Raw genomic sequence first — 53,370 nt, forward strand, 5'->3', positions numbered from 1 at the left:
CATTTCAGTATTTGCTACAGGATCAGCCCATGCCCTTTTCGCTCAACCCGGCCGCCTTCTGGCCGGTGATCATGCTCGTTGTCTCCAATGTCTTCATGACGTTTGCCTGGTATGGGCACCTGAAACACAAGGGCAGCGCGATCTTCCTCGCCATCCTCGCCAGCTGGGGCATCGCCTTCTTCGAATATTGCCTTGCAGTGCCCGCCAACCGCATGGGCTCGGCGGTCTATTCCACGGCGCAGCTGAAGACCATGCAGGAAGTGATTACCCTGCTGGTGTTCTCGGGTTTCTCGGTCTTCTGGCTTGGTGAGAACCTGACCTGGAACCATGCGATCGGCTTTGCTCTGATTGCGGTGGGTGCTTCGTTCATTTTCCGGGGTTGAATCCAACGATTTCAACAGATTACAAATCGTCCATGTCGGGAAATCGCCGCATTTCCTACACCCTGCCGTCGCAATTGGCTGAGACCTTGTCACCATCAGGTGATGAGGAGGTGAACGGTCATGAGCCTGTCTTTTCCGACGATGGCGGCAATCCGTTTCGGTTACGGGTTGCGGCCGGGCGAGACCCCGCCGCAGACGAAGGATGATCTGATCGGGCAGGTGATGCGCGGCGCGGATATCGTGCCGGGCTTTCCGGTCGGCGGTGTCGAGGCGCGGCATACTGCGATCCTCGATCTGCAGGACCGGTTGCGACAGATCCGTCAGGCCGATGGCGACGATCTCGCCCGCCGGCAGCAGCGGCGGCTCCTGCAGCGTCGCGCGCAAATGCTCTTCCAGATGGATGCCAATGCACGGCTCATGCAATCGGTGCTTTCGCCCGACGGTTTCAACGAACGGCTGGCGACTTTCTGGACCAATCATTTCTCCACCAGCGCCAACAAGAGCCTGCCGATGCGGCTGATCGTACCGCTTTACGAGGCCGAAGCGATCCGTCCTTACATGGGCGGCAAGTTCGCGACGTTGCTGCGCAGCGCCACCGAGCATCCCTCCATGCTGATCTATCTCGATCAGGCGCAGTCGCTGGGGCCGGATTCCAAGGGAGGCATGCGGCGCAACAAGGGGCTGAACGAAAATCTTGGCCGCGAACTTCTGGAATTGCACACACTCGGCGCCGGCAGCGGTTACACGCAAGCCGACGTGCGCTCGGCGGCCATGGTGCTGACCGGGCTGACAGTCGACCAGGAGGAAATGGAGACCGCCTTCCGGCCGCAGATCTCCGAGCCTGGCGAACATGAGGTGCTTGGTGTGAGCTACGGCGGGGCGAAGCGCACGCGCAAGGATTACCTTGCCATGCTCGACGATCTCGCGGTCAATCCGAAAACGGCCGAGCATATCAGCCGCAAGCTCGCGGTGCATTTCATCTCCGACCAGCCGCCGCAGGAGATGATCCAGGCTATGAGCGAGGCGTGGAAGAAAACGGATGGGGAACTGTCCGCCGTCTACCGCGCCATGCTCAACCACCCGGCCGCCTGGCGGGACGAGGGCGCCAAGGCGCGCCAGCCTTTTGATTATATCGTCACCGGGCTTCGGGCGCTGAACAGCGGTGCTGACACCGGCGATGTCGCCGCCTTCATGCAGGCCTATCGGCAGGACGATACCGACAGCGACGACATGATGGCGACGCCGAAAAAGGATGCGGYGCCCGCAACCGACGGACAGGCGATGATGCAGGCGCCGCCAAGCCCTGACGACGAGGCGCGCATGAAGCGTCGCAAGGCTTTCCAGATGGCGCGCTCGCTCGGGCAGGGCGCTCTTCGCCGCATGGGCCAGCCGACATGGCTGCCGCCGAGCCCGGCCGGCTTCGAGGAGAATTTCTCCGCCTGGATTACCGCCAGCCAGCTTTCCGAGCGGTTGTCATGGGCGCGGCGCGCCAGCGCCCAGTTCGGCAGGGATGTCGATCCGCGCGAATTCCTGAAGGCGACGCTGGCCGATGCCGCCCGCGACGAGACGATCCGTGTCGTCTCGCAGGCGCCGAACAGGACCAGTGGTCTGACGCTGGTTCTCGCTTCTCCCGAATTCAACCGGCGATAGAGGATCTCCGTTTTCTTCAAAATACGGACATCCTCTATCTCTCTCTTTTCACGCAATTCCGGACGCAAACCACTTAAGCACTTTTGCTGGAATTGCTTTAGGAGCCCGTCATGACAGAGTTTACGCTTTCCCGCCGCGGTTTCCTCGCTTCCGCCTGCTGCCTGGCCGCAGCGCCTGTTTTCACGCCCGTCACCTTTGCGGCGATGCCCGGCGACAAGCGCTTCGTGACGATCGTGCTGCGCGGCGCGATGGACGGGCTCGCGCTGGTGCAGCCCTATGGCGATGCCGGCTTTGCGGCCTTCAGGCCGACGCTCTCGCTGACGCCGGACAAGGGGCTCATCGATCTCGACGGACATTTCGGGCTCAATCCGGCGGCGGCCGATCTCATGCCGCTCTGGAAGGCGAAGGAGCTTGCCTTCGTGCATGCCGTCTCCACGCCCTATCGCGACCAGCGCAGCCATTTTGACGGGCAGGACATGCTGGAATCGGGCGGCGAGCATGTGGCAGAGGAAAAGACCGGCTGGCTGAACCGGGCGCTGGCCGTCATCCCGCGCTCGGATGCGAGGAAGGCGATCGACGTCAACACCTCCACCGAATTGATCCTGACCGGGCCGAACAATGTCGATGTCTGGGCGTCGGACTCCAATCTCGGGCCGGCCAAGGATGAGATGCAATTCCTGATGCGGCTCTATGCCGGCGATCCGGCTTTCGCCAAGGCAATGGACGAGGCGATGCGGGCCAACAGCGCCTCCATGATGGCTGAGCCGACAGGCCAGCGCGGCGAGAAGATCACCGATGTGGCGGCCCTTGCCGGCAACATGCTGAAAGGCGATTACCGCATTGCCAGCTTCTCGATCACCGGCTGGGACACGCATGTCGGCCAGCTCGGTCAGTTCAAGCGGCCGGTGCAGGATCTGGCGCAGGCGATCACGACACTGAAGGTCACGCTCGGTCCCGATCTGTGGTCGAAGACGGTGGTGCTTGCCATGACGGAGTTCGGCCGCACGGTGCGCGAGAATGGGTCCGGCGGCACGGATCACGGCACAGGCGGCTGTGCAGTGCTGGCTGGTGGTGCGATCGATGGCGGCAGGATTCTCGGCAAATGGCCGGGGCTCGCAGACGGCAGTCTGCTCGACGACCGCGACCTGATGCCGACGGCGGATGTGCGCGAGCTTGCTGCGGCGATGCTCTACCGGCAGTTCGATGTGTCGGCGGAGGATCTGACGGGGAAGATTTTCCCGGGGCTGAGTTTCGACAAGGGATCGCAGTTTTTGCGGGCTTGAGCGCTCTCACCCTGAAGCTGGAACGCAAAGTGAGAGGGTAGGCGCGCCAATCCCTCTCAAATTACACCGGGAAGCTGAAAAGCCGACCGGTCAGATCGCCTCATCCTCTGCCCCGCCATTGACCTGAAGGCTATTCAGCACGGAAAGAATGCCCTGCCAGCTCTGATAGCCCGAAGTCGGGTCGCTGGCTCGGCCTTGAGTTTCGATCTTGTCGACGGCGTTACTGGCAATGCCGAGGAAATCCCGCGAGGTATTGTCGTAGGCGGATTTTTCAGCGTCCGAGAAGGGGATGAGAGTCCCGTTCGGCCCGACCTTGCCGAGCGGCACGCCGGACAGTTGCAGTTGAAGGACCTGTGCGAGGTCGAGATCGCCGGAATCATAGAGATCGCCGGTGAGATCGCGCATTTCGGCTGGCGTCATGTGGGTGAAAYCGTAGGAGCCGCCTTCTTCTTCGCCCTCGGACGTATCCTGATCGACCGGCTGGCCGATATCGTCGAGGCTGGCGGCGAAAGCCGAACCGCCGGCTGCGCCCTTCTTCTGGGTCGAAAACGCGGAATAGCTTGGCGTGCTTCCATCGATGCGCATGGGTAGTCTCCTGATCCGGATCATCCTGATGCGCCGGACAATGCTTGCCTGTACTTGCGCGAAGCTGGTCGAGGGGCGGCATTGTTTTTGAAGATCCTGCCCCAAATCCCGCCCCGCAAGGGGGAGGGGCTTTTTTCCTCAAATCAAATCGTAAAGCCTGAAAATCCAGGTGATCTGATAGATGAGTCCCGCGCTGACAAACACCGCATGAAACCGCCGGTTCGCCGTCCACGCCGCGACAATACAAAGGACGATATAGAGGGCATTCCTCAGCGGATATTCCCACCCGAGTGCTGCCAGATAGGCTTTCCCCTTCAGCAGCGTATCCAGAAAATCGACCGCATAGGTCACGGCCAGCATGCCGAAAAACCATCTGCGCCGTGAGATGAAATATTCCTCGTAGCCGCCGTAATCCTCGATCGTCGTCGGGAAGATCAGCACGCAGAGGAAGAAGAACAGGCAGCAGAAGCTGATGAGGAAGAGGTAGACGCCGAAGGAGATGACGGCGAGCGACTGCAGCCGATATTCCCACCACCAGAAATGGATGATGAACAGGAACATCGAGGCGACCCAGCCGAGATGCACCCAGTAGACCCTGAACTTGCCGGGCGACTGCACGATGCCGCCGAGGCCGGTCAGCAGGCGGGCGAGCGAGAGGCCGATGACCATCGACATCACGGTGCGGATGTAGACGTAAACCTCCGGTGTCGCCGCCGCCTGCATGATGTCACTCCTGCGGGACGACCTTGGGTGTTCCGTCTTCGTCGAGCGCCACCATGATGAAGGTGCCGGCGGTGACCTTTTCCTGCTGGTTATAGCGCGAGCGGTGCGCCCAGGCTTCCACGCGCAGCGTGATGGAGGTGCGGCCGACCCGCTCCACCTCGGTATAGATCGACAGCGTATCGCCGATCTTGACCGGCAGTTCGAAGGCCATTTCCTTGACCGCGGCCGTCACCACACGACCCCTGGCGCGCTCGGCGGCGCGGATGCCGCTTGCAAGGTCCATCTGCGCCATGACCCAGCCACCGAAGATATCGCCGGCCGGATTGGCGTCTCCGGGCATGGCGAGCGTACGCAAGGTCAGTTCGCCTGTCGGCTTGGCGGCATCGGTCATCAAGGGCTCCTCATCTGGCCGGTGATTCATTTGGAATCACCCTAATGCAAAGGCCGGGCGGTGCGAAGGCCCGCAAAACCGGCTGTTCCGGGCGGCCCCGCAAAAAATATCCGCCGGCTGCGCAAAATTCCCAGCCGTTAAAATTTGGTTCGAATTCAAGTGCTTGATCTAAGGTTGGTGCTGCGCCTGATTGCCTCACGTTACGTTATTTCGTCATATTCTAATCAAGCTTTACCGTCCGGTAAGCGGCCTCCATCAGTATCTGCTCATTGTCACATATGAGAGCCGCCGGAACCCCATGCGCAACATCAGGATTTCAACCCGCCTCTACAGCCTCGTCGCCTTCGCGCTTGCCGTGCTGGCCGCAACGATGATCTTCTTCCTCAACTATTCCTATCGCCAGCTCGAGGCCGAGCGCAAAGCCGGTCTGGCGCAGATGGACGCCACGGCGCTTGCGATCTTCGACAAATATTACAAGCTGGAGCAGGCGGGCACGATGACCCGCGAGCAGGCGCAGTCTGCTGCCAAGGAAGTGATGGCTTCCATGCGCTACGGCGGCGGCACCGGCTATTTCTGGATCAACGACATGCATCCGACCATGGTGATGCACCCGGTCAAGCCTGAGCTCAACGGCACGGATCTGTCGCAGAACAAGGATCCGAACGGTAAGTTCCTGTTCGTCGAATTCGTCAATACGGTGAAGGCGAGCGGGCAGGGCTTCGTCGATTATTACTGGCCGAAGCCGGGCGCCGATCAGCCGGTCCTGAAATATTCGCATGTGGCGGGCTTTGCGCCCTGGGGCTGGATCGTCGGCACCGGCGTCTATGCAGACGACCTTGCTGCTCTTTACCGCCAGAATGCGATATGGGCTGCGGCGCTCTGCCTGCTCGGCGCCATCGCTACGCTCTCCATCGCCTATGCAATCGTGCGCAGCGTTACCTCGCCGGTTGCCCGGCTGAAGACGGCGATGAATGCAATTGCCGATGAGGATGCCTCGGTCAATATCACCGATGCCGACCGGCGCGACGAGATCGGCCAGATGGCGAAATCGCTGATCGTGCTGCGCGATTCCGTCGCCGAGCGTGCCGAGCTTCGGGTTCGCGAGGACGAGCGCCAGCAGGAGATCGAGGGCGAACGTCGCGGCAACGAGGCGAGCCTGCGCTCATCCTCCGAACGCCAGACTGCGGCGATGCAGGCGCTCGGCGCCGGGCTGGAACGGCTTGCTGCCGGCGACCTGACCGTTGCGATCGACGATATTGGCCAGGATTATGCCAAGCTTCGCAGCGACTTCAATGCTGCGGTCGATGCGTTGAACGGCGTCATCAACGCGATCGCGGAATCGAGCCACATCGTCAATGACAGCGCCCGGGATATCAGCCAGGCGACCGGTAATCTTTCCAAGCGCACCGAACAGCAGGCTGCAGCACTCGAAGAGACCGCAGCCGCCCTCGACGAGATCACCGCGACGGTTCGCACCGCCTCCGAACGCGCCAACGAGGCTCGCAATATGGTGGCGGAAACCAAGACGAGCGCGGGCAAATCCGGCGAGATCGTCCGCAACGCCGTCTCGGCCATGAGCCGCATCGAGGATAGTTCGAGCCGCATCAACCAGATCATCGGTGTTATCGATGAGATCGCCTTCCAGACCAACCTCCTGGCGCTGAACGCCGGCGTCGAGGCCGCACGTGCCGGTGAAGCCGGTCGCGGTTTTGCAGTCGTGGCTCAGGAAGTGCGCGAACTGGCGCAGCGCTCGGCCAATGCGGCCAAGGAGATCAAGGCGCTGATTTCGAGCTCGGCAACGGAAGTCCAGGGTGGCGTGGCGCTGGTGCGCTCCACCGGCGATGCATTGGTCGAGATCGAGGCGCTCGTCAACCGCGTCAACGCCCATGTCGACTCGATTGCCACCGCGGCCCGGGAACAGGCGACGGGGCTGCATGAGATCAACACTTCCGTCAACCACATGGACCAGATGACCCAGCAGAATGCCGCGATGGTCGAGGAGACGACGGCTGCGAGCCAGACGCTGGCGGAAGAGAGCCAGCAGCTGCGGTCGCTCTTGTCGAAGTTCCGGTTGCGAGGGCAGGCAGCGCAGGGTGCTCGGTACGAGCGGGCTGCTTAAGGACCCGGGCGGCGTAACGATCGGGCCACAGTGTTATTCGCTGTGGCCCGTTTCTTTTGTCGCAAGGAAATTCCAGTCAAAATATCGGGGTCATATCGGCGCAATGCGCAAGGTTTTTTTGGACACAAATTCGCTTTGCGTCAGTATATGATTGCACTTTACTTTAAGTGAAATTTAAAGTTTTATTGCGTTTCATCTGGTTCGGTTTTTGGTGTTTATGATGGGCTTTCTTCTAAGAAGTCTTGCCGTCGTTTTCATTACATTTCCACTTTCTTCGTGTATATCGACGATATCGTCTTATGACGAACAGACGGACGCTGCGGCCACGCAACTCCAGAAAGACATCGACACTTTTCTGGTGAAGATGAGTTCGTCGCCTTCGCGCAGCGATCGTTACTTCTCTGCCAATCAGCATTTCTATCAGAAGGCGGCGGTCGATCTCGACTCCCTGGAGATCAGGACGGAGTCGATCAATGCGAACAGCCTGACGGTCGAGCAGGTCAAGCTCATCAAGGAGAATTTCGCTTACATGACGCTGCTGCACAAAGGCTGCGTGACGGCGCCGCTGACGGATGCGCAGAAGCATACGGTTCAGACCAACGGTATCGATGTCAGCGTTAGTTGTCGGGTTGAATATGGCGCGACAGTGGAAGCGGCCGATCGCGGCAGCTCCGCCTTCAACCCGGTTTTCGTCGGGCCAATCAAATCGCTGTTCGATATCGAATTCGGCGCAATACTGAAACTGGAGCTGGAAAAGAAGAAGCTCGGAGGAGGAGCATCATGAGCCTCGACGTCGCCGGACTCGGCAGATCCATTCTTGAGGCGTTCAAGGGTATCCTGAAAGACGGTTGGGCCACCGTGAAGGAATATGCGAAAGGCGAAGCCAAGAAGCTGGCGCAGACGCTCGCGCAGATCACCAAGCTCTACGTGACCGGGCAGGTGTCGAAGGCAGAGGCCAGTGTGCTTCTGGAGATGCATAAGAATGCAGCTCGCGCTGTGTTTCTGACCATTGAGGGAATCGGCCTCATCACGGCGCAACGAGCTATTGATGCTGCGCTTGGCGCAGTCGCGCAGGTTGTAAACGGGGCGATTGGTTTCCCGCTGATTTGAGGCTGTCTGCAGCCGTTCTCAAAAAACCTTCCGCCTACGCCCGCGTCGGCGTGCCCTGATGAAAGAGCAGCTGCCATCTTCCTCCGTCATGTTTCCAGATGGAGCTGCGCAGCACATGCCGTTCTGATCCGTCCGCCTGCCTGCGCCATGTGCGGTAGGTCAACAGCACCGCATCGGCTGAAATCGGTGTCAGCGCGTAGTCGGCGGACTGCAGCTCCCCGTCCTCGGCGCTGTCTTGTTCCTGCAGCAGGAACTCGATCACGACATCGCGGCTGTAGACCCGACCCGACGATCCAAACTCGTGGAAACCCTCGGCGAGCAGCTCTTCGAGCGCATCACTGGAATGGCGGACATCCCGGCGGTGCAGGGCTTCTTCGCGGGCGCGGATCTCGTCAATGCCGGGTTCGATGGTGCTCATCTCATCTCTTCCCAAGATTTGCCGACAACCCGGCGACGGGAGCATGAGGCTGCAACTGCTGCCGGCGCTGACACTTTCCTGATCGTTCGATAGTTGCAGTCATCGGAAGGCCTTGCCTGTGAAATTTGACGATTTCGCGAATAACATACTGAGCAAAATGATTTATCAGGAGTCATATATTCAAGTACAAGGAGAATATCATTGCAAACACCCTGCCGATATGCTTAATCTAAGTTGTACTTGAGAGGCGAGATATCAGGGCAGCGATTGCTACCGACATAAAAGCCAGTACACTTCTCCGCATCCCATACATATCCGAGACCATTGTCACGGCCGCCTTGCTGCGGCCGTTGTCTATTTCCCGCAATTTTTGGTCGGCGAATGACTATCCGCCGCCTGCACACATCCGCATCCAGCCGCTGCCACTCAATCTCATCGCTGCCAACGTGCATACGGAAACCTAGATTTTCGCCATCGCATTCCAGCTTTGTAACCGAGGGAKGCCCGAAATGGCCCAGAGCAAGCATGGTTCGCCCGTGAGGGGCATGGATAACGTCGCGCAATCGAGCGTTCGCGACCAGAGGTTCGGGCGCATGTTCCGCAACCTGCCGTCCGCCGCCTATACCGAGGACGCGCTCGTCGATCTCGCAAAGACGATGTTTCAGGGGGAGTTCGCAGAGAAGATCGAGAAGCACGAGCCTGTCGATGTGGCGCTCAACGAGAAAGAGCCGGAAGACGAGAACCCAACCATTCCGGCCGGCTTTACCTATTTCGGCCAGTTTCTCGATCACGACATTACCTTCGATCCGGCCTCATCGCTCGATCGCTTCAACGACCCCGATGCCTTGCAGGACTTTCGCACGCCGCGCCTGGATCTCGATTCGGTCTATGGCTCGGGACCGTCGGACCAGCCTTTCCTCTATGAGGAGGACCAGTTGCACATGCTGCTCGGGGACGACAAGGATTTCGACCAGGCGCGGAAGAAGCGTCCCGACCTGCCGCGAAACACCGCAAAGATCCGCCGTGCGCTGCTCGGCGACAAGCGCAACGACGAGAATGTCATCGTCTCGCAGCTCCACACCACCTTCCTGAGGTTCCACAACAAGGTGGTCGATACGCTCGGCACTCGTGATTTCGAGCTCTGTCAGCAGACGGTGCGCTGGCACTATCAGTGGATCGTGCTGCATGATTTTCTGCGGCGTATCATCGGCCGGGAGACATATGAGCGCGTCATCGTCGGCAAGGGCGAAAAGCCCAATATCCGCTTCTACAATCCGCAGGGCCGCTACGCTTTCATCCCTGTCGAATTCTCGGTTGCCGCTTATCGCTACGGTCATTCCATGGTGCGGCCGAGCTACTCCCTGAACAGGATCGTCAAGGCGCCTAATCCCGTGCAGCAGCCGTTCAACGGCAAGCAGGCGACGTTCAATCGTATTCCGATCTTCTCGCTGATGGATGTGGCGCAGCATCCGCTGGCGAATTTGAACGGTTTTCGCGAGTTGCCCGGCTTCTGGGCGATCGACTGGTCCTTCTTCTTCGACGGGGTCACGCCCGATGGACCGCCGCCTCCAGGCGCCGTGCTGCCGCAGCCCTCCTACAAGATCGATACGCTGCTGGTCGATCCGCTGACAAGCCTGCCCGATCACCAGCAGGAGCCGATCAAGATCCGCAGGGCGCTTGCGGCTCTCAACCTGCTTCGCGGTTGGCGGCTTGGCCTGCCGTCGGGGCAGGCGGTCGCGCGGCACATGGAAATGGAGGCGCTGACGGACAAGCAACTTTTCGACAGCGAGGATGCCGATGTGAAAGCGGCGCGCGGCAAGGTGCTGAGACAGAATCCCGGTATCTTCGAGGGCAATGCGCCGCTGTGGTTCTATATCCTGCGCGAGGCGGAGATAGCAGCCGACAGCAAGCATCTCGGACCCGTCGGCGGCACGATCATCGCCGAGGTCATCGCCGGCCTCATCGCGGAAGATCGCCATTCCTTCCTGGCGCAATGGCCGAAATGGCGGCCGACATTGCCGGGTAAGGAGAGGGGGCATTTCACGATTGCGGATCTGATCAATTTCACGAACGGGTAGGCTTGGGTGGCGGCGCTGCCCAAAGCAAGGCTTGCGCTACGGGATACGCCGCCATCATTCCTACCGGCATGCAGATACCTCTCTGACGAGTGCGAACGCTCCTGATCGGTCATCCTCCACACGTAAAGCTTTCATTCACCGTTTTTAATTAAATTTGAATCGAGGTTTTCCGATCACAAACCGCATGCGGAAGCGATAAGTATGGCGTTTATCTCCCTTCTCCGGCGTATCGCCCTGCCAGTCCTGCTTTCCACGGCGTTGACGACCTGTTCGATCAGCGATGGGCTGGTGCCGCCCGAGAATGTCGATAGCAGCACGCGCGTCAGTTCCATTACGCCGGCGCACGGCGCGGTGCGCATGGCGCCGGTCCAGAGCCAGCAACCCTATCCCGTCGCGAGAGCGCCTGTCGGCAATACGCAGGGGCAGATCGACTATCTCGATACGCCGAACCTTGCTGGCTCAGGCCAGCAGATGCGCTCTCCGGCGCAGCAATCCCAGCCCTTAGGCATGACACAGCAGGGGCAGCGGCGCCTGCCGATGATCGACAGCGATGAAGCCATGGCGCAACAGAGCCCGCAACAGGCATCTAACGGCAACTGGGGAGGCGTGCAGCCGCTCGCCGTTCCCCAGGGCGGTGTCAACATGGATGAGGAGCTCGGTGCCGGGCCAGGCAATCAGCCGGTCGTCGGCCTGGCGCAGGAGCAACAGCAGCAGATCGCCGAGGGCAATGCCACCGAGCCTGTCGTCGACGGCATCGGCACGGAAAATCCCACCCAGCTCAATCAGCGGAACATGCCGCAGCCGGTTGCCGCCGCGCAAATGAACCGCGCGCCGATGCGCGCTGTACAGGGCAACCGCGCGCAGACATGGAATGACGGCAGCCCGGTTCTCGCCCCGACGCGCGTGCCCGAAGAGGACGAGCCGGAAGAAGTCGCCATGCTGCGGCCGAACAATCCGATGATGAGCGAGCCGGCAGCGCCCGTCGATCCCGGCGTCATGCCGTCTTCCGAATTGTCATGCCGGCGTGAGCTGAAGCGCATGGGCGTGATCTTCGAGGATCGCCCGCCGATTTCCAACGGGCCTTCCTGCCAGGTGCCCTATCCGGTGTCGCTGAAGGGCCTCTCGGGCAATATCGGCGTCAAGCCGGCGGTGGTCCTGAACTGCCAGGTGACACTCGCCTTTGCCAAATGGGTGAAGAACGAACTCGCCCCCTCGGCCCGCTTCCGTTACTGGACCGGTATCAAGACCATCCAGCCGCTCGGCGGCTATTCCTGCCGGCGCATGAATAACAGCCGCCAGCGATACAATCCGATTTCGGAACATGCCAAAGGCAACGCCATCGATGTCGGCAAGTTCGTGCTGAAGGACGGCCACGAGATCGACGTGCGCAAGAAGGGCCTGTTCTCCTTCCGCGAAGGGCGGCTGCTCAAGGCCGTGCGCAGCGACAGCTGCAAATATTTCAACACGGTTCTTGGCCCGGGTTACAATCCGGAGCATTGGAACCATTTCCACTTCGACCTCATGTCGCGCAGAAGCGGAAGAGGTGTCTGCAAATAGGCTGACATCAGGAAAAGGTCTGCGTGACCTCGATGGTGCCGAGATCGCGGCGACAGCTTGCGCGTCCTTGAGAAGATTTGCGCGACATCGAAAATTGGTTCGACTGACAGAAGCCCTTCGAAATTAAAGCGCTCTCGCAAGCCCTTGCAGACGACGGCACAAGCGGTCAGATTGCCGGCATAGCGTAAGCAATATTTTCAAAGTCGCACCATCATGACCGGCATTTTCCTCCTGCTCATCGGCTTTCCGGGCACGGGCAAGTTCACCATCGCCAAGCGGCTGAGCCCACTGTTTTCAGCGAAAATCATCGACAATCACTGGGTCAACAATCCAGTGCTCGGCGTCCTCGACCACGATCCGGCAAAGCCGCTGCCGGCGGAGATATGGGAGCAGACGGGCAGGGTGCGGCAGACGGTGCTGGATACGATCGTGACTTTCTGCGCGCCGTCAGACAATTTCATCTTCACCCATGCCGGCATTCAGGGCGACGAGCGCAGCCATCGCACCTTCCGGCAAATTGCCGATGCCGCCGAGAAGCGGGGATCGCTGCTGGTGCCGGTGCGGCTTTTCTGCGAGGCGGAGGAGCTGGCGCGGCGTGTCGCGATACCGGAACGGCGCGAGCGGCTGAAATCGGTGAATGCCGAGGCCTCGCGGGAGCGGAGCGGGACCTTGGAGGTGCTCGACCCCGAGCATGCGAATACGCTCAACCTCGACGTCACCGCCATGTCGGCAGAGGTGAGTGCGGATGCTGTTCATCGGCATGTGCAGGCTCTCTCGAGCCACCTCCGCAGCTAAACGCGCGGCCGACGCTTCAGCACGTCCTCAACATCAGGTCCGAAAGGCCCTGCTGGAAACCTGGATCGGATTCTGGCACGGGTCTTTGGCGTTGGCATAGACATAGCCGTCCGCCTTGTGGACCGGCCCGAATATCAAACCATTTCCGGCGCATTCGGCGCAGAATGCCTCGATATCCCTGACATCGAAAACCAGCTTGACGGTTGACTGGCCGCTGCGCTGCCTCTTTGCGGCCTGATGCAGCATGATGTTGGCGCCGCCATCCTGCGAGACCAGCTCGACGATCCGGTCGCCAGGCAATTGCATGGGCTTGAAGCCGAAATGCGTCTCGTAGAATGTGGCCGTCTCCTCGATATCGCCAGCATAGATCACCAATCGGTTCAGTGGCACGACAGCCTCCCATGACGTCTCGTTCGATGCGCCTGCAAGGCACTCGCGGCGGAGTCTGCCATGGCGCGTCCGGCCGGAACAGGCCGATTTTGTCTGCCTTGCCACAAGCCCGCCAGATATCCTGACTTGCGCCGGAAACCATTGCCGTGGTGAGCAGTTAGGGACACTCAGCCTGATCCCGGGCATGATCCCGGGGGATGAGGCGATTGCGGGGATGGATGGAGATCGGCGATCTCAGGCTCCTGGCGGGAAAGCATCTGCTCATTGTCGAGAGCGGTGATCTGGTTGCCGACGAAGTGCGGCTTGCGCTGGAGCAGGCCGGCGTCGTCATCGTCGGGCCTGCGTCGTCAGTGGAGATCGGCCTGGCGCTGCTTAATATTATCAGGATCGACGGCGCCATTCTGGATATCCGCCTCGAGGGCGAGACGGTGTTTCCGCTCGCCGAGCGGCTGCAGGATGCCGGAATACCCTTTGTTTTTGCGCTGTCTCATGTCGACGCGGATATTGCCGCGAAATACGGTGGCTACCGTCTCACCGAGAGCCTCACCGCACTTGCCGAGATCGCCAAGGCGCTCTTTGCACCGCGCGAAAACGGCGACTGAGGTTCGCCCGGCTTCGAATGCCGTCAGCATGCCTATTGTGCGGTATCGTACCAAGACATCAGGTTATGGAACGAACAGGAGCTGCATCCCTTTCCCTGAGCATCGGAGACCCTCGATATTAAGGGTTATCCGTATCGAGGCCCTCCATACCGAGGGCCAGGGAGCTGGACATGAAACATTCCCCCGAAATTCTTCAAGCGGAAGTGGTCACGCTCATTCCAGCGCTCAGGGCATTTGCCCGCACTTTTTACCGGACATCCACGGATGCGGACGATCTTGTGCAGGAAACGCTCGTCAGGGCGCTCGGCAATATCGAGCAGTTCAAACAGGGCACGAGGATGAAGTCCTGGCTGTTCACGATCATGCGCAATGCCTTCTGCACGCGCTTCCGGATCGAACAGCGCGAAACGCTCGGTTCGGATGAGTGCGTCTCATCACAGGGTAGCGTGCCGGCCGACCAGGAATGGCATCTGCGCGGCCATGAGCTGGAAGCTGCCTGCGGACACCTGCCGGAGCCATACCGCGCCGCGTTTTCCTTCGTCTTCGTGGACGGGCGCTCCTATGAGGAAGCGGCGAACCGTTTCCATTGCCCTGTTGGCACCATCAAAAGCCGGGTGAACCGCGCCCGCCAACGCATTGCGCACGATATCGGCTATTATCATTAGGCCGCATTATCGCCAGCCTATAATCGCTAAACGGTATCCCGCTGTTTCAGTTCGCCGATCAGCCGGCGATATTCCTGCTCAGCGCGACCATAGGAATCACCGGCAAATTCTTCGAGGCCCGTCCGGTTGCGGACAGCGACCATGCTCCGCTCCGACCAGATGAGTTGCCGGCCTTCCAGCTCATGCAGCGCGGTGGTGATGCTGGCACGTCTTACCGAGAGCATCAGGGCCAGGAACTCGTGTGTGAGGCCGATGTGGTCGCCGTCGAGGCGGTCGTGGCACATCAGGATCCATCGCGCCAACCGCGCCTCGATGGAATGATTGGCATTGGCAAGCGAGGTGGAGGCCGCCTGGACGATGAAGGTCTGGACATAGCGGTTCAGGAGCCTGCGGAGCGACGGCACGACCTCCAGCGCTTCCCGCAATGGGTCCACGGCGATGCGCGAACCGTGCCCTTCCACCTGCATGAAAATGTCGAAGGTCGCGTGCGTGCTGTCTAGGATCGGCGTCAGCGGCACGATGCCTTCGCGCCCGACAATGCCGACCTCGCTCGATCGTTCGCCCGCCGATCTCGCGATGATCGAGGCAATGCCGTCCTCGATGAAATAGCAATGTTTCACCTGCTGACCCAGGGCAGAAAGCGCAAAGCCCCGCGGCAGGGCAAGCGGCTCCAGGTAAGGGGCGAGGTGCCGTCTGGCCTCCTCGTCCATCCTTCCGAGCAATATGTTGTTGCCCACCGTATAAAGCGCCTTGTCCATGATCTTCCTCTTCAGTCTCAAGACTCCGGACTGTCGTTGAAGTTCCCGGTCGCAGCGGAATTCGGCGGTGATTCTGGTGGGAATGGCTATCGCCGTTCAACTTACGCGCTCCGGAGGCTCCAGACTTGTCACCAAATGGTGATCCTGTTTGAGGCAGTTGGAGCGCTTGGGCCGGAACTTTGTTCTGGTCGCCGCGTTCGCTGCGCGGAAACAGTCGATCCAGGGCAGCCCGCTATTCATCATGTCAGATTGGACCACACCGTTGCATATCCGGCTTCCGGGCCAGGTGAACCCGATTACCGTGCGTGGTACGGGCCATGCGGCAGCGCTCCTTGCCGAGAGATGGCCAGTCACCCACGGTCTGGCCTTCGAGCATGCTCTGGCCTCCTTCGCGGCCGTCTCGGAAGGCCAGCTTCTGCCCGACGAGGCGCGGGAAGCCTTCATCGAAGCGGCGGATGCCGCAGGCGTCAACTGGTCGAGTGAGGACGAAGCCTGACATTGCCGTCGCCTGATGAGGGCAGGTGGTGTGGTCGGCCATCAAATCAAGAGGTAATTTAGCAAGGAATTGTTAACCCTGTTCCGCCGATAAGTTCCTTCATCTTCCGGGTGCATGACGCATCGATTCTCCTGTCCAATGATCGCTTTCTCGTTGAATAACAGAGCTTTTGATGTCGTCGATCATCACGAACAATTCCGCCATTGGCGCACTTCAGACACTTCGCAACGTGAACGGCAGCCTTCAGGATACGCAGCATCGCGTCTCCTCGGGATACAGGATCGACAAGGCGGCCGACAACGCCGCCTACTGGTCGATCGCCACAACCATGCGTTCGGACAACAAGGCGCTCTCGGCAGTTTCGGATGCACTGGGCCTTGGTGCGGCCAAGGTAGACACGGCCTATACCGCGATGTCGAGCGCCGTGGACGTGGTAAGCGAGATCAAGGCAAAGCTCGTCGCCGCTTCGGAGAAGGGCGTCGACAAAAGCAAGGTGCAGGAAGAGATCGACCAGCTGCAGGATCAGTTGCTGAGCATCGCCCGATCGGCCTCCTTCTCCGGCGAGAACTGGATGATCGCCATCGACCTGACGACCCGCTCGGTCGTGTCCTCCTTCGTGCGCGACGGCAATGGCAACGTGAAGGTGACGCTGACGGATTACGTTGCCAGGAGCAGCAATCTCACTGATTCGAATACCATGTTCGGTGCCTGGGCGACCGGCGGCAGCCTCGAAAATCTCAATGAGGGCATACTCGGCACGAGTGCTGGAAAGTTATCCGGCCAGTCGGTCTACGCGCTCGACATCACGACGCTCACCACGTCAGGCGGCATCGGCAACGCGCTGCAGGATGTGGAGCAGGCGTTGGGCCAGATGGTTGCCACGGCTTCCGAGCTCGGCTCGCTGCAGAAGCGCATCGCCATGCAGGAGGATTTCGTCTCCAAGCTCGGCGATTCCGTCGACAGCGGCGTCGGCCGGCTGGTCGATGCCAATATGGAGGCGGAGTCATCCCGGCTGTCGGCGCTGCAGACGCAGCAGCAGCTGGCCGTGCAATCGCTCTCCATCGCCAACAGCGCGCCGCAGAACATTCTGTCGCTGTTCCGCGGTTAAACTGGGTGCAGTTTAACGAGGCGCAGCGTGAAGAACGTAGAGGTTTAGCAGGTCCTCATTCCCTCCTCGTGCAGGCACGAGGGCGGAAGAATGACATGGAGCTTGTTGTGGCAGCGCCTCGTCGAGCAGAGAGCGGGCTGACCTTTCGCGTTGACATAGACTGCCATGACGATTGTAGGTTGCGTTTGTGGTTTCCCGAACAGTAGCCGCGCGCACCCGGTAAGGCGGTTCCCAGCGCGTCGGTTTTTCCATTTTGCGCGAGTCGATGCCGCACGGCAGACCCCGAAACCAGCCTTTTCCAGCGCCTGCCGGGATTCTTTTTGCGTCCTGCATTTTGTGTGGAACTCTCTTCTCCTTCATGCGTTTGGCAGCATCTTTATGGAGCGATCGGGAGGAGATCATGCAACCGAAGATTATAACGGATGCACCTGTGGACCGCTGGATCGGTGCTGTGGAGCTTGCGATCGTGCAAAAGGCCTTCGACAAGCTTTGCGCCGAGCGCGGCTGGTCACGCGACTGCACAGAGGCGCGTGAACTCGCCCGCATAACAATCGACCTTTACCGGCAGGGCGCCGACAGCGAGCACAAGCTGCACACCATGCTGTCAGGTTCCGATTTCAAGACGCCGGCCCTGTGAGGGCACCATGAGCAATGTCGTAACATTCCCGCGCCGAAACCTCCGGTCGCAGCGGCCGTTCTATGTCGGCTCGACAAGGCAGGTGGAGGGGAGGATCGCCATTCTGGAAACGATCGCGAAGATCACCGTCCGCGACAGCGCCTTCACGCCCTATGAACAGGCGGCCCTACTGGCGAAGCTGAGAACAGCCATCCGGGCGGAATGCGTTGCACACAAGCTGTCGCCGGAAGAGCAATTCGAGACGATGCGCTATGCCGAGCGGCTGCTCGACGATATCCTCGAGAGCGTCAACGACTGAAGCAGATCCCTCCACGTCTTCTTGTTCCGCTGCCCTCTTCAGGCGCCATGCCGCAGTTGCGGAGCGCCATCTGGTCGTGCAAACATCAGGCCATGTTGATCCGACCTGCCAAAGCCGAAGACCGCAGCGCCATCTGGGCGATCCTGGAACCTGTCGTCCGGGCGGGCGAAACCTATACGCTCGATCGCAACATGAGCGAGGCCGATGCGCTCGACTACTGGCTCGGCTCCGACAAGGAAACCTTCGTCGCCGATGACGGCGGCAGCATCATCGGCACCTACTATATCAGGGCCAATCAAGCCGGCGGCGGCAATCACGTCTGCAATTGCGGCTATATGACCGCGCGCGAAGCGGCGGGCCAGGGTGTCGCGCGCATCATGCACCAGCACTCGCTTGCCCATGCGCGCCAGCGCGGCTTCCGGGCCATGCAGTTCAATTTCGTCGTCAGTTCGAACGAGCGGGCAGTGCGGCTCTGGCAGTCACTCGATTTCCAGGTGGTCGGGCGGCTTCCGGGGGCGTTCAATCATCCTGATCTCGGCTATGTCGATGCGCTCGTGATGTTCAGGGATCTCTAGGCTGCGGAACAAGACCGGGCAGCCATCCTGTCGGAGGGGTATTCACGAGGTCTGGCCGGATTCGGGTAGGGGAACAGCACCATGGAGCAGACATTGAGACGCACCGTCATGACGGTTGCGCTCCTGAATCTCGGCTATTTCGGCGTGGAATTTGCCGTGGCGCTGGCGATCGGTTCCGTCTCGCTGCTCGCCGACAGCGTGGATTTCCTCGAAGATGCTTCGGTCAATCTGCTGATCTTCTTCGCCATGGCATGGTCGGCAAAGAATCGGGCGCGGGTCGGCATGGGCATGGCGGGCATCCTGCTGGTGCCGGCGCTTGCCTTCCTGCTGATGGCATGGGGCAAGATTGCTCATCCGGTGCCGCCGCTGCCTTTGCCGCTGTCGCTTGCGGGACTTGGTGCGCTCGCCGTCAATCTCTTCGGCGCCTATATCCTTGCCGCCCACCGCCATGCCGCCGGCTCGCTGACGCGGGCGGCATTTCTGTCGGCCCGCAACGATGCGGCCGCCAATGTCGCCATCATCGCCGCTGGTCTGGTGACGGCCTATCTCTGGCATTCGATCTGGCCCGATCTCCTCGTCGGACTTGCCATTGCCTTGATGAACCTCGATACGGCGAAGGAAGTCTGGGAGGCGGCGCGGGAGGAGCATGAGGCTGTGCCTTAAGCTGCGTTTTCGAACGAAGCGGCCGACACGCAGAAAAAAGAAAGCCGGCCTAGGGCCGGCTTAGACGAACGCGGCTGAACAGAGGATACTGGCCGGTTCCTGGCATTTCGTGACTGATAATAAATTTCACTACAATGCCGAGGACAGCAGAAAGGGCGTAACGAGATCGCCGAGAGGGCGGCTCCGCAAAGGGGTGGCGGCGGGCGGGAGCCGGTGCTGTCCTCGCGTGTTTTTATGCGGGACGAACATCACCGATTGATGACATCGGGAGCCGGGAGACGACTTTCTTTTCATCGGCTGATTTGGCCTGTGGATAGGCATCCGATGCCCGACATTATTGGTGGATAGGCCGATGGTGTGAATTCAGTGTTCAGGCCCCTCGGGATGTCAAAGTTTCACAAAGGGGCTATATAGCGGGCGAATTGACCTGATATCCGCAAAGAGCCCCATGGCACCAATCATTTCCGTCCAAAATCTCACCAAGACCTATGCAAATGGCTTCCAGGCGCTGAAGGGCGTCAACATCGAGATCGAGCGTGGCGAAATCCTAGCGCTGCTCGGGCCGAATGGGGCGGGCAAGACGACGCTGATCTCGATCATCTGCGGCATCGCCAATCCGAGCGGCGGCACGGTCGTGGTCGACGGCCATGACGTGGTCAAGGATTTCCGCGCCACGCGCACGCTGATCGGCCTGGTGCCGCAGGAGCTGACCACCGACCAGTTCGAGACGGTGTGGAATACGGTCAGCTTTTCGCGCGGTTTGCACGGCAAGAAGGCCAACCCCGCCCATATCGAGAAGGTGCTGCGCGACCTGTCTCTCTGGGACAAGAAGGACAATACGCTGCGCCAGCTCTCGGGCGGCATGAAGCGGCGCGTGCTGATCGCCAAGGCGCTGTCGCACGAACCGTCCATCCTCTTCCTCGACGAGCCGACAGCCGGCGTGGACGTGACGCTGCGCAAGGATATGTGGCATGTCGTCGAGCGGCTGCGGGGCGAGGGCGTCACCATCATCCTGACGACGCACTACATCGAAGAGGCGGAAGAAATCGCCGACCGCGTCGGCGTCATCAACGGCGGCGAGCTGCTGCTCGTCGAAGACAAGCAGGCGCTGATGGCCAAGCTCGGCCGCAAGCAACTCATCCTCGAACTCAACGAAGCGCTCGAAAAACTGCCGGACTGCTTTGCCGGCAACGGCCTGTCGATCGAGGCCGAGGGCAACCGGCTGGTCTATGAATTCGACACCCACAACGAGCATGAAAGCGTCGCATCGCTTTTGACGCGGCTCGGGCAAAACAACATCCATTTCCGGGATCTCTCGACGCGCCAGAGCTCGCTCGAAGACATCTTCGTATCGCTGGTAGGAGGCGCAAGATGAACTTCGAAGCGATCAAGTCGATCTATTATTTCGAGATGGCGCGGACCCGGCGCACGCTGCTGCAGAGCGTCATTTCGCCCGTCATTTCCACCTCGCTCTATTTCATCGTCTTCGGTGCCGCCATCGGCTCGCGCATCCAGCAGGTGGAGGGCGTCTCCTACGGTGCCTTCATCACGCCCGGCCTCATCATGCTGACCCTGCTCGGCCAGTGCATCGGCAATGGCTCCTTCGGCATCTATTTTCCGAAATTCACCGGCACGATCTACGAGATCCTGTCAGCCCCCGTCGCGATGACGGAGATCCTGATCGGTTATGTCGGGGCGGCGGCCACCAAGGGGCTGCTGATCGGCGTCATCATCCTGGTGACGGCCAATATCTTCGTCGATGTCCGGATCGAACATCCGTTCATGATGGTGCTGTTCTTTCTTTTGACGGCGATCAGCTTCAGCCTGTTCGGCTTCATGATCGGCATCTGGGCGACGAATTTCGAGCAGTTGAACCTCATCCCCATGCTGGTCGTTCCGCCGCTCACCTTCCTCGGCGGCAGCTTCTACTCGATCACCATGCTGCCGCCCTTCTGGCAGGCCGTCAGCCATCTCAATCCGGTGCTTTATCTCGTCAGCGGCTTCCGCTGGAGCTTCTTCGGGATTGCCGACGTCAACCCGCTGGTCAGCCTCGGGATGATCTCGCTGTTTCTGGTGATTTGCCTGAGCACGCTCGGCTGGATCTTCAAGACGGGATACAGGCTGCGCAACTGAGCGGGCGGGCGACAGCCACCGAACAAAATCCGGTCAGGCGGTACAAAATCGTTCACATTTTGTTCGCGACTGCTAGTCTGGCCTCGCTGTCATTTGCGGAGGAGGAGAGTCGTGGCGGAGCAACAGGCGAAGTTCGAGCGGCTGAAGGCATTGCACTACCGGGATGAGGCATTCGTCATTCCGAACCCGTGGGATGCCGGCTCGGCACGGATTCTGACGAGCCTCGGTTTCGAGGCCCTGGCGACGACCAGCGCCGGTTATGCCTTTTCGAAAGGCAAGCGGGATTCCTTTGCGAGTCTGACGCGGGGCGAGATCCTCGACAATGCCGCCGAGATCGTCGGCGCAACCGATCTTCCCGTCTCGGCCGATCTCGAAGACGGGTTTGGTGCGGCGCCCGAAATCTGTGCCGAGACGATCCGGCTTGCATCCGAAGTCGGTCTTGTCGGCGGATCGATCGAAGATGCCACCGGCGATCCGGCAAGGCCAATCTATGATCTGTCGCAGGCCGCCGAACGGGTGCAGGCCGCTGCGGAAGCGTCGCGGACACTGCCTTTCCTGCTGACGGCGAGGGCAGAGAATTTTCTTTGGAACCGACCCGACCTCGATGACACGATCCGGCGGCTGCAGGCTTTCTCGGCAGCCGGCGCCGATGTGCTCTATGCGCCCGGGCTGCCTGATATCGAAGCGATCCGCACGGTGTGCGCCGCCGTCGACAAACCCGTCAACGTGGTGATGGGCCTGAAAGGGCCGCGCTACAGCGTTGCCGAACTTTCGGCTGCTGGCGTGCGCCGTGTGAGCGTGGGCGGCTCTTTTGCACGCGCGGCACTTGGTGCACTGCTGCGGGCGGCCGAGGAGGTGAAATCGTCGGGCACCTTCACCTACGCCGCCGATGCGATCCCGGCAGCCACGCTCAGCCAGCTCATGTCGCAGGAGAAGCAGGGCGACCGGCAGTAGGGCAGCATCGATGGCCTCTCATTGCGGATTGGTGATGAGGTCGGGAAATTTGTAGTATATGCAGTCGCTCATTACGAAGAGCGACATGCCGGTATCGCCGAGCTCGTAAGATGAGAGCTCCCACTCGAAGGTGTCGTGACCGTCATACCCGGCCACTAATGCCATCAGGCTCAACTCCCGGTACGGTCCTGGGGGAAACATTGCCCCATACATCGTCACCTCCTTTCCGGCGAATTCGCCTTTAATGACCCTCCTGATCTCCAGATCCGCCCGGATCATCCRGGTCGGGAATTCGTCCGTCACGACCAAACCGGATTCGCCGATGAAAAGCGATTTCACCCTGGCCTCGACCACCACCTTCGCCTTTGCCAGCAGCTCATTCTGCGGAGGACATCGCGGCATCCCGACTGCTGGCCGCAGGCAGAGGACCAACAGGATGAAAATCGCATGGAAGCCTGTTTGCATGCACGCGCTCGATGATGCTCCGGGCATCGGTGTTTCCCCATTCGGGCAGGCCAATTCCTGCCAGTTGCGCGAAGCTGGGCTCGAATTGCGGCTTATCCGCCGCTTTATGATGGCGGCCCGGCGTCAAACAGGTGATGGTTGTAAGTGCGAGATAACAGAACCCGGATGCCTGCCAATCAACCATTCTTCTTGCGCTGTTTCTGTTTGCCGTGCCGGGGGCGGAAATCGACGAGCAAGGATTTCAGTTCGAGTTCGCGCACGCGCCGTGCCGCTTCATCGGGGCTGACCCAGTCCAGCACGCGCTGGCCGACCTCCCTGAATTCGCTTTGTGCTGCCTCCACCTCGATCTGGAAGATATCGACGATGCAGGGAGCGACGTCACCGTCGTCCAGTTCCTTCAGATAGGTGTAGCGGCCAATGGGATGCTTGCTGACCGTTCCGCGCACGCCGGCTTCCTCCCACGCCTCGATGGCGGCCGCTTCGTGCGGCTTCTTCTTTTTCATCGGCCAGCCCTTGGGAATGATCCATCGGCCGCTGTCGCGCGTCGTGACGACGAGGATCTCGATCTCGGAACTCTTGCTTGCGGGGTTCTTGTTATCGTGGCCGGCATTCCCGCGACGGAAGCAGAGCGCGCCATATTGCTGGCGAAAGGCGCCGGAGAAGAGCTTCTCGGGCCTAGCTGCAAGTTGCTTCAGCAGTGGCTGGGATGTGCCGGCGCGGGGTTTTGCGCCTTTTTTATTGGATTTCATGACATCTAGCATTGTCAATTTTTACTTTTTCGATCAATTGCCTGCGACGCTTTATGACAGATTTATGACAGTCTCCTATGGACAGTCGTTCGCACAGGGAAGGATCGCCCGAGATGATGAGCGTGTTTCGCAAGATGATGCCGCGGGAGGACCGCTTCTTCGATATGTTCTCCAGGCATGCGAAAACCGTGGTGGCAGCAGCCGAGGCGATGGAGAAGCTCCTGAAAGGCGAGGCGGTTCAGGAGAATTGCGACCGCATCGTCGCGCTGGAGGACGAGGCCGACCAGATCACCCGCGAGGTGCTGCTGGCGATCCGCCGCAGCTTCATCACGCCTTTCGACCGCGGTGACATCAAGGACCTGATCCAGTCCATGGATGATGCGATCGACATGATGCACAAGACGGTGAAGATCATCCGGCTCTTCGAGCAGTCGAGCTTCGATCCGCTGATGCGGGAAATGGGCGGCGAGATCATCAAGGCGGCGATCCTGATGCAGCAGGCGATCGGGCTGCTCGACAAGATCGGCGCCAATGCCTCGCGGCTGTCGGCGATTGCCGAGGAGATCACCCGGGTCGAGGGACGCTCCGACGAGCTGCATGACGAAGGGCTGAAGGACCTCTATCGCCGGCATGGGCCCAGCGGCAATGCCATGGCCTACATGATCGGCAGCGAGATCTATTCCAACCTGGAAAAGATCGTCGACCGGTTCGAGGACGTGGCCAACGAAATCAGCGGCGTCGTTATCGAGAACGTCTGATGGAAGCCTCTCTCTCCCTTCCGCTGCTGGTCGGCCTGATCGGTGTGGCGCTGTTCTTCGATTTTCTGAACGGGCTGCATGATGCGGCAAACTCGATAGCGACGATCGTCTCCACCCGGGTGCTGAGGCCGCAATATGCCGTCGCATGGGCCGCCTTCTTCAATTTCATCGCCTTTCTGTTCTTCGGCCTGCATGTTGCCGAAACGCTCGGCACCGGCATCATCGACCCGGCCATCGTCTCGCCGCAGGTGATCTTTGCGGCGCTGATGGGGGCGATCGTCTGGAACATCGTCACCTGGCTGTTCGGCATACCCTCATCGTCGTCGCATGCGCTGGTCGGCGGGCTTGTCGGAGCGGGGCTCGCGAAGGTCGGCGTCAGCTCGATCGTCTGGAGCGGGTTGTTGAAGACGGTGGGCGCGATCTTCCTGTCGCCGGCGATCGGCTTTTTCCTGGCGCTGTTCTTCGTTCTCGTGGTCTCCTGGATGTTCGTGCGCCAGACGCCCTTTGCCGTCGACCGCACCTTCCGTTTCATGCAGTTCATCTCGGCCTCGCTCTATTCGCTCGGCCATGGCGGCAACGATGCGCAGAAGACCATGGGCATCATCGCCATTCTGCTGTTCAGCCAGGGGCATCTCGGCGGCAGTTTCCATGTGCCGCTCTGGGTGGTCATTTCCTGCCAGTCGGCGATGGCGCTCGGCACGCTGTTCGGCGGCTGGCGGATCGTTCATACGATGGGCTCGAAGATCACCCGGCTCAATCCGATGCAGGGTTTCTGCGCCGAAACCGGCGGGGCGCTGACGCTCTTTGCCGCGACCTGGCTCGGCATTCCCGTCTCCACGACACATACGATCACCGGTGCGATCGTCGGTGTCGGCGCGGCGCGGCGGTTGTCCGCCGTGCGCTGGGGCGTGGCAGGCAATATCGTCATCGCCTGGATCATTACCATGCCGGCAGCCGCAATCATCGCCGCCGCTTCCTACGGTATCGCGAGCCTGTTCGGCTGAGAGCAGGGGCATCGTCCCGATCCRCCGGGGTGCCTGCTTCACGCATTCGATACCTCAATTTCAGGGGCTGCTATTTTCGATCACCTGTTGCGCTCTATTTCCCAAGCAAGGAGAAGGCGATAGCGAGCGGATAATGGATCTGTCTGAGCATCCATCTGAATCGAGTGCGAAAATGCCCGCTAGAGCAGGCAGCCGCGGGATCAACCAGTGCGGCGCCATCTGCTGTCGGGTCGAGCGCGGCGGAAGGCTGAGCGTGCTGCTCATCACCAGCCGCGATACCGGAAGGTGGGTGATCCCGAAGGGCTATCTGGAGAGGAAGGAAAAGCCCTATCGTTGTGCTCAGCGCGAGGCGCTTGAAGAAGCTGGCATCGTAGGCAAGGTCAGGAAGAGGCCGCTTGGCTACTACACCTACCTGAAAGACAGTGAGACGCCGCTGACAGTCTCTATCCACCTGCTCAGGCTCAAAAACGAGGTCGATCAATTTCAGGAGCGCGCCCAGAGGCAGAAGATCTGGATTTCGCCGGCAGAGGCAGCCCTGCTTGTCGAGGAGCCTGAACTGCAGGCGCTTTTCCAGTCCATCGATGCGGACAATCCACTGACATCGCAGGACCGGCTGAAGCCGCACCGAATCGCCGGACGGCGGCCGGTGGCTGGCGCGGCGGTGTCGCTGGCCAGGTCGCCGCCATCGCACTGACAGCCGTCAGTTGCGGCGGAGGATACCAGGAGGTGACGAAGGCCCGGCATACGGGCCTTCGTCCTATAGGCTAGCGGGGACTGCCGGTCGCCAGAGGTCCCCAGGAAAGTTCGCGATCCGCGACGGCCGCGAGGTCGATCATCACTTCGATGCCGGTCCTGATACGCCGCCGCAGAACGTCGGCACGATCCGGATTCGTCCGGAGCAGACCTTTCCCGTGGAGCGTCTGGAGCCGCGTGCGCGAGACTTTCAGCTCGGTCGCCAGCAGGCGGTCGAGCCGCATACCCGATGGCAACGGCACCAACAATTCGATCTCCAGCCGCGTCCAATCGGCTGTTTCCCGCATGACCTCTCTGGCGATTTCGAATTCCGGGAATTCGTCGACGCGCTGCGACTTGCGCCTCAATGCATCGAGGTTGAAGCTCTCCATCCGGATCCATTTGATATCGTTGGACTGCAGCGCTTCGAGGGTCTCAGGATCGATGTCGCGGACGTTCTGGCGCTCGAGGAGCGGCCGGTTCCAGGTCTTGTCGCAGGCCAGGCATTTGTAGATGAGCCAGGCATCCAGCTTGCGGCCATTGGCATTGAGCCGGATCTTGCCGCTGGATTGAAAGGCTCTCAATCCGCCGCATCCGCCACATGCGATCCAGGGCTGGGGGGCAGTTTTCGGCGTAATGGTCCATCGGACCCTGAGTGAACAGCACATAAGTCTTGGTCTTCCATTCGGAAGTTCACCAAGATGGCGCGAGAGAAAACCTTGAAGGCGCGGAGTGGCGATGCTTTTGGGTGGCTGAAGAGCAGAGACAGCGGAGCTGCGCTGGCGATCGGAACAATGCCAAACCGGTCTCTTGCCACCACCCGATGAACGTATTCATACGCCGATAGCCCGCGGCTATCCGGCAGTACGGGTGAAACTGGATTGAGACCGGTTCTTACTTAGGCAAAATCTACCTCGATGCGCCCATGCTCTTCGAGCGAACGAATAGCAAATGATGTCAGCGAGGGGGAGATGTGAGCCGCGGCACAGCGGGAAAGCTGCGCTATTGCGGCATTTTTGCAACTTTCCGCTGACGTCAGGAAAGGATTAGAGCTCCTGCGCCCTCGGCCGGAACAGGATCTCATTGATATCGACACGCGTTATGACGACGGTGTTTCCTTGATATTGTCGGTCATGACAACTCCTTTCGAGGGCCGGCAACTTACCGGCCGACGCGGGCCTGCAGGTGCGCCGGGTAGCGATCTCCCTGCACGGTGACATCGGCCAGCGCCGCCTCGATCTCCTGCAGATCCTGCGCCGTCAGCTCGATCGCCGCACCGCCGATATTCTCTTCCAGCCGGTGCAGCTTGGTGGTTCCGGGGATCGGCGCGATCCATGGCTTTTGTGCCAGCAGCCAGGCGAGCGCGATCTGGGCCGACGTCGCCTGCTTGGCGGCGGCGATGCCTGATAGCACTGATACGAGGCCCTGGTTTGCCTTGCGGTTTTCCTCCGAAAAGCGCGGCACGACATTGCGGAAATCCGTCTTGTCGAAACTGGTGGTCTCGGTGATCGCGCCGGTCAGGAAGCCCTTGCCGAGCGGGCTGAAGGGCACGAAGCCGATGCCGAGTTCCTCGAGCAGCGGCAGGATTTCCTTCTCGGGCTCGCGCCACCACAGCGAATATTCGCTCTGCAGGGCGGCGACCGGCTGGACCGCATGGGCGCGGCGGATCGAACCTGCGCCGGCCTCGGACATGCCGAAATGCTTGACCTTGCCGGCAGCGATCAGATCCTTAACGGCACCGGCGACATCTTCCATCGGCACTTCGGTATCGACGCGGTGCTGGTAGAAGATATCGATGCAGTCGGTGCGCAGCCGTTTCAGGGCAGCATCGGCCACTGCGCGGATGCGCTCCGGCCGGCTGTCCTGTCCCTTGCTGACATCGCCGTCGCGAAAGCCGAACTTGGTGGCGATTACCACCTCGTTGCGGAAGGGTTCCAGCGCTTCGCCGAGCAGGTCTTCATTGGCGCCCTGGGCATAGGCTTCGGCCGTATCGAAGAAAGTCACGCCGCGGCCGAAGGCGGTGCGGATGAGGGTGATGGCCGTCTGCCTGTCCGTTGCCGGGCCGTAACCGTAGCTGAGGCCCATGCAGCCGAGGCCGAGGGCCGATACTTCAGGGCCGTCTGTTCCGAGTTTGCGCTTCTGCATTATCGTATCTCCGTCAGGTGATATTGTTCGTCGCTGACCTTTTCCATCCAGTCGGCGGCGCTGCGGTCGAGCTTTTCGGCGATGGCGATATGGCTCATGGCCGTGGTTGGCGTGGCGCCGTGCCAGTGCTTTTCGCCGGGCGCGAACCAGACGATATCGCCCGGCCGGATCTCTTCCACCRGGCCGCCCTCGCGTTGCGCCCAGCCGAGGCCGGAAATGACGATCAGCGTCTGGCCGAGCGGGTGAGTGTGCCATGCGGTGCGCGCGCCGGGCTCGAAAGTCACCGTGGCGCCGCCGACGCGATCCGGGTCTTCGCTGTCGAAACGGGAGTCGAGACGCACGGTTCCGGTGAAATAGGCCTCCGGTCCCCTAACGGAAGGGGCAAAGCCGCTTCGCTTGATCTGCATGTCGGAGCTCCTTGTCTGCTACCATAATTGCTGTCGACCTTTTAGCGGCTACGCAGTTCTGCGATTAGACGCTAAGTTGCGCATGAACCTATTAGGGGAGCTTATGAATGGGCCGGGCCGGTCTTGACGACATCGCCACTTTCCTGACCATCGCGCGCGGGGGAGGTTTTACGCGGGGTCCAGCCGGCGCCAACGGACGCCGGCCTTCGCTGTCGTGGTGGATGCGCTAAGCTATCGCGGCTGTGTCCGCACCAGCGCTCAGAAACCCAGGCGCTTCAGGTCTTCAGGCAGGAAGTTCTGTCCGCTGCGGTTCTTGACGGCGGGCAGATCGGCCATGCGTGCCTGCCACTGCGTCATCGCGTCGAGGCCAGACGGAACGATACCGGCGACTTCGGCAAAGGCGAGGCCGGCGAGCAGGGTAATGTCGGCCATCGAATAGATCTCGCCTGTCAGGAAGGGTTGCCTAGTGAGGATCTCGTTGAAATAGCGCAGCCCTTCCTTCGCCTTCTCGCCCTCGCGCTCGCCCATTTCCGTGCGGCCCGGCCATTGCGGGCTCTTAAAGGCCTGAAGTGCTGGTCCAAGACCAGGTGTGGCGTGATGGAAGAAGATGCCGACAGGATCGAGGACAAAGGCTTCGGCGCGGCGCTGCATCATATGGATCAGCGCCTTTTCCCGTGGGGTGCGGCCGGTGAGTTCCGGCTTGCCATCGAGATTGTCGAGATATTCGGTAATCGCCGTGCTTTCGGAAATCAGCGTGCCATCATCCAGTTCCAGGACCGGCAGCACGCCGGACGGKTTCTTCGCCAGGAAGGCCGGCTGCTTGTGTTCGGCGGCGATCAGGTCGACAGGGACAAATTCGATTTCGGAATCCAGGCCCTTTTGCGCCAGCACGATGCGGATGCGCATGGGGTTGGGGAAGCCCGGTCTGTCATAGATTTTCATGGAATTCTCTCTCTTTTGGGCAGGCGTGAAGGCGCGCCTCTTCGATCGAGAGGACGCCGGGCCCGAGGGATTGCTCATCAAGGTTGGAAGGGCGGAAAGCTGTTGGCCGCGCTTCTTGCCAAGATATGGCATGCGACCTATTGTTTGATAATAATCCCTTATCTGATCATGCTGTAAAGTGGAGCTGCACAATGGACCGAGCCGAACTGGATGGCCTTGCGATATTTCTGGCGGTGGCCGAGCAGAACGGATTTCGCGCAGCGGCACGCCAGCTGGGCCTGACCCCGTCGGCAATCAGCCAGGGTATCCAGACGCTCGAGAGGCGGGTAGGGGCTGCGCTGTTTGCGAGGACGACCCGCAGCGTTCGGCTGACGGAAGCGGGCCAGAAGCTGCTTGCCCATGCCAAGCCGGCAGCAGCGATGTTTCAGGCGGGCGTGAATGCCGCCCGCGATCTCGGCGAACAGCCTGGTGGTAACCTGCGCATCAATGCGCCGCGCCCGGCGGTTTCGCTGCTGATCAACAGCCTGCTGCCGGATTTCCACGACGCCTATCCCGGCATCAGTCTGGAACTGGTCGGCGACGACGAGTTCACCAATATCGTCGAACAAGGGTTCGATGCCGGTATCCGGCTCGGGCATACGATCGAACTCGACATGGTTTCAACCTGGCTGACGCCGCCCGACAAGTTCGTTGTCGTCGGCGCGCCGAGCCTGCTTCGCAAATATCCACGGCCCGGCCATCCGCGAGAGCTGCAGGGGCTGCCCGCTCTCTTGACCCGGCGAGGCGGGCAGGCGTCGCGGACCTGGGAATTCGTCGAAGGCGGCGAGAGCCTGAAGGTTGCCGTCGATGGCCCGCTGATCCTCAATGATTACGAGGCCTCGATCCGGGCTGCGCTTCGCGGCGTCGGCTTCCTCTACACGGTCGGCTCAGTCATCAGGCACTATATCGAGCAGGGAAGCCTCATTCCGGTGCTTGAAGATCATGCCCGCGATGTGCCGGGGCTCTGCCTCTATTATCCAAGCCGCAGCCAGTCGCTGCCCAAGCTCAGGGCCTTCGTGGACTTCGCGACGAAGCGCATGCGGCAGGGAATGGCCTCAGATGCATTCTCGATGCAGCCGCAGCTGATATCGCAAGGCTGAGGGCCGGCACCTAGCGGACACCGGCCCTCGCTTTACGATTTAAGCCACATGCTGAAGCTGGACTTCGCGATTGTGGAGAAAGCAGGCTTTGTCGAACAGCGTAAGGTCAAGCCGGTTGGGCAGACGGACATCAGCCAGATCCGGCAAGCCCTTGCCATCAGCCTCGAAGGATCGGTCGATCTGCGAGATGAAGGCCAGCACGATACCGGTTTGGCGAGCGAAGGTCTGGAGTGCAGACACCTGTTCCGAAAGGCCCGGCTTGCTGCGTTGCTGATCAAGGATCTGCAGATAGTCGATGACCCCAACCGTTCCCCGCGGAGCGCCCGCGAGATGCCGCATGACATAATCGGCGCTGATCTCGTCCGAGGTGACGATCTCGATCTTCTCGCCCAACGCTTCGCCTTCCGGCAGGGCATGAATACGCTTCATGGTCTGCTGTTCGGTATATTCGAGCGTGAAGAAGGTGGCCTTGCGGCTTTCCCTGACAGCATCGAGCAGAAGCTGCAGGCCGAGCAGGGTTTTGCCGTGACCCGGACGGGCGGCGATCAAAAGCAGATCGCCTTCCGCAAGCTGCGACAGAATCGGGCCGGTCAGTAACTGCGTCTCATGCTGGGATGCAAGCAGGCTCCAGGCGGTAAAACCTTCTTCCTGCGCGATACGGTCCAGCGCCTGATGGAGCGGAATCGTATCGGTGCGCGACAACATTTTCGCACGGCGCTTCAGCTGATAGATGGGTGCAGACAGTTTCATTCAAACCTCCATTGCGAGCCGGAAACGCAACCCCTCCTTATGCGGTGCTCGAACAGATGGTTCGATGGTGGATGAACCCCGCATGGACGATGCTTCCCGGCTGGAGGGAGGAGGCTTGGGTCGAGCCTTGTCCAAGAGGTAGCGGGCGTTGCGATTCGCGACAAGCGGGAAATGATGGGATCTTCCGGATCACATCTGATCGCCTGAGAAATGCGGGAGAGGCGGCAGAGCCGTTCGTCGCTCTGCCGGAACGGCGAAGCGGGAAGGTATTTTGCCTCCATGCGCAGCCGCGTTTCCTGCAATTTCCTCAGATCTGGCTGACGATGCATGGCCGGCATCCCCAGATGAGCTATATGCTGACATTGGAGGACTTTCCTTGATGTCGACAATGCCCGTCACCTGCGAGGTGCGCTACCGCCTCGATCCGAAGAAACGCAGGGAATTCGAAGCCTATGCCGGGGTTTGGGTCCAGTTGATCGAGCGCTATGGCGGAACGCATCATGGATATTTCATGCCGCGCGAAAAGCCTGATGGCGCGGGATTGAGTTTTCCCGGTGCCGGGGCAGACGGGGCAGGCAATATTGCAATCGCTCTCTTCACTTTCCCGGATGAGCAGACCTATCTCGGCTACCGCGCCAGCGTTGCCGCCGACCCGGACAGTATCGCGGCCAATGCACGCTTCGGGGCCGATCCGCCGTTCAAAAGTTACGAGCGCCTGTTTCTGCGACCACTGCCGCGCAGCGAATAGGGCGTGGAGGGTTCCTGTCGGCGGGGAAGAGATCGTCTGCACTCTCCGACAGCAAACAGACAGCTTCGGCGCGCTACCCGTTTGCCCGTCGCCCGCAAGGGGCAGCAGCAAAAGGGTAAAATCATGAAGCTGAAACTGATCGCCGCTCTCGCAATCCTGTCATTCACGCCGGCCTTGGCGCTTGCAAGTCCAAGCTGCACCAGCGAGCCGAAATCCAAATGGATGCCCGAGGCGGCCATGAAGGCGAAGATCGAGGCCATGGGCTACAAGGTCAGGACCTTCGAGATCACCGGCAATTGCTACGAAATCTACGGCAAGGACAAGAACGGCGAACGCGCCGAAGTCTATTTCAATCCGGTCTCCGGTGAGATCGTCCAGAAGGGCGATTGAGCGATGACGGCCATCTCGTCGAAGAAGGAGGAGGGCCAAGAGCCCTCCGATACCAACGAGCAGACGGTCAGGGTGTGGGATCCCGTCATCAGGCTGTTTCACTGGACCATCGTGGGGGCCTGCATGCTCAACCTCTTCATTCTCGAAGAGGGCAAATACTGGCACCGCATCACGGGTTATGTCGTCGCTGCGGCAATCGTCATTCGTATTCTCTGGGGTTTCGTCGGTACAAAACACGCTCGCTTTTCCGATTTCCTGCCGACGCCGCGCAGGGTGATGGAGCAGATACTCGATATGATCGATGGCAGTGAGAGACGTTACCTTGGTCATAATCCGCTGGCATCGGTCATGATGCTGATCCTGATGGCATTGCTGGCGGCAACTGCGCTGACCGGCTGGATGACGACGCTCGATGCCTTCTGGGGCGAGAAGTGGCTGGAGAAACTGCATGGCACCATCGCAAACGGCATCATGGTGCTTGCCTTCGTTCATGCGGGTGCGGCCATCGTCGAAAGCTGGAGGCACAGGGAAAATCTCGTCTGGTCGATGGTCACGGGTCGAAAGAAGGCATGAGGATACTGCTGGTCGAGGATAGTTCCCGGCTTCGCGAGCTGCTTTGCGAGGCTATCCGCGATGCCGGCTGGAAGATCGATGCCTTTGCGCTCGCGCAGGAAGGGCGGCTTGCATTGCAGGAAGCGGACTATGACCTGCTGCTTCTCGATCTCGGCCTGCCGGATGAAGACGGCATCGCGTTCCTGCGGTCGCTGCGGGCCGCAAGGGTTCAGATGCCGGTTCTGGTGCTGACCGCGCGGGGCGCGATCGACGAACGCATCGCCGGGCTCGACGCCGGCGCCGACGACTATCTTGTAAAGCCATTTCACAATGGCGAACTGATCGCCCGCATCCGCGCGCTGACGCGGCGCGCGCCGGCAACCATCATGCCGGTCCTGGAATTTGCCGCACTTCAATATGATGTCGCCTCGCGGCGGGTGATCTGTGCCGGCGCCGAGATCGCGCTCGCGCCCTCCGAAAAGGGCCTGCTGGAACTTCTGATGCGCAATGGCGGCCGGGTCGTGCCCAAGCCGAAGATCGAGCACGCCTTCTCGGAATTCGGCGACGAGCGCAGCAGCAATGCCGTCGAGCTTGCCGTTTCGAGGCTGCGCAGGAAACTCGAGAGGCATCCGACCAGGGCGCTGATCGAGACCGTCAGGGGTGTCGGCTACATGATGCGGGAGGCGCGCGCATGAGACTGAAATCGCCGACACTGGGCGCGATCCTGGCGCGGCGCATCGCCTTCTTTGCGGTGCTGGCCATGGTGGTGCAGCTCGCCGTGATCTTTTCCGACTATTACTGGAATGTCGGGGAGCTTTCGCGCCTCTTCGTGGAGCAGGAGACCGAGCGGCTCGCCTCCGGTATCGAGGTGGAAGACGGCACAATCCGCTACCGGCTTCCCGACAGCGTCGAAGGGCGCTACCGGCAGGCGCAGACCGGCTATGTGGCCCGCATCCGCGAGGCCGGTGGCGGGTTTGTTTTCCAGTCCTGCGATGCCGCCTGCGAAAGCCGCTTTCTGCCGCCTGATGTGAACCCGCCGGATTTCTGGCTGCGGTCACTCGAGCCCGGCAAGCCGCTGACATTGGTGGGCGGGCGGGCCTTCACAGTCGGCGAGCGGCGCTTCGTTGTCGATGTCGCGACGATGGGCGATCCGCAGGACGTGCTGTCGGATGTCTTCTGGAATGAGGTGATCGAACACATGATCGTGCCGATGAGCATTCTGCTGGTCCTCGTGCTCGGCGCCACCCTGCTTTCCGTGCGCCAGGCGCTGAAGCCGGTACGGATTGCGGCCGAGGCGGCGGAGCGGATCGATCCGATGGATTCCCGCTCACACCTGCAATTCCAGGAGATGCCACGGGAAATCGCCCATCTTGCCGAGGCTGTCAACCGGGCCTTCGCGCGTGTCGGCGAGCTGATGAAATCCCAGAAGATCCTGACATCGGGCATCGCCCACGAGGTCCGCACGCCGCTTGCCGCAATCAAGCTGGAGCTCGGTCATATCGACCATCCGCGCGCACGGAAGGCGGAAGCGGATCTCGACGACCTCGTCCGCTTCGTCAGCCAGATCACCACGCTCGCCAGGCTCGATACGTTCGATCACGGCATGTTCGAGGAGGTCGACCTCGTCGCGCTTTCATCCAGCGTGGTGGAACAGCTGGCGCCCTGGGTCTATGAAAACGGTCACTCGCTGGAATTCTCCGCGCAGGTGGATGCCGCCTTCGTGCAGGGTGTGCCGGCGCTGCTGAAGGATGCCCTCCGCAACCTGATCGACAATGCCGTTCGCCACACGCCCGCGCGTACCAATATCGTCGTGCGGGTCAGCAGCAACCTGATCCGCGTCGAGGACCGGCACCCGGTCGGCATCCGGCAAGGGTGCGACGTCACAGCCCGTACGGACGGGCTCGGGATCGGCCTTGATATCATAGAGCGCATTGCCGCGATCCACCGCGGTTCGCTTCGCCGCTCTGCCGGCAGGCAGGGGCATGTCTTCGATCTGGAAGTCGGCACATAGCCCGAGTCTGCGCCACGCTTCTTTTACATCATCTGTCATCGGAGGGTTCCGTGATCAAATCCGTCGTTATTTCCGGCTGTTCGGGTGGCGGGAAATCAACATTGCTCGAAGAGCTTTCCCGGCGCGGTTACGCCACCGTCGAAGAACCTGGACGCCGGATCGTGAAAGAGGAGCTGGCCGGGCAGGGCGCAGCTTTGCCCTGGGTCGATCCAGTGGCTTTTGCCCGGCGGGCGATCGCGATGGCGCTCGAAGATCAGAAGCTGGCAGAGACGCAGGCGGGATGGACGTTCTTCGACCGCGGCCTGATCGATGCCGTCGCCGCGCTGCAGGCCGCTACCGGAGAAGCGGTGCTGGAGACACTGCGTGACCGGCATCGCTATCACCAGACAGTGTTTCTGACGCCACCGTGGCCGGAGATCTACGTCAACGATCCCGAACGGCGGCATGGTTTTGAAGAGGCGGTTGCCGAATATGATCGACTGACCGCGGCCTATCCTGAAATCGGTTATGAGGTCGTCATGCTGCCGAAGTCCGATGTGGCCGCGCGTGCCGATTTTCTGCTGAGCCGCCTGCCGGGGTAATGCAGGCAGGCCTTATGTCATATGCACCTTGAATATCGGAAGTAACACTGCGCGCGAAGTTTGTTTGCGACATTGAAAGCAGGTTCGATGACGGATAGCAGAGCGATTTCGGCCGCCGGAAACAATGCAGATATCTATGAATGCGTGTTTCAGGCACACGATCTGAGATACAGGCGCGAAGCTTACGCGTTTATCAGTATCGACCCGCCGCCGCCCTATTACTCAAGCCTGACGACATTGTCGGCCACGCGGATAGACGAACAGCGGGCTGCCATCGACCAGCTTCGCCGCAGCAGGAGCTGGAAATTCGATTTCAAGGACAGTTTCTGCAGTTTCGATATGACCGCGCTCGGAATGGAAATTCTGTTTGAGGCGCGTTGGCTGTGGGCTCCGCCTCGCATGTTTGGCGGCACGGACCCCAACTGGCAGCAGGTCAAGACCGATGACGATCTGGCTCAATGGGAACAGGGCTGGAAACGAAACGGCTCTTCGACCGAGCGTAAGATGTTTCCATCCTCCATGCTTTCCCGGCCGGATATAGTCTTCTTTGGTCGCCGTAACGGTGCCGGCTTCCAGGCTGGATGCATCGGAAATATCTCCGGCGACTGCGTCGGCCTGTCGAACGTCTTTTCGGAGAGCGACGGCGAAGACGAGCTTCGAGCCGCCATCGAGTGTGTCGCAGCGCTCGCACCTGACAAGCCTGTGGTTGGGTATGATCGGGGAGCGATGCTCAGTCGCATGAAGTCTTTCGGCTTTGAGGATGTTGGACCGCTTCGGATCTGGCGGGGGAAGCAGCCGCTCTGAGCCGGGCCGATGATGTCTTTTGGGATCACCCGCCGTCCGATGCGGTCTTGAGATAGCCGATGACGGCGCGCTTGACGCGCAGCGCCAGCCCGGTCCTGTCCTCCTCTCCATGCTCGCCGGCGGCATCGATCATACCCTTGATGATCGCCACCACGTCGCGCGCCGCGGCATCGATATCGGGCTGCGGCGGCATGTCCGGCCGCAGGAGGGTATCGCGGGTGAGCTCGAAGAAGCGCGTCTTGACCCGTTCAGTCTCCGCATCGAGCGGCAGGCGGGCCTCTTCGTAATCGAGCAGGCGGGCAAGGGCAGGGCGTTCGAGCTGCTGGTGGACGCAAGGGCTGATCAGCGTCGAAAGCGCCTCTTCGCCGGTCGGCTCTCCGGCCGCACGTTCCGCATCTTCGACCAGTGACATCGTTTGCCGCAGGATCAGCGCGCCGATCAGCGCGTCCTTGCGCGGGAAATACTGGTAGAGCGAGCCGACGCTGACGCCGGCCTTTTCCGCCACCGCATTGGTGGAGAAACCCTCATGGCCGCGCTCCTCCAGAATGCGAGCCGCAGCCTCGATAATCGCCGAGACGGTTGCGAGTGAGCGGGCCTGTCTTGGTGCTTTTCTGGGCGCGGAGCGGCTCTTGTAGGGGCTGTCGGTCATGATCTGAAATGCGAGTGGCGGGAACGCGAGTTATCGCTCACATTAACGGCGTCAGATCAAGCGCACAAGCGATCGGGCAACATAGCAGGATTTGAAGTCTTCAAGCGCGTTGCCGGGACCGGTGACGCGCATACACCTTGCTGTGCCTGCGATCGCCTGAGCCGGAACAGAACGGAGAATGACATGACCCATGACATCAGGACCGCCATCGTCACAGGCGCATCCAAGGGCATAGGCGCGGCCATTGCCAGACAGCTCGCAGCCGATGGCTTCCAGACCGTCGTCAATTATGCCGAAAGTGTTGCGCAGGCGGAGGACGTGGTCGCTTCTGTCGAGGCCGCCGGTGGCCAGGCGCTTGCCATCCGCGCCGACGTCTCCGACCCGCGAGCGGTCGCTGATCTCTTCGAGCGTACCGAAGCGCAATTCGGAACCGTCGACGTGCTCGTCAACAATGCCGGCGTCACCACCTTCGGCCCGCTCTCCGAAGTCAGCGATGAAGACTATCAGCGCCTGATCGCCGTGAACCTCACCGGCACCTTCAACGGCATGCGCGAGGGTGCAAGGCGCGTGCGTGACGGCGGCCGCATCATCAACCTTTCCACCAGCATCATCGGCCATTATTCGCCGGGCAATGCCGTCTACACGGCGACGAAGGCGGCGGTCGAAGCGATGACGCATATCCTCGCAAAGGAGCTCGGGCCCCGCCGCATCACCGTCAACGCCGTGGCGCCCGGGCCGGTCGCAACCGAACTGCTGCTCGCCGGCCGCTCCCCGGAGCTGATCCAGCGCCTGACCAACGAGATCCCGCTCGGCCGGCTCGGGCAGCCGGAGGATATTGCGCGCGTCGTGTCGTTTCTGGCGAGCGCAGAGAGCGGTTGGGTCAATGGGCAAGTGATCCGGGCGAATGGCGGGCGGAACTGATGGGAGGGAAGCGCTTCATCCCGTGGGCAGGGCATAGCCAGTCGGGCTCAGCTGCTCGAGCACGTTGAGAACCGTCCAGCAGGCAGCCGCCGCCGCCCATTCCGCCATGTCCGCCTTGCCCTGCACACGCCCCACGGCCGCAAGCGCCGTCTGTCGCGCGAGTGCATGAATGGCGATCTGAGTGGAGGTACAGCCCGCCATTCCATAGGCTTGCGCCACCACCTCCAGCCGACGGATCTGCTCGTCGCCCATATAGTCGTCGTCTCCGAGGTCGAGCCAGGCAAAGGCGAAGTAACCAAGATCCCAAAGGCGCAGGCCCGGAGCGATCGTGTCGAAATCGATCATGCCGCACGGCTGGCGATCACGGAACACCGCGTTCGGCGGACCCCAGTCGTTGTGGCACATGACCTCCGCGCCCGCGTCCAGGACGAGCGGAAAATTCGACGTCGCGTCGTGGAAGCGTCTGAGGAGACGAGCAGCGGCGGTGAGCTGGGCATCGTCGAAATGGCCGAGATCGTCAGGAACATGGCCGGGAATGAAGCTCAGCACTTCCCGCTGCTGATCGTCCACGCCTAAAAAGCGAGGCGCGGCATCAAAGCCACGCTCTTCGAGGTGAAGGAGAAGACCATGCACATGCGTCCGGTCCCTTGTGACTGGGCGCCTGACAGTATCCCCGACCCGGACAACGCCGGCAGTAATGCGACCGCCGGTCAACGGCGTTTCTTCCGCGCTCATTCGAGAAGACTAGCCGCAATCCAGCAGGGGAGGAATGGCCCGTTTGCAGAAGACATGAACCTTCCGCAGCTTGACATGAAAAACGACGGCGCGCATAAAAATCATATGGGGTTGCGATCACCCCACGAGGCGACATGCCGAAGAATCGCGTCCATGAAACCGAACACCGGAGGACGCGTCATGCCATCATTTCTCGAAATATCTTCAGACAAATTGAACCGTATCGTCGGCACACCCAATGCGCCTGTCATCGTCGATGTGCGCGTCGACGATGATTTCGCCCGCGATCCGCGACTCGTGCCGGGCTCGATCCGTAAATCCCACACCAATATCGACGAATGGGCAGCCGGTTTCGCCGGGCCGGTGGTCGTCGTCTGCCAGGCGGGCGGCAAGCTCAGCCATGGGGTCGCCGCCCATATCCGGCATGCCGGGGGAGCGGCGGAGGTGCTGGAAGGCGGCTTCGAAGCCTGGACAGGCTCGGGCGGGACGGCTGTGCCCGTCGACAGGCTGCCGCCGCGCGACCGGCAGGGACGGACCGTGTGGGTCACGCGTGCGCGTCCGAAGATCGACCGCATCGCCTGTCCGTGGCTCATCCGGCGCTTCGTCGATCCCTCCGCGGTTTTTCTCTTCGTGCCGACGTCCGACGTCTTGCTGGTTGGCGATSGCTTCAGCGCCATGCCCTTCGATATCGAGGAGGTCTTCTGGAGTCACCGCGGCGAGCTCTGCACCTTCGATGTGATGATCGAGGAATTCGGCCTTGCTTCGGGGCCGATGTCGAGGCTCGCAACGATCGTTCGTGGCGCCGATACCGCCCGGCCGGACCTCGCCCCTGAAGTCGCCGGGTTGCTGGCTGCTTCGCTCGGCCTGTCGCGCATGTTCGTCGACGACCTCAAGCAACTGGATGCCGGCATGCTGCTCTATGATGCCTTCTACCGCTGGTGCCGCGATGCCACGGACGAAACGCACAACTGGCCTTCCGCGAAAAAGGGAGGCTGACGTGAACAGTGCCGTCACGCATGCGACGCCCGATACCGGGGCGTCGCCTAACCCGCATGGCGTTACCTTCGGCGAGGCTTTTCGTGTCTGGCTGCGGGTCGCCGCGCTCAGCTTCGKCGGACCGGCCGGGCAGATCGCCGTCATGCATCGCATCGTCGTCGATGAGAAGAAGTGGATCGGCGAGCAGCGCTTCCTGCATGCGCTGAACTATTGCATGCTGCTTCCGGGACCGGAGGCGCAGCAGCTCGCCATCTATATCGGCTGGCTGATGCATCGGACCGCCGGCGGTCTGGTCGCAGGCATCCTGTTCGTGCTTCCGGGCTTCCTGTCCATCCTGGCCTTGAGCTACCTCTATGTGACCCTCGGCAGCGTCGAGGCCGTCGAGGGACTGTTCTTCGGCCTGAAGGCCGCCGTGCTAGCCGTCGTCATTCAGGCGGTCGTCAGGGTCGGCGGCCGTGCGCTGAAGAACAGGGCGATGATCGGCATCGCGGCAGCCGCCTTCCTGGCGATCTTCGTCCTGCATGTGCCTTTTCCTGTGATCATCATGGTCGCCGCCATCGTCGGATTCCTGGGATCGAAGTCAGGTTCCCGCCTGTTCCAGGGCAGTGGCGGGCACAAGGCAGCCGGCGGCGCGATGCTGTCCGACGCCGACGCGCTGCTCGGGGAAGATATACCTGATCATGCGCGGCCGAACCTGCGCTGGTCGCTGAGGATCTCGTCTGTGCTGCTGGTGCTCTGGCTGCTGCCGCTGCTGCTGCTCTATCTCTTCCTCGGACCCGACGACATCTTCACGCATATCGGCGTGTTCTTCAGCAAGATGGCGATGGTGACTTTCGGCGGCGCTTACGCCGTACTTGCCTATGTCGCGCAGGAGGCCGTCCAGCGTTTCGGATGGCTGAAGCCCAACGAAATGCTCGATGGTCTGGGCATGGCGGAAACAACGCCCGGCCCGCTCATCATGGTTCTCCAGTTCGTCGGCTTCATGGGGGCCTATCGTGATCCCGGCAGCCTGAATCCGATCACCGCAGCCACGCTCGCAGCCATCCTGACAACATGGGTGACCTTCATTCCCTGTTTTCTCTGGATCTTCCTCGGCGCTCCCTTCATTGAGAAACTGCGTGGCAATGCAGCACTTGCAGGCGCGATGACGGCCATAACTGCGGCCGTGGTCGGCGTCATCCTCAATCTGGCGATCTGGTTCGGCCTGCACTTCCTGTTCCGGAGCACGGAGATTCACAGCCTTGGACCTTTCTCCATCGAGCTGCCTGTCTGGACGTCGCTGTCGACGCCGTCGCTGTTGCTGAGCCTTGCGGCAGCCATCGCGATCTTCCCGTTCAGGGTGGCGGTCATTCCGGTGCTGCTCGGCTGCGCAGTGGCCGGAATGCTCTGGCCCGCCTGAGGCATCGCCGGCTTGCCGGCAGCCGCATCATCGGAAAAACCGATGGCACCATCGGTTTCTTCCGTTTTTCTTCCGGCCCGGTGTAAGGCATCTGCTCTCCAGCCAAGAAGGAGAGGCAGATGACGGACATCAAAATAGAAGGCGCCGAGATTATCATCGTGGGCGGCAGTTCCGGCATGGGGCTGGCGCTGGCGCGCAGGCTGCTGGCCGAAGGGGCGCGGGTGACGATTGCCGGGCGCAGTGCGGAGAGGCTTGAGGCGGCGCGGCGAGAGCTTGGCGATCCTGCTGATCTTAAGACCGCCGTGCTCGATCTCACGCGGGAGAAGGAGATTGCGGCCTTCTTCCACGATTGCGGGCCTATCGATCACATTGTCAGCACGGCCGCGGATATCGAGGGGGCTTACCAGCTTCTGCCGGATCTGCAGCTTTCGGCGGCTCAGCGGGTCGTCGAGAGCAAATTCTACGGGCCGCTGCTGCTTGCCAAATACGGCGCGCCGTGCCTGCCGCCATCGGGCACGATCACCTATACGTCAGGCGTGGCGGCCTACCGGCCGACGGCGCGGGGTTCGGTTGTTGCAGCCGTCAATGCGGCGCTGGAAGGGCTGGTGCGGGCGCTTGCCGTGGAGCTTGCGCCGCTGCGCGTCAACGCGGTATCGCCGGGATGGGTGGATACGCCGATCTGGAGTTTCGTTGCGGGCGACGCCAAGCAGGCGACGCTGGAAGCGATGGCCAAGCGCCTGCCGGCGGGTCGTGTCGGCCGGCCCGAGGATATTGCCGATGCGATCCGCTTCCTGATCGGCAACGGCTTTGCGACAGGCACTATCCTGCACGTCGAAGGCGGGCATCGGCTGGTCTGACCGGCCGCAGATCCTCGCCCGCCGAAGCGAGCAACAGGGAGAGCGCCGGCGGCTGCACACGCCGGCGCCGCCACAGCATGATCAGCGAGGCCGTGGGCGCATCGCCCGGCCAGGGAAGCTCCACGACATCGCCGCGCTCAGCTGCCGGAGTGACGGCCAGACGCGGGACGAGACCGTAGCCGGCGCCGGATGCAACGAGGCGGATGATCGTCTGGATACTGTCGGCCTGGGTGACAATATCGGGTACGGCAATGCCTGCTTCGGCGAAGGCAGTATCGAAGAGGCGGCGATAGACGCAACCGGTTTCCGTGGCGACGAAGGGCAGGTGGCTCAGGTCAGCAAGGCTTTCCGGCGGCGTGGCTGCGGAATTGCGGCCTGCAATCAGTACCAGCGGTTCGTGCGAGACCAGGCGGGTCACAAACCTCTCGTCCAGTTCACCGCGATCGAATGTGAAGGCGATATCGATCGAGCCGTCTTCCAGACGCCGCTGCAATTCACCGCTGCCGCCGATCTTCAGCGTCAGGCCGATATCGGCATGGATCTCGCGAAACCGCGACAGAAAGGGCGCGAGCTTTTCCGCCGCAATGGTTTCGAGCGTGCCGATCGCAAGCATCTGCTCGCCAAGGCCGGCGGCTGCTCGGATCGCGGCTTTCGCCTCGTCATTCAGCGCAAGGATCTCCTCGGCATAGGCTTTCAGCGTGTCACCAGCCGGCGTCAGGGTCACACCCTGCCGGGAGCGCTCGAAAAGCTGGACGCCCAATTGCTCTTCCAGCACCTGCATCTGGTCGCTGAGGCTCGACTGGGCGAGGTTCGCTTCGCTGGCGGCGCGGGTGAAATTGCCGTGCCTTGCGACCGCAAGGAAGGTTTTCAATTGTCGTGGGTTCATCGCGGGCTCCGTGCTCCCCGGCAAGGATGGGCACTCCCTGCCTATATCAGGCAGCAGGGCGAAGAGGTAGTCTCCGCTTGGCCGTAGCCGATGGCGGCATCTCACGGGTCCGGGCATCCGGCCGGCGCCACCTCATGCGCCGAGCCTCGCAATTGACGGCAGACACATGCTTGGCCAAACTGCGCCCCGTATTTGCAAGCGACAGGGAGACTTGCTGATGCCGCCATCAGAGACATCCGTGATCGACTGGCTGCTCGCCTCCGACCCAGCCATCCGCTGGCAGGTGATGCGCGATCTGCTCGATGAGCCGGAGCCCGTATGGTCTTCCGAGCGGCGGAAGGTCGAGCGGGAAGGCTGGGGTGCACAGCTTCTGTCCTATCAGGATGCAGATGGGCAGTGGGCTGGCGGCTCCTTCCTGCCCAGCGATTTCACGCGCGAGGAATGGAAGGCGACCGGCCAGCCCTGGACGGCGACGAATTTTTCGCTGACGCAGCTTCGCGAGTTCGGCCTCGATCCGCGCTCCGAAACCGCAAAGAGAACCGTCGCGCTCATCGGCGCCAATTGCCGCTGGGACGAGGGCGGGCAGCCCTTCTGGGAGGGCGAGGTCGAGGAATGCATCAACGGCCGCACGGTTGGCGACGGCGCCTATTTCGGGGTCGATGTCTCGCCCATCGTGGAAAGATTGCTCGGCGAGCGGCAGGCGGATGGCGGCTGGAACTGCGAGCGGGCGAATGGTTCGGTGCGCTCGTCCTTCCACACGACGATCAATGTTCTGGAAGGGCTTCTGGAATATGAGCGGGCAACCGGCGGCACGGCGCAGTCGCGTGCGGCGCGGCGTTCGGGCGAGGAGTATCTGTTGGCGCGCCACCTGATGTGGCGGCTCAGCACCGGCGAGCCGGTCAACGAGAAGTTCATGCAGTTCCTGCATCCGAACCGCTGGCGCTTCGATGTGCTGCGGGCGCTCGATTACTTTCGCGCTTCCACCTTGTTCACGGGTGCAGCGCCTGATCCGCGGCTCAAGGAGGCAATCATATACCTCCATTCGCGGCGTTTGGAGGATGGACGCTGGCCGCTTGACTGGCGCGCCTCCGGCAGGGCCTGGTTCGTGATGGACGACGGTGAGGGCGAGCCCTCGCGCTGGGTGACGCTGCGGGCGCTCAGGGTTGTGAAATGGTGGGGCGGCGCGCAGACTGAACATGCCGCAGCGTGAGGCTGTTGCGACATCCGGCATTATCCAGGGCAATCCGTAGCTTAAGCCGGAGTGCTGAAGGCTTCCAGTCGTGCCTCGAACTCTTCCATGGTATCGAGAAACCAGCAGGTTGTGCCGCGATTGGCTTCAAGAATGAAGCTTTGCAGCGCGTTGCTGCCGGCAAGCTCGGCATCGATCCCGCCGATGATGGCGATGCGAACGCGGTAGTTGACGAATTTCTGGATCGCAGTACCTGCAATGCCCGAGCGGAGCGTCAGGAAACCCTCGGGCAGGCGAGCGACCGGCAGCACCACCCAATCGACGGCTTCGCCGAGCGCGTGGCCGATCAGATCGTTGATGCCGCTTTCAGCCGATAACGGCTTGCCATCGGGATTGCGGAGCAGCATGCGAAAGCCGTGCGAGAGCCTGATGTCATTGCTCACGGAATGTCCTTTCTCGTCGTCAGCGGAGCGCCTTCAGATAAGCGTCCAGGCTGTTCAACAGTTCCGCCGTATCCGACGGCGTGCCGATGAGGATGAATTTCTGGAGCCGCCGTTCCGCATCATAGGCGGCGTTGAACTGCATGGCGTGCGGACGGCGATGCCGCGAGATCAGCATGGCCTGCATCAGCACCGTCAGGCGGTTCGACATTTCGGCGGAGAGATCGGGCACCTCGACCACGCTGGTGACATAGACCTCGGCCTGCGAGGCCGGGGTGCTGTTGCTGACACCGGCGAAGGCTTCGAGGTCGGAGCGCAGAATGCGGTAGGATTTGCCGATGCGCGTGGCGCGCAAACGCTCTTCGCGGATGAGCCGCAGCACTGTCTTCGGGTGCAGCTTCAGCCGCTCGGCAGCCTGTTCAGCGGTGTAAAACTCTTCCGACATGATCCGTACTGTTCTCTATGGTAATCTTCTTTTAGAAGAATAAGGAATATTTAGGAATAATCCAGATCATATTCGCCTTGATGCGGATCAATGCGGAACTCCCTGTAGCCGCACATGCTTCAGCTATCAAACCGAACGGAGCGTGCCGTGGATGAGGCGATCAGGAAGACGATCCAGGCGATACTGGATGGGCAGCGGATCATGAGCGTTGCGACGCTCCGGCCAGACGGCTGGCCGCAGGCGACGACGGTCGGCTACGTCAATGACGGGCTGACGCTCTATTTCCTCTCCAGCCCGGACAGCCAGAAGGCCGCCAATCTGGCGCGGGACAACAGGATGTCGCTGACGATCAACCCGGATGCCGGCCAGCTGATGCAGATCACCGGCCTGTCGATGGCAGCGCATGCCGAGAAGGTGGAAGACCCTGCCGAGGCCGACAGGGTGCTCCAACTGATGCCGGCGAAATATCCGGTTCAGGAGAGTCTAGCGATCGCCATGCCGACGCGRGATCAGATCTGCATCTTCCGCGTCGTGCCGAAGGTGATTTCAGTGCTCGATTATTCCAAGGGGTTCGGACATACCGAGCTCGTCACGCCCTGATGCGGCGTGCCGCGCAGAAGCGCGGCAGCCTGCCTGGTGTTGATTGCGTGAAGGTCAGGCGCCCTTGGCGACTTTGGCAGCGCCCCAGAGCGAGCCGGGATTGGCACGGCTGGGATGGAGCGCCAGCATGGCGTCGAACAGTTCTCTCGCTGTCGTCGTTTCCAGCTCAAGCCTGTTGAAATCGCGTAGATATTGCTGGGTTTCGTCGATGATATCGGGATCGTCGTCATTTTCTGGGATCTTGTGGCCGGCGACGAYGGCCTTCGGCTTCAGCTCCTTGAGCCGGTCCAGCGTTTCGATCCAGTGCAGCCGGCTCTCCCGGGTGGTTTCGCCGAGGTAGCAGTGGATGCCGTTATAAACGACGTCTCCACCGACGATCAGCCCGATCGAGGGAACGTGGAGGGCGGTCGAGTGCGACATGTCGGTATGGCCGGCATCGATCGGGATCAGCCTGTGGCCTTCAAGCTCCAGTTCCGGCGCTTCCAACACTTCGGCGACAGCCATGTTCTCGGCGATTTCGCCGGGGAAGAGTTTGCGCCAGAAGCCGTCGAGCATGTCGGGGGCGCTCTGGCGGCGCATCGCCTCCACTACATTCGATATGGCGTAGGCCTTCGCATCAGGGAAACGCTTCAGCAATGTGCCGATGCCGAAGAAATGGTCGCCGTGACCATGGGTGATGTAGATCGCTTTCAGCCGCTTGCCGCTCGCTTCCACCCAGTCGGCGAGCGTCTTTGTCTGCGGTTCGGTCAGGAAGGTATCGACGAGCACGGCATCACGTTCGCCCGAGATCAGCGTGGCGGAATTAGCGACCCACTGAAGGGATGGATCGCCAGCCGGTACATCGCGGCTGAGGCCGGGGCGGCGGATTGTCAGGACATCATAGCGCAGGCTGGGAGTGGGGCTTGAGGTCATGGTGGCAATTCCTTGGAATAGTTGGAGTTAAGGCGGCTGGGTGAGCCGGAAAGGTCTTGATTTTTGCAGTCAGGCAATAAATATATGACCGGTCGTATTTAATTATTCAAGAGGAAACAAACATGGAAAAGCCGGCCCGCCGCGGCCCCAAGCCGAATATGCAAATGCGGGAGAAACTCATCGAGGCGGGTCTGAAGGAGATTCATGCCAATGGGTTTGCCGCGACCGGCATCCAGAAGATCGTCGATGACATCAAGGTTCCGAAGGGCTCCTTCTACAATTATTTCGACAGCAAGGAGGCTTTCGGAGCAGAGGTTTCCGATCGCTATTCCGAGCAGGCGCTTGCCCGGCTCGTGGGCTTTCTTGCCGATGCCGGCAAACCGCCCCTTCGCCGCCTCAAGGCCTATTTCGACGATCGCGTCGCATCCTTCGCCTTGAGAGGTCATACGCAGGGCTGCGTGCTCGGCAATTTCAGCGCTGAGACGGTCGACCATAGCGAGTTGATCCGCCAGCACGTGGCAGCGCATTTCAGCCGCTGGAGCGAGGTGATTGCGGCTTGCCTGGCCGAAGCGCAGAGAGACGGCACACTAACCAGAGAGCTGCCGGCCGGGACACTTGCCGATTTCATTCTGAACGGCTGGGAAGGGGCGCTTCTGCGCATGCGCGCGGAACGCAGCGGGGCGCCGCTCGAGACATTCAAGCACATGGTCTTTGACGTGCTGCTCCACGGCAAGGCGCATTGAAGCCCATTTACCTCGGTTAAGGAGAAATTTCCCTTCCGGTTCGGGCATTTACCATCTTTCCCGACGTCACAGATCGGCAATAGTTCCAGCTTAATTCCGACATGTTCGGGCTGAAGTTTCCGGCATCGATACGCGGGCGAGGGATCAGATGCCGGGCATTCTCATTGCAACCCTGTTGGCGACTGTTTCGGCCAAGGCGCCGATGGAATATGCCAGCGGCGATCTTCTCTTTTCGGATTGTGGCGGTTCGCGGCAGTTCGTCACCGGCTATGTTTCCGGCTGGCTCGACAAGTGGAATAGGGACGATTTTCTTGCGCGCCGCGCGCTCGCCGATGCAATCCACCGTCCGGAGGCAATGGTCAACTTCGCTCGTTTGGGCAATGGGATCGGCATGAATATCTGCCTGCCGCCGGGCACGACGGCCATCGTCATAGGCGACATGCTCTGCCGCTTCCTGCAGGACAATCCCGACGTCCGCGGGGGCGAGGGCGACGAACTGCTGATGACCGTCATCTCCCGCCGCTACAATTGCCGGGCGCAATAGGCGTCAGGCATTGCTGACAAGGATGGCGCCGCCGATGATAAGCAGGGTGCCGACAGAGAGTTTCATGAGATCGACCTCAGCAGCCTCTCCCAGAAACACCGCGCCGACGGTCAGCGTCACCAGCACGTTGCAGCTCCAGATCGGCGCGAGTTTGGAGACCGGTACGCCGTAGGCAAAGATCGCGAAGCTGATGAGGCCGGTGCCGACGGCGAAACAGAGGCCGGCGATGGCGGCAAAGCCGATGCCTTCTGCCGTCCAGGGCGCGGGGCGCCAGATCAGGGCGGAGATCCCGCCCGCAACTGCAAGCGTCAGGCCGAAGACGATGAGATAGGCGGAGGAGCCTGCGCCCGATACGGCGCTCTGCTTCTGGAAAATAGCGGTAATGCCCCAGAGAATGGCGGGGGCCACGCCGCCGACGAACAAGGGCCAGAATGCAGTCATCGTAAACTCCTGTCGCACCGGACATGCTGAGGCCTTCGGGGAAGGCGATCGGGATGTGGTGCCACCAGACTAGGAGTTTCTTCTTGTTCTTTGTGGTCTTGTTGTTTTGCTGAAAATTGGTAGATTCACGCGCCGTCAGCAAGCAGCCGGATGGCTGTCACGCCCTCTTTTCTGCCTGGGCGGTGGCCATGGCGATCTCGCCGACCTCGGCCAGCGTCACCTTCTGGAATTCCCGCTGCAGCGCCTGCTCGGCGCTTTGATAGGCAAGCTGCAGCTTGGCATTGGCGGCGCGTTCGACCGGGCAGGAAGGGTGATCGTTGGAGAGCGGCGCATCCAGAATGGTTTCGCCCTGCAGCGCGCGCTGCACATCCAGAATGGTGATCTCGGAAAGCGGTCTCGTCAGCGACCAGCCGCCGCCGCGGCCACCCTCGGATTCGACGATGCCGTGCTGGCGCAGCGACGCCATGGTGCGGCGAACGACGACGGGATTGGTGTTGAGCATCTGGGCGATGCGCTCGCTTGTTTCCCGGCCGCCAAGCAGCCCCATATGGACGAGAACGTGGATCATCCGCGCCAGTCTTCCGTCTTGTCGCATCTGTGCTTCTCTCCATAGCGTAACAAATAGTGTTACGGTATATTGACTTCCGTTTTCTGTAACGTAAAAAGATACGGAATTAAAGATTCGATGTCGCCCGGAAGCGATTTTTCCGAAGGGGACGGGCTTATTGTCGAGGAGGCAGCGATGCAGCAGCGCATGATTGAAACCGCAACCTTGAGGATGAACATTGCCGAAGCCGGCGAGGGGCCGCTGGTGCTGCTCTGCCATGGGTTTCCGGAGACCTCGCATGCCTGGCGCCATCAGATCACCGCACTTGCCGGGGCGGGCCTCCATGCCGTGGCGCCCGATATGCGCGGTTATGGCCGAACGGAAAGCCCTGATGAGACCGGCGCCTATACAGTCTTCGATCTCGTGGCCGACATGGTGGCGCTCGTCGATGCGCTTGGTGAGGAAAAGGCGGTCATCGTCGGCAACGACTGGGGTGCGACGGTTGCCTGGCAGGCCGCGCTGATGCGGCCGGACAGGTTCCGGGGCATTGTCGCAATGAGCGTGCCTCTCATGGGCCAGCCGCCCGTGCCGCCGACGAAAATCTTTCCGGCGACAGCGGATCACCTGCTCTATGTGCTCTATTTCCAGGAGCCGGGATTGGCGGAAGCCGAGTTCGAGCGGAATGTGGATGTCACGCTGCGCAAGATCTATGGCGCGGCCTGCGGCGACGCGGGTCCAAGACTGCCAGGCGACGGAACGCCCAATCCGTTCGGCATGGTCTCCCGCGCATCCGGTCTGCTTGCTGATCTGCCCAACCGGGAAACGCTGCCCAAATGGCTGCCGCAAGCCGACCTCGATGTCTTTGCCGATGCATTCAAGGCGTCAGGTTTTCGCGGCGGGTTGAATTATTACAGGAACCTCGACCGGAACTGGGAATTGCAGAAAGCTTTGGCGGGGCTGAAAGTCGAGGTTCCCGCGCTATTCATGGCTGGCGAACGTGACACGGGCCTTGCCATCCCCGGCATGCGGGAGATTATCGATGCGATGCCAGGGCTCGCGCCTGGTCTCAGGGCGACGCAGTTCGTGCCCGGTGCGGGCCATTGGCTGTCGCAGGAGCGGCCGGAGATCGTCAGCCGCGCGATTATCGATTTCGTGCAGGCTTCGTCACCGGTTTAATGCCCGTCATCCAGCATCGCCTCGAGCGTGGCGATCAGTTCGTGGTTGCCATTGCGATCATCGGCAATGGTCTGGAAGACGCCGGCCATGCCCTTGAAGATGAGGGCAGCGGGATCGTCGGCTCCGAGGAACTCGGAGATTTCTTCCATTTCCGCTACCCAGCGATAGGCCTTCGGAAACATGTCCGGAATGGACTGGCGCAGCCGCTTCAGATGCTCGGCCTGGCTTTCGGCCAGTTCCACCTTCAATGCCTCGCTGGCACCGGAGCGCGCGGCGGCAAGCAGCATGGCGGCGGAGAGGCCGGTGATGCCCTTGTTGATGCCGGCGTAACACATCTTCAAGGCGGAGGCGGCTCCAACAGGGCCTTTCACGCGGCGGATCTTCAGGCCGAATCTCGACAGCAGATCCGGCTCGCCGGCGAGCTCGCCGCTGAGGCAGACGACAGGGCCGGCCTTGCCGGGAACCGGTGGCCCACCAATGATCGAACCGTCGATTACCTTCGCGCCCGTGGAAGCGAGGCCTGCGGACAGCTTTTCCATGGTCTTCGGGCTGATGGCGTTGAGGTCGACGAAGGGCGGTTTCTTGCCGCTGTCGTGCAGCACCGGAGCAATGAGATCCGCGACCTTCTGCGCTTCGGCGGGCGGAACGATGGAGAGGATGATATCGGCCTCGGCGAATGCCGACAGCGGGGCGGCGGCGAGGCCCATTGCGCGGGCGCGTTCGATCGTCGCTTCACTGCGTCCATCGAGAAAAGTGATGACCTTGGCGCCGGACTCGGCGAGGCGGCGGCCAACGGCGCTGCCCATGGCGCCGGCGCCGAACAATGCGATGGTGGTGGACATTGGCGGATGTGACCTCTTTGGCGGGGATGCGGAGAGACTAGGGCGGGATGGTCGATGCTGCAAGGCAGGTGCGGCCTTCAGTCCGCAGCTTCGAGGCCAATCAGATCTTCGAGTCCGCCCTGGGTTCGAGCGTTTCGGCACTGGTGCTTGATGAGCAGGTGATGAAAGACACGATCATTTCACGCGACACTTGTTTCACGATGTGATTATTTCGACCGCCCGCTGCATCCATGCGGATTCCATAGGCAGAAGCTGCGTTTGGAATGGGGCAGCCATTTCCATTCGCTCGCGGTTCAACGATGTCGAAATTAGTCAATAAGCCTTCCGGACTGGAACTCATTGAAGAAACCACTCTGGACGGCTTTCGTGATTGGCAGATCCAACTGTTCGGAGGCCAGCTCGGCGGTCTCCCGCAACCTCTTATCGACGCCATCAATGATCCGGCGACGACCCTTGCTCCGCTATTAAGAGGGATGCGGCCCGGTGATCAGCTATGGCTGTGCCGTAGCGAAAAGCGAGGCCCACTCTACGGACACGAAGGGATTGCCGTTGTCCGAGACGGGCGGCCCATGATCTACATGTGCATCTGGAACTATTGAGACCCCATCACTGTACGATGAGGTTCTTAGAGACAAACAATTCAGGATAGCGTGGTTTGATGCGGCTAGCTCCACGACGGACCGTGAGTGCTCTTGCGATCCTGCTATTTGTTGCGCTGGGTTTGATCATCTATAGCGGGTTCGCGGCGAATGGCCATATTGATCGGTGCGCGGACGAGACTTCGGGCTCATATATTTGGGATCAAGTAGCCCGCGAGGCAGCCTGCAAAGAACCTGACTGACGCAGACGAAAACCGGGCTGCGGAATACCCTAATCCCGCATCCTCAGCTCATCCGTCTGCATCTGCAGGGAGCCTAGCGTTTCCAGAAAACTCATGCCGAGCAGGCTCTGGTCGAGCCTGCCGTCTTCGGCAACGGACGCGGCGAYATTGCTGCGCACGATCGGGCCGATTGCGACCTGATCGAGGGTTACAGGGGCGGCGCGGGCGCGACCGTTGGCAGTCATCACGGTCATGGAATAGGTGAGCTGTTTCGGGTCGATGCCGATGCGCAGCGCATCGGCATGCGACAGCGCCACCATGCTGGCGCCGGTATCGACCAGCATCGGCACGGACTGGCCGTTCACCGAGACCTCGGCCTCGAAATGGCCGTTCAGCATCTTGTGGACGATGACTTCCTCTCCGCCTTCACTCGTCGTGACGACCACGGCGCGGCCCGGCACGAGGCCGGCGAGCAGCCGGTTGCCGACTGCCATCGCATCCTGACGGTAGAGGTAGGCGGTAGCGAGCGCCAGGATGATGACGAGCCAGATCATCAGCTGGCGCAGGGTCTGGCCGATATTCTGGCGGCTGCCCCAGATGCCGGCCGCCAGCATCAGCGCGATCGGCAGCAGGTAGACGAAGCGGCCGAAATCGTCGCTTGCCAGTCCGAAGATGCGGCTCTGGTCGCTATTGAAGAGCAGGACGGCGAGGCCGATGCCGATGACGGCAAGCAGGAGAACGAGGCGCATCAGCCGATGGTCTCCAGCATTTTGGTCGATTCGGGAGCGAGTGCCGCGAGCCGGGAGGGCAGATCTTCCATGATGGTTTCACGCTCCTCGTCGGAAAAGCGCATCCAGCCGGCGATCTCATCCGTTGTGCGGCCGCATCCGGTACAAAGACCGGTGAGAGGATCCAGGGAGCATACGCGGATGCAGGGTGTTCGCATGGGCGATATATCGGAATTTCAGAGGGCCATGGCAAGAGCGCAGAAGGCTGCGACCTCGCAAATCTGCTGGGTAGCGCCGAGCGTGTCGCCGGTGTGGCCGCCAAGCCTGCGGCGAATGAACCAAGTGAAGGCGAGCGTCGCGAGACCGGCGGCGAGAAGGGCCGAGACGAACGGCAACAGACCGAGTGCCGGCCAGACGAGGATGGCAGTGATAAAGCCTGCCGTCACCAGGGCGATCTGCATGGTGACTTCCGCTGGGCTTCCGGCGGAGGCGGCCAACCCATCCGGCTTTGCGGCGGGAAGGCGCTGCCAGTGCCAGGCGATGGCGCCGCGGCTCAGCGCCGCGACGGCAGGAATGGCAAGCGCAGTAGCAAGGGGCGATGCTTCACGGGCAATCGCTGCAAGCGCCGAAGCCCGCAGCGCGAAGGAAAGGATGAGGGCGATCGCGCCGTAGCTGCCGATGCGGCTGTCCTTCATGATAATAAGGCTCTGGTCGCGGGATTTGCCACCGCCTATCCCGTCCGCAGTATCGGCAAGCCCGTCCTCGTGCAGCGCGCCGGTCAGGATCGTCTGTACGGCGAGTGCCACGAGCGCCGCCATCAGGCGGTCGGTACGAAACGCCAGCATCACGAGGAAGACGAGAGCGGGCAGGGCGCCGATGACGAGCCCGGCCAGGGGAAAGACACGGACCAGCCGGCCAAGCTTGCCGTCATAGCCGGCAAAGAGCCATGGCG

General features: G+C 61.2%; 67 protein-coding genes (1 of these 67 cut by a window edge). 42 read left to right on the forward strand and 25 right to left on the reverse strand.

The features are described from left to right. Positions 1-29 precede the first annotated feature (29 nt). The 3 genes from AC1D35_RS08610 (at position 30) to AC1D35_RS08620 (ending at position 3,316) form a co-directional block, all read left to right on the forward strand. Entirely contained in the window at positions 30-383 is a 354-nt protein-coding gene (locus AC1D35_RS08610) for a DMT family protein (protein ID WP_113301528.1), read from the forward strand. Positions 384-503: 120 nt separating this feature from the next. Continuing rightward, a complete protein-coding gene (locus tag AC1D35_RS08615; protein ID WP_477938517.1) occupies positions 504-2,033 on the forward strand; it encodes a DUF1800 domain-containing protein in 1,530 nt (509 codons plus the stop codon). Between the two features lie 110 nt (positions 2,034-2,143). Continuing rightward, positions 2,144-3,316 (forward strand): DUF1501 domain-containing protein, encoded by a 1,173-nt coding sequence (locus AC1D35_RS08620; RefSeq protein ID WP_113507735.1) that lies wholly within the window; start codon positions 2,144-2,146, stop codon positions 3,314-3,316. A gap of 90 nt (positions 3,317-3,406) precedes the next feature. Here the strand turns inward: AC1D35_RS08620 and AC1D35_RS08625 are convergent, their stop codons facing one another. From AC1D35_RS08625 to AC1D35_RS08635, 3 genes are all read right to left on the reverse strand, one after another. Then, entirely contained in the window at positions 3,407-3,901 is a 495-nt protein-coding gene (locus AC1D35_RS08625; RefSeq protein WP_477938518.1) for a hypothetical protein, read from the reverse strand. Positions 3,902-4,039: 138 nt separating this feature from the next. Next, the gene (locus tag AC1D35_RS08630) at positions 4,040-4,624 is read right to left on the reverse strand and encodes a hypothetical protein (RefSeq protein ID WP_113307640.1); all 585 of its coding nucleotides are present in this window, start codon (positions 4,622-4,624) and stop codon (positions 4,040-4,042) included. A gap of 4 nt (positions 4,625-4,628) precedes the next feature. Further along, positions 4,629-5,015 (reverse strand): acyl-CoA thioesterase, encoded by a 387-nt coding sequence (locus tag AC1D35_RS08635; RefSeq protein WP_113301523.1) that lies wholly within the window; start codon positions 5,013-5,015, stop codon positions 4,629-4,631. A gap of 298 nt (positions 5,016-5,313) precedes the next feature. Between AC1D35_RS08635 and AC1D35_RS08640 the strand changes: the two genes are divergently transcribed. The 3 genes from AC1D35_RS08640 (at position 5,314) to AC1D35_RS08650 (ending at position 8,244) form a co-directional block, all read left to right on the forward strand. Further along, positions 5,314-7,134: a methyl-accepting chemotaxis protein gene (locus AC1D35_RS08640; RefSeq protein ID WP_113307641.1), complete on the forward strand. Its 1,821-nt coding sequence runs from the start codon at positions 5,314-5,316 to the stop codon at positions 7,132-7,134. A gap of 358 nt (positions 7,135-7,492) precedes the next feature. Further along, a complete protein-coding gene (locus tag AC1D35_RS08645) occupies positions 7,493-7,918 on the forward strand; it encodes a hypothetical protein (protein WP_162805032.1) in 426 nt (141 codons plus the stop codon). Next, positions 7,915-8,244 carry a hypothetical protein gene (locus AC1D35_RS08650; RefSeq protein WP_113307643.1) on the forward strand — a complete coding sequence of 110 codons (330 nt, stop codon included), beginning with the start codon at positions 7,915-7,917 and terminating at the stop codon, positions 8,242-8,244. The genes AC1D35_RS08645 and AC1D35_RS08650 overlap by 4 nt, the downstream gene beginning before the upstream one ends. A gap of 34 nt (positions 8,245-8,278) precedes the next feature. On the opposite strand, the gene AC1D35_RS08655 is transcribed toward AC1D35_RS08650, so the two are convergent. Next, the gene (locus AC1D35_RS08655; protein WP_113307644.1) at positions 8,279-8,662 is read right to left on the reverse strand and encodes a DUF4440 domain-containing protein; all 384 of its coding nucleotides are present in this window, start codon (positions 8,660-8,662) and stop codon (positions 8,279-8,281) included. A 509-nt stretch (positions 8,663-9,171) separates the two neighbouring features. Between AC1D35_RS08655 and AC1D35_RS08660 the strand changes: the two genes are divergently transcribed. From AC1D35_RS08660 to AC1D35_RS08670, 3 genes are all read left to right on the forward strand, one after another. After that, positions 9,172-10,740, forward strand: a complete 1,569-nt coding sequence (locus tag AC1D35_RS08660; protein ID WP_477835151.1) for a peroxidase family protein — start codon at positions 9,172-9,174, stop codon at positions 10,738-10,740. Between the two features lie 201 nt (positions 10,741-10,941). Next, positions 10,942-12,297 carry an extensin-like domain-containing protein gene (locus AC1D35_RS08665; protein WP_113307645.1) on the forward strand — a complete coding sequence of 452 codons (1,356 nt, stop codon included), beginning with the start codon at positions 10,942-10,944 and terminating at the stop codon, positions 12,295-12,297. Between the two features lie 213 nt (positions 12,298-12,510). Next, positions 12,511-13,092 carry a GTPase domain-containing protein gene (locus tag AC1D35_RS08670; protein ID WP_113307646.1) on the forward strand — a complete coding sequence of 194 codons (582 nt, stop codon included), beginning with the start codon at positions 12,511-12,513 and terminating at the stop codon, positions 13,090-13,092. Positions 13,093-13,125: 33 nt separating this feature from the next. Here AC1D35_RS08670 and AC1D35_RS08675 read toward each other — a convergent pair whose 3' ends face one another. After that, positions 13,126-13,482 carry a VOC family protein gene (locus AC1D35_RS08675; protein WP_113307692.1) on the reverse strand — a complete coding sequence of 119 codons (357 nt, stop codon included), beginning with the start codon at positions 13,480-13,482 and terminating at the stop codon, positions 13,126-13,128. 206 nt (positions 13,483-13,688) lie between these two features. On the opposite strand from AC1D35_RS08675, the gene AC1D35_RS08680 reads away from it, so the two are divergent. Both AC1D35_RS08680 and AC1D35_RS08685 read left to right on the forward strand, forming a co-directional pair. Then, positions 13,689-14,084 carry a response regulator gene (locus AC1D35_RS08680; protein ID WP_477852135.1) on the forward strand — a complete coding sequence of 132 codons (396 nt, stop codon included), beginning with the start codon at positions 13,689-13,691 and terminating at the stop codon, positions 14,082-14,084. Positions 14,085-14,254: 170 nt separating this feature from the next. Beyond that, positions 14,255-14,749 (forward strand): sigma-70 family RNA polymerase sigma factor, encoded by a 495-nt coding sequence (locus tag AC1D35_RS08685; protein ID WP_113307648.1) that lies wholly within the window; start codon positions 14,255-14,257, stop codon positions 14,747-14,749. A 26-nt stretch (positions 14,750-14,775) separates the two neighbouring features. On the opposite strand, the gene AC1D35_RS08690 is transcribed toward AC1D35_RS08685, so the two are convergent. Continuing rightward, positions 14,776-15,507, reverse strand: coding sequence for a Crp/Fnr family transcriptional regulator (locus AC1D35_RS08690; RefSeq protein ID WP_113307649.1), 732 nt, complete (start codon positions 15,505-15,507; stop codon positions 14,776-14,778). A 241-nt stretch (positions 15,508-15,748) separates the two neighbouring features. Here AC1D35_RS08690 and AC1D35_RS08695 point away from each other — a divergent pair, with 241 nt between their 5' ends. The 9 genes from AC1D35_RS08695 (at position 15,749) to AC1D35_RS08735 (ending at position 22,371) form a co-directional block, all read left to right on the forward strand. After that, positions 15,749-16,003 (forward strand): DUF982 domain-containing protein, encoded by a 255-nt coding sequence (locus AC1D35_RS08695; protein ID WP_113507724.1) that lies wholly within the window; start codon positions 15,749-15,751, stop codon positions 16,001-16,003. A gap of 172 nt (positions 16,004-16,175) precedes the next feature. After that, a complete protein-coding gene (locus tag AC1D35_RS08700) occupies positions 16,176-17,111 on the forward strand; it encodes a flagellin N-terminal helical domain-containing protein (protein ID WP_113307651.1) in 936 nt (311 codons plus the stop codon). 400 nt (positions 17,112-17,511) lie between these two features. Continuing rightward, positions 17,512-17,748: a hypothetical protein gene (locus AC1D35_RS08705; protein ID WP_113301512.1), complete on the forward strand. Its 237-nt coding sequence runs from the start codon at positions 17,512-17,514 to the stop codon at positions 17,746-17,748. A 7-nt stretch (positions 17,749-17,755) separates the two neighbouring features. After that, positions 17,756-18,046, forward strand: a complete 291-nt coding sequence (locus AC1D35_RS08710; RefSeq protein WP_113301511.1) for a hypothetical protein — start codon at positions 17,756-17,758, stop codon at positions 18,044-18,046. 92 nt (positions 18,047-18,138) lie between these two features. Further along, positions 18,139-18,621, forward strand: a complete 483-nt coding sequence (locus tag AC1D35_RS08715) for a GNAT family N-acetyltransferase (RefSeq protein ID WP_113307652.1) — start codon at positions 18,139-18,141, stop codon at positions 18,619-18,621. An 81-nt stretch (positions 18,622-18,702) separates the two neighbouring features. After that, entirely contained in the window at positions 18,703-19,284 is a 582-nt protein-coding gene (locus AC1D35_RS08720) for a cation diffusion facilitator family transporter (protein WP_113307653.1), read from the forward strand. 448 nt (positions 19,285-19,732) lie between these two features. Beyond that, positions 19,733-20,659: an ABC transporter ATP-binding protein gene (locus tag AC1D35_RS08725; RefSeq protein ID WP_113307654.1), complete on the forward strand. Its 927-nt coding sequence runs from the start codon at positions 19,733-19,735 to the stop codon at positions 20,657-20,659. After that, positions 20,656-21,417, forward strand: coding sequence for an ABC transporter permease (locus tag AC1D35_RS08730; protein WP_113307655.1), 762 nt, complete (start codon positions 20,656-20,658; stop codon positions 21,415-21,417). Before AC1D35_RS08725 ends, AC1D35_RS08730 begins: the two co-directional genes overlap by 4 nt. Positions 21,418-21,528: 111 nt before the next feature. Continuing rightward, on the forward strand, positions 21,529-22,371 hold the full coding sequence (locus AC1D35_RS08735) for an isocitrate lyase/PEP mutase family protein (RefSeq protein WP_113307656.1): 843 nt from the start codon (positions 21,529-21,531) through the stop codon (positions 22,369-22,371). Between the two features lie 18 nt (positions 22,372-22,389). Here AC1D35_RS08735 and AC1D35_RS08740 read toward each other — a convergent pair whose 3' ends face one another. Together AC1D35_RS08740 and AC1D35_RS08745 are read right to left on the reverse strand one after the other, a co-directional pair. Continuing rightward, positions 22,390-22,836 carry a hypothetical protein gene (locus AC1D35_RS08740; protein WP_477938519.1) on the reverse strand — a complete coding sequence of 149 codons (447 nt, stop codon included), beginning with the start codon at positions 22,834-22,836 and terminating at the stop codon, positions 22,390-22,392. 176 nt (positions 22,837-23,012) lie between these two features. Further along, positions 23,013-23,585: an NUDIX hydrolase gene (locus tag AC1D35_RS08745; protein ID WP_113301505.1), complete on the reverse strand. Its 573-nt coding sequence runs from the start codon at positions 23,583-23,585 to the stop codon at positions 23,013-23,015. A 113-nt stretch (positions 23,586-23,698) separates the two neighbouring features. Here AC1D35_RS08745 and AC1D35_RS08750 point away from each other — a divergent pair, with 113 nt between their 5' ends. From AC1D35_RS08750 to AC1D35_RS08760, 3 genes are all read left to right on the forward strand, one after another. Continuing rightward, positions 23,699-24,343 carry a DUF47 domain-containing protein gene (locus AC1D35_RS08750; protein ID WP_113301504.1) on the forward strand — a complete coding sequence of 215 codons (645 nt, stop codon included), beginning with the start codon at positions 23,699-23,701 and terminating at the stop codon, positions 24,341-24,343. Then, on the forward strand, positions 24,343-25,347 hold the full coding sequence (locus AC1D35_RS08755) for an inorganic phosphate transporter (RefSeq protein WP_113301503.1): 1,005 nt from the start codon (positions 24,343-24,345) through the stop codon (positions 25,345-25,347). The genes AC1D35_RS08750 and AC1D35_RS08755 overlap by 1 nt, the downstream gene beginning before the upstream one ends. A gap of 172 nt (positions 25,348-25,519) precedes the next feature. Continuing rightward, on the forward strand, positions 25,520-26,041 hold the full coding sequence (locus AC1D35_RS08760; protein WP_162748428.1) for an NUDIX hydrolase: 522 nt from the start codon (positions 25,520-25,522) through the stop codon (positions 26,039-26,041). Positions 26,042-26,111: 70 nt separating this feature from the next. Here AC1D35_RS08760 and AC1D35_RS08765 read toward each other — a convergent pair whose 3' ends face one another. From AC1D35_RS08765 to AC1D35_RS08780, 4 genes are all read right to left on the reverse strand, one after another. After that, entirely contained in the window at positions 26,112-26,747 is a 636-nt protein-coding gene (locus AC1D35_RS08765; RefSeq protein WP_113307658.1) for a DUF1062 domain-containing protein, read from the reverse strand. A 493-nt stretch (positions 26,748-27,240) separates the two neighbouring features. Next, positions 27,241-28,224: an aldo/keto reductase gene (locus AC1D35_RS08770; protein WP_113307659.1), complete on the reverse strand. Its 984-nt coding sequence runs from the start codon at positions 28,222-28,224 to the stop codon at positions 27,241-27,243. Beyond that, positions 28,224-28,631, reverse strand: coding sequence for a (R)-mandelonitrile lyase (locus tag AC1D35_RS08775; RefSeq protein WP_477938520.1), 408 nt, complete (start codon positions 28,629-28,631; stop codon positions 28,224-28,226). The genes AC1D35_RS08770 and AC1D35_RS08775 overlap by 1 nt, the downstream gene beginning before the upstream one ends. A gap of 258 nt (positions 28,632-28,889) precedes the next feature. Further along, complete coding sequence (locus tag AC1D35_RS08780) at positions 28,890-29,573, reverse strand: glutathione S-transferase family protein (RefSeq protein WP_477938521.1); 684 nt, start codon at positions 29,571-29,573, stop codon at positions 28,890-28,892. 191 nt (positions 29,574-29,764) lie between these two features. Here AC1D35_RS08780 and AC1D35_RS08785 point away from each other — a divergent pair, with 191 nt between their 5' ends. Beyond that, positions 29,765-30,712 carry a LysR family transcriptional regulator gene (locus AC1D35_RS08785; RefSeq protein WP_162748429.1) on the forward strand — a complete coding sequence of 316 codons (948 nt, stop codon included), beginning with the start codon at positions 29,765-29,767 and terminating at the stop codon, positions 30,710-30,712. Positions 30,713-30,751: 39 nt separating this feature from the next. Here AC1D35_RS08785 and AC1D35_RS08790 read toward each other — a convergent pair whose 3' ends face one another. Continuing rightward, on the reverse strand, positions 30,752-31,462 hold the full coding sequence (locus AC1D35_RS08790; protein ID WP_113307662.1) for a DNA helicase: 711 nt from the start codon (positions 31,460-31,462) through the stop codon (positions 30,752-30,754). A 379-nt stretch (positions 31,463-31,841) separates the two neighbouring features. Between AC1D35_RS08790 and AC1D35_RS08795 the strand changes: the two genes are divergently transcribed. The 7 genes from AC1D35_RS08795 to AC1D35_RS08825 all read left to right on the forward strand — a co-directional run bounded on the left by AC1D35_RS08795 (position 31,842) and on the right by AC1D35_RS08825 (position 36,548). Further along, positions 31,842-32,210: an NIPSNAP family protein gene (locus AC1D35_RS08795; RefSeq protein ID WP_113301494.1), complete on the forward strand. Its 369-nt coding sequence runs from the start codon at positions 31,842-31,844 to the stop codon at positions 32,208-32,210. Between the two features lie 123 nt (positions 32,211-32,333). Beyond that, positions 32,334-32,600 carry a PepSY domain-containing protein gene (locus AC1D35_RS08800; RefSeq protein WP_113301493.1) on the forward strand — a complete coding sequence of 89 codons (267 nt, stop codon included), beginning with the start codon at positions 32,334-32,336 and terminating at the stop codon, positions 32,598-32,600. A 3-nt stretch (positions 32,601-32,603) separates the two neighbouring features. Beyond that, the gene (locus tag AC1D35_RS08805; RefSeq protein WP_113307664.1) at positions 32,604-33,173 is read left to right on the forward strand and encodes a cytochrome b/b6 domain-containing protein; all 570 of its coding nucleotides are present in this window, start codon (positions 32,604-32,606) and stop codon (positions 33,171-33,173) included. Then, the gene (locus AC1D35_RS08810; RefSeq protein ID WP_113301491.1) at positions 33,170-33,847 is read left to right on the forward strand and encodes a response regulator transcription factor; all 678 of its coding nucleotides are present in this window, start codon (positions 33,170-33,172) and stop codon (positions 33,845-33,847) included. Before AC1D35_RS08805 ends, AC1D35_RS08810 begins: the two co-directional genes overlap by 4 nt. After that, positions 33,844-35,163: an ATP-binding protein gene (locus AC1D35_RS08815; RefSeq protein WP_113307665.1), complete on the forward strand. Its 1,320-nt coding sequence runs from the start codon at positions 33,844-33,846 to the stop codon at positions 35,161-35,163. Before AC1D35_RS08810 ends, AC1D35_RS08815 begins: the two co-directional genes overlap by 4 nt. Before the next feature lie 50 nt (positions 35,164-35,213). Then, positions 35,214-35,744, forward strand: a complete 531-nt coding sequence (locus tag AC1D35_RS08820) for an AAA family ATPase (protein ID WP_113307666.1) — start codon at positions 35,214-35,216, stop codon at positions 35,742-35,744. An 87-nt stretch (positions 35,745-35,831) separates the two neighbouring features. Further along, positions 35,832-36,548, forward strand: a complete 717-nt coding sequence (locus AC1D35_RS08825; protein ID WP_113307667.1) for a hypothetical protein — start codon at positions 35,832-35,834, stop codon at positions 36,546-36,548. A gap of 25 nt (positions 36,549-36,573) precedes the next feature. On the opposite strand, the gene AC1D35_RS08830 is transcribed toward AC1D35_RS08825, so the two are convergent. Continuing rightward, entirely contained in the window at positions 36,574-37,197 is a 624-nt protein-coding gene (locus tag AC1D35_RS08830) for a TetR/AcrR family transcriptional regulator (RefSeq protein ID WP_113307668.1), read from the reverse strand. Between the two features lie 183 nt (positions 37,198-37,380). Here AC1D35_RS08830 and AC1D35_RS08835 point away from each other — a divergent pair, with 183 nt between their 5' ends. Further along, positions 37,381-38,118 (forward strand): SDR family oxidoreductase, encoded by a 738-nt coding sequence (locus AC1D35_RS08835; RefSeq protein ID WP_113307669.1) that lies wholly within the window; start codon positions 37,381-37,383, stop codon positions 38,116-38,118. 15 nt (positions 38,119-38,133) lie between these two features. Here AC1D35_RS08835 and AC1D35_RS08840 read toward each other — a convergent pair whose 3' ends face one another. Further along, positions 38,134-38,853, reverse strand: coding sequence for a phosphotransferase (locus AC1D35_RS08840; protein ID WP_113307670.1), 720 nt, complete (start codon positions 38,851-38,853; stop codon positions 38,134-38,136). A gap of 180 nt (positions 38,854-39,033) precedes the next feature. On the opposite strand from AC1D35_RS08840, the gene AC1D35_RS08845 reads away from it, so the two are divergent. From AC1D35_RS08845 to AC1D35_RS08855, 3 genes are all read left to right on the forward strand, one after another. Then, the gene (locus tag AC1D35_RS08845; RefSeq protein WP_477938522.1) at positions 39,034-39,849 is read left to right on the forward strand and encodes a chromate resistance protein ChrB domain-containing protein; all 816 of its coding nucleotides are present in this window, start codon (positions 39,034-39,036) and stop codon (positions 39,847-39,849) included. A gap of 1 nt (position 39,850) precedes the next feature. Next, on the forward strand, positions 39,851-41,248 hold the full coding sequence (gene chrA, locus AC1D35_RS08850; protein ID WP_477938523.1) for a chromate efflux transporter: 1,398 nt from the start codon (positions 39,851-39,853) through the stop codon (positions 41,246-41,248). Between the two features lie 119 nt (positions 41,249-41,367). Then, complete coding sequence (locus AC1D35_RS08855; RefSeq protein WP_113307672.1) at positions 41,368-42,105, forward strand: SDR family oxidoreductase; 738 nt, start codon at positions 41,368-41,370, stop codon at positions 42,103-42,105. On the opposite strand, the gene AC1D35_RS08860 is transcribed toward AC1D35_RS08855, so the two are convergent. After that, positions 42,068-42,991 carry a LysR family transcriptional regulator gene (locus AC1D35_RS08860; protein WP_113307673.1) on the reverse strand — a complete coding sequence of 308 codons (924 nt, stop codon included), beginning with the start codon at positions 42,989-42,991 and terminating at the stop codon, positions 42,068-42,070. The two genes, AC1D35_RS08855 and AC1D35_RS08860, sit on opposite strands and share 38 nt — an antisense overlap. Positions 42,992-43,208: 217 nt before the next feature. Here AC1D35_RS08860 and AC1D35_RS08865 point away from each other — a divergent pair, with 217 nt between their 5' ends. Continuing rightward, positions 43,209-44,201: a squalene cyclase gene (locus AC1D35_RS08865; protein ID WP_113307674.1), complete on the forward strand. Its 993-nt coding sequence runs from the start codon at positions 43,209-43,211 to the stop codon at positions 44,199-44,201. Positions 44,202-44,242: 41 nt separating this feature from the next. Here AC1D35_RS08865 and AC1D35_RS08870 read toward each other — a convergent pair whose 3' ends face one another. Both AC1D35_RS08870 and AC1D35_RS08875 read right to left on the reverse strand, forming a co-directional pair. Next, positions 44,243-44,623, reverse strand: a complete 381-nt coding sequence (locus AC1D35_RS08870; RefSeq protein ID WP_113307675.1) for a DUF4180 domain-containing protein — start codon at positions 44,621-44,623, stop codon at positions 44,243-44,245. Positions 44,624-44,642: 19 nt separating this feature from the next. After that, positions 44,643-45,065 (reverse strand): helix-turn-helix domain-containing protein, encoded by a 423-nt coding sequence (locus AC1D35_RS08875; RefSeq protein ID WP_113307676.1) that lies wholly within the window; start codon positions 45,063-45,065, stop codon positions 44,643-44,645. 147 nt (positions 45,066-45,212) lie between these two features. Here AC1D35_RS08875 and AC1D35_RS08880 point away from each other — a divergent pair, with 147 nt between their 5' ends. Next, positions 45,213-45,665, forward strand: coding sequence for a pyridoxamine 5'-phosphate oxidase family protein (locus tag AC1D35_RS08880; protein ID WP_113307677.1), 453 nt, complete (start codon positions 45,213-45,215; stop codon positions 45,663-45,665). 54 nt (positions 45,666-45,719) lie between these two features. Here the strand turns inward: AC1D35_RS08880 and AC1D35_RS08885 are convergent, their stop codons facing one another. Next, positions 45,720-46,577, reverse strand: coding sequence for an MBL fold metallo-hydrolase (locus AC1D35_RS08885; protein WP_477938524.1), 858 nt, complete (start codon positions 46,575-46,577; stop codon positions 45,720-45,722). 122 nt (positions 46,578-46,699) lie between these two features. On the opposite strand from AC1D35_RS08885, the gene AC1D35_RS08890 reads away from it, so the two are divergent. Both AC1D35_RS08890 and AC1D35_RS08895 read left to right on the forward strand, forming a co-directional pair. Continuing rightward, complete coding sequence (locus tag AC1D35_RS08890; protein WP_113307679.1) at positions 46,700-47,320, forward strand: TetR/AcrR family transcriptional regulator; 621 nt, start codon at positions 46,700-46,702, stop codon at positions 47,318-47,320. A 148-nt stretch (positions 47,321-47,468) separates the two neighbouring features. Further along, positions 47,469-47,864 (forward strand): Rap1a/Tai family immunity protein, encoded by a 396-nt coding sequence (locus AC1D35_RS08895; protein ID WP_113307680.1) that lies wholly within the window; start codon positions 47,469-47,471, stop codon positions 47,862-47,864. Between the two features lie 3 nt (positions 47,865-47,867). Here the strand turns inward: AC1D35_RS08895 and AC1D35_RS08900 are convergent, their stop codons facing one another. Then, positions 47,868-48,305 carry an efflux RND transporter permease subunit gene (locus AC1D35_RS08900; protein WP_113307681.1) on the reverse strand — a complete coding sequence of 146 codons (438 nt, stop codon included), beginning with the start codon at positions 48,303-48,305 and terminating at the stop codon, positions 47,868-47,870. A gap of 157 nt (positions 48,306-48,462) precedes the next feature. After that, a complete protein-coding gene (locus AC1D35_RS08905; RefSeq protein WP_037102938.1) occupies positions 48,463-48,900 on the reverse strand; it encodes an Rrf2 family transcriptional regulator in 438 nt (145 codons plus the stop codon). Positions 48,901-49,047: 147 nt separating this feature from the next. On the opposite strand from AC1D35_RS08905, the gene AC1D35_RS08910 reads away from it, so the two are divergent. Beyond that, positions 49,048-50,028: an alpha/beta fold hydrolase gene (locus tag AC1D35_RS08910; protein WP_113307694.1), complete on the forward strand. Its 981-nt coding sequence runs from the start codon at positions 49,048-49,050 to the stop codon at positions 50,026-50,028. On the opposite strand, the gene AC1D35_RS08915 is transcribed toward AC1D35_RS08910, so the two are convergent. Then, positions 50,025-50,870: an NAD(P)-dependent oxidoreductase gene (locus AC1D35_RS08915; protein WP_113307682.1), complete on the reverse strand. Its 846-nt coding sequence runs from the start codon at positions 50,868-50,870 to the stop codon at positions 50,025-50,027. The genes AC1D35_RS08910 and AC1D35_RS08915 overlap by 4 nt on opposite strands. Positions 50,871-50,917: 47 nt before the next feature. Between AC1D35_RS08915 and AC1D35_RS08920 the strand changes: the two genes are divergently transcribed. Further along, positions 50,918-51,076 carry a hypothetical protein gene (locus AC1D35_RS08920; RefSeq protein ID WP_162747279.1) on the forward strand — a complete coding sequence of 53 codons (159 nt, stop codon included), beginning with the start codon at positions 50,918-50,920 and terminating at the stop codon, positions 51,074-51,076. 93 nt (positions 51,077-51,169) lie between these two features. Continuing rightward, positions 51,170-51,469, forward strand: a complete 300-nt coding sequence (locus AC1D35_RS08925) for a hypothetical protein (RefSeq protein ID WP_113301470.1) — start codon at positions 51,170-51,172, stop codon at positions 51,467-51,469. A gap of 271 nt (positions 51,470-51,740) precedes the next feature. Here AC1D35_RS08925 and AC1D35_RS08930 read toward each other — a convergent pair whose 3' ends face one another. The 3 genes in view from AC1D35_RS08930 to AC1D35_RS08940 are tightly spaced (at most 18 nt apart) and all read right to left on the reverse strand, a layout consistent with a single transcriptional unit that may run on beyond the window. Next, the gene (locus AC1D35_RS08930) at positions 51,741-52,439 is read right to left on the reverse strand and encodes a TIGR02281 family clan AA aspartic protease (RefSeq protein ID WP_477938525.1); all 699 of its coding nucleotides are present in this window, start codon (positions 52,437-52,439) and stop codon (positions 51,741-51,743) included. Further along, positions 52,439-52,636 carry a DUF1289 domain-containing protein gene (locus AC1D35_RS08935; protein ID WP_113301468.1) on the reverse strand — a complete coding sequence of 66 codons (198 nt, stop codon included), beginning with the start codon at positions 52,634-52,636 and terminating at the stop codon, positions 52,439-52,441. The genes AC1D35_RS08930 and AC1D35_RS08935 overlap by 1 nt, the downstream gene beginning before the upstream one ends. An 18-nt stretch (positions 52,637-52,654) precedes the next feature. After that, positions 52,655-53,370: the 3' portion of an adenosylcobinamide-GDP ribazoletransferase gene (locus AC1D35_RS08940; RefSeq protein WP_113307685.1), read on the reverse strand. Its footprint extends 64 nt past the window's final position; the window shows 716 of its 780 coding nt (coding positions 65-780); its start codon lies beyond the right edge, outside the window — the gene reads right to left on this strand; it ends in the stop codon at positions 52,655-52,657.

The sequence above is a fragment of the Rhizobium sp. P1_E6 genome, from assembly GCF_056405875.1.

Bases quoted from the DNA above. Each gene is read 5' to 3' on its own strand.
- AC1D35_RS08720 (WP_113307653.1), top strand. From the start codon at position 18,703: ATGGAGCAGACATTGAGACGCACCGTCATGACGGTTGCGCTCCTGAAT.
- AC1D35_RS08635 (WP_113301523.1), bottom strand. From the start codon at position 5,015: ATGACCGATGCCGCCAAGCCGACAGGCGAACTGACCTTGCGTACGCTC.
- AC1D35_RS08830 (WP_113307668.1), bottom strand. From the start codon at position 37,197: ATGACCGACAGCCCCTACAAGAGCCGCTCCGCGCCCAGAAAAGCACCA.
- AC1D35_RS08745 (WP_113301505.1), bottom strand. From the start codon at position 23,585: ATGAAATCCAATAAAAAAGGCGCAAAACCCCGCGCCGGCACATCCCAG.
- AC1D35_RS08760 (WP_162748428.1), top strand. From the start codon at position 25,520: ATGCCCGCTAGAGCAGGCAGCCGCGGGATCAACCAGTGCGGCGCCATC.
- AC1D35_RS08700 (WP_113307651.1), top strand. From the start codon at position 16,176: ATGTCGTCGATCATCACGAACAATTCCGCCATTGGCGCACTTCAGACA.
- AC1D35_RS08715 (WP_113307652.1), top strand. From the start codon at position 18,139: ATGTTGATCCGACCTGCCAAAGCCGAAGACCGCAGCGCCATCTGGGCG.
- AC1D35_RS08835 (WP_113307669.1), top strand. From the start codon at position 37,381: ATGACCCATGACATCAGGACCGCCATCGTCACAGGCGCATCCAAGGGC.
- AC1D35_RS08790 (WP_113307662.1), bottom strand. From the start codon at position 31,462: ATGAAACTGTCTGCACCCATCTATCAGCTGAAGCGCCGTGCGAAAATG.
- AC1D35_RS08755 (WP_113301503.1), top strand. From the start codon at position 24,343: ATGGAAGCCTCTCTCTCCCTTCCGCTGCTGGTCGGCCTGATCGGTGTG.
- AC1D35_RS08840 (WP_113307670.1), bottom strand. From the start codon at position 38,853: ATGAGCGCGGAAGAAACGCCGTTGACCGGCGGTCGCATTACTGCCGGC.
- AC1D35_RS08655 (WP_113307644.1), bottom strand. From the start codon at position 8,662: ATGAGCACCATCGAACCCGGCATTGACGAGATCCGCGCCCGCGAAGAA.
- AC1D35_RS08920 (WP_162747279.1), top strand. From the start codon at position 50,918: ATGGTCGATGCTGCAAGGCAGGTGCGGCCTTCAGTCCGCAGCTTCGAG.
- AC1D35_RS08730 (WP_113307655.1), top strand. From the start codon at position 20,656: ATGAACTTCGAAGCGATCAAGTCGATCTATTATTTCGAGATGGCGCGG.
- AC1D35_RS08685 (WP_113307648.1), top strand. From the start codon at position 14,255: ATGAAACATTCCCCCGAAATTCTTCAAGCGGAAGTGGTCACGCTCATT.
- AC1D35_RS08915 (WP_113307682.1), bottom strand. From the start codon at position 50,870: ATGTCCACCACCATCGCATTGTTCGGCGCCGGCGCCATGGGCAGCGCC.
- AC1D35_RS08725 (WP_113307654.1), top strand. From the start codon at position 19,733: ATGGCACCAATCATTTCCGTCCAAAATCTCACCAAGACCTATGCAAAT.
- AC1D35_RS08795 (WP_113301494.1), top strand. From the start codon at position 31,842: ATGTCGACAATGCCCGTCACCTGCGAGGTGCGCTACCGCCTCGATCCG.
- AC1D35_RS08620 (WP_113507735.1), top strand. From the start codon at position 2,144: ATGACAGAGTTTACGCTTTCCCGCCGCGGTTTCCTCGCTTCCGCCTGC.
- AC1D35_RS08800 (WP_113301493.1), top strand. From the start codon at position 32,334: ATGAAGCTGAAACTGATCGCCGCTCTCGCAATCCTGTCATTCACGCCG.
- AC1D35_RS08805 (WP_113307664.1), top strand. From the start codon at position 32,604: ATGACGGCCATCTCGTCGAAGAAGGAGGAGGGCCAAGAGCCCTCCGAT.
- AC1D35_RS08925 (WP_113301470.1), top strand. From the start codon at position 51,170: ATGTCGAAATTAGTCAATAAGCCTTCCGGACTGGAACTCATTGAAGAA.
- AC1D35_RS08865 (WP_113307674.1), top strand. From the start codon at position 43,209: ATGCCGCCATCAGAGACATCCGTGATCGACTGGCTGCTCGCCTCCGAC.
- AC1D35_RS08610 (WP_113301528.1), top strand. From the start codon at position 30: ATGCCCTTTTCGCTCAACCCGGCCGCCTTCTGGCCGGTGATCATGCTC.
- AC1D35_RS08810 (WP_113301491.1), top strand. From the start codon at position 33,170: ATGAGGATACTGCTGGTCGAGGATAGTTCCCGGCTTCGCGAGCTGCTT.
- AC1D35_RS08660 (WP_477835151.1), top strand. From the start codon at position 9,172: ATGGCCCAGAGCAAGCATGGTTCGCCCGTGAGGGGCATGGATAACGTC.
- AC1D35_RS08890 (WP_113307679.1), top strand. From the start codon at position 46,700: ATGGAAAAGCCGGCCCGCCGCGGCCCCAAGCCGAATATGCAAATGCGG.
- AC1D35_RS08705 (WP_113301512.1), top strand. From the start codon at position 17,512: ATGCAACCGAAGATTATAACGGATGCACCTGTGGACCGCTGGATCGGT.
- AC1D35_RS08825 (WP_113307667.1), top strand. From the start codon at position 35,832: ATGACGGATAGCAGAGCGATTTCGGCCGCCGGAAACAATGCAGATATC.
- AC1D35_RS08710 (WP_113301511.1), top strand. From the start codon at position 17,756: ATGAGCAATGTCGTAACATTCCCGCGCCGAAACCTCCGGTCGCAGCGG.
- AC1D35_RS08640 (WP_113307641.1), top strand. From the start codon at position 5,314: ATGCGCAACATCAGGATTTCAACCCGCCTCTACAGCCTCGTCGCCTTC.
- AC1D35_RS08665 (WP_113307645.1), top strand. From the start codon at position 10,942: ATGGCGTTTATCTCCCTTCTCCGGCGTATCGCCCTGCCAGTCCTGCTT.
- AC1D35_RS08910 (WP_113307694.1), top strand. From the start codon at position 49,048: ATGCAGCAGCGCATGATTGAAACCGCAACCTTGAGGATGAACATTGCC.
- AC1D35_RS08695 (WP_113507724.1), top strand. From the start codon at position 15,749: ATGTCAGATTGGACCACACCGTTGCATATCCGGCTTCCGGGCCAGGTG.
- AC1D35_RS08650 (WP_113307643.1), top strand. From the start codon at position 7,915: ATGAGCCTCGACGTCGCCGGACTCGGCAGATCCATTCTTGAGGCGTTC.
- AC1D35_RS08855 (WP_113307672.1), top strand. From the start codon at position 41,368: ATGACGGACATCAAAATAGAAGGCGCCGAGATTATCATCGTGGGCGGC.
- AC1D35_RS08815 (WP_113307665.1), top strand. From the start codon at position 33,844: ATGAGACTGAAATCGCCGACACTGGGCGCGATCCTGGCGCGGCGCATC.
- AC1D35_RS08690 (WP_113307649.1), bottom strand. From the start codon at position 15,507: ATGGACAAGGCGCTTTATACGGTGGGCAACAACATATTGCTCGGAAGG.
- AC1D35_RS08860 (WP_113307673.1), bottom strand. From the start codon at position 42,991: ATGAACCCACGACAATTGAAAACCTTCCTTGCGGTCGCAAGGCACGGC.
- AC1D35_RS08905 (WP_037102938.1), bottom strand. From the start codon at position 48,900: ATGCGACAAGACGGAAGACTGGCGCGGATGATCCACGTTCTCGTCCAT.
- AC1D35_RS08785 (WP_162748429.1), top strand. From the start codon at position 29,765: ATGGACCGAGCCGAACTGGATGGCCTTGCGATATTTCTGGCGGTGGCC.
- AC1D35_RS08670 (WP_113307646.1), top strand. From the start codon at position 12,511: ATGACCGGCATTTTCCTCCTGCTCATCGGCTTTCCGGGCACGGGCAAG.
- AC1D35_RS08630 (WP_113307640.1), bottom strand. From the start codon at position 4,624: ATGCAGGCGGCGGCGACACCGGAGGTTTACGTCTACATCCGCACCGTG.
- AC1D35_RS08770 (WP_113307659.1), bottom strand. From the start codon at position 28,224: ATGCAGAAGCGCAAACTCGGAACAGACGGCCCTGAAGTATCGGCCCTC.
- AC1D35_RS08900 (WP_113307681.1), bottom strand. From the start codon at position 48,305: ATGACTGCATTCTGGCCCTTGTTCGTCGGCGGCGTGGCCCCCGCCATT.
- AC1D35_RS08765 (WP_113307658.1), bottom strand. From the start codon at position 26,747: ATGTGCTGTTCACTCAGGGTCCGATGGACCATTACGCCGAAAACTGCC.
- AC1D35_RS08875 (WP_113307676.1), bottom strand. From the start codon at position 45,065: ATGTCGGAAGAGTTTTACACCGCTGAACAGGCTGCCGAGCGGCTGAAG.
- AC1D35_RS08750 (WP_113301504.1), top strand. From the start codon at position 23,699: ATGATGAGCGTGTTTCGCAAGATGATGCCGCGGGAGGACCGCTTCTTC.
- AC1D35_RS08935 (WP_113301468.1), bottom strand. From the start codon at position 52,636: ATGCGAACACCCTGCATCCGCGTATGCTCCCTGGATCCTCTCACCGGT.
- AC1D35_RS08895 (WP_113307680.1), top strand. From the start codon at position 47,469: ATGCCGGGCATTCTCATTGCAACCCTGTTGGCGACTGTTTCGGCCAAG.